This window comes from Streptomyces sp. NPDC017676, assembly GCF_044329325.1.
GTDB lineage: Bacteria > Actinomycetota > Actinomycetes > Streptomycetales > Streptomycetaceae > Streptomyces.
This window is the reverse complement of sequence record NZ_JBIRJA010000021.1, coordinates 144,948-194,294: the sequence shown is the minus strand read 5'-3', so window position 1 is coordinate 194,294 and position 49,347 is coordinate 144,948. Positions and strand designations below refer to the sequence as shown.

Here is a 49,347-nt window from a genome sequence, read left to right as displayed (position 1 = left end):
CTGGCCGAGCCGCCGGATGCGGCGGGGTTGCTGGACGCGTCGTCGGTTCCCTGGGGTGAGGGTGTCGGTGGTGCCGGTGATGTGTCGGAGTTCGGTGGTGCGCCGGTGGAGCCGGGTGTGGCCGGGGAGGTGCCTGGTCTGGATCTGCCTGAGTCGACGCCGGCGGAGTTCTCCGGTGCGGGGGAGGCCGACGGGCGCACGCCGGCTGCGGCCGGTGCTGGTATGCCGTACATGCCGGGTATGGGAGGTTTCGGGGGTGCGGGTGGCGGTGCGGGGCAGGGCGCCCTGGCCGAGCCGCCGGACTCCTCCGGCCTTCTGGAGCCGGACGGCCGGCCCTGGGGCGATGAGGCGAGCGGTGCGGACCCTTCCGAGCCGGTCGCGGGAGCCGTCGCGACGGCCGGAGCCGGAGGGGCGGCCCTGGACCTGCCCGCCACGAGTGCCCCGGCCGCGCTGTGGGCCCCGGTGCCCGGTGTCCCCGCACCGGCCGGTGGAGGGAACCGTGCCACCGGTACCGGGCAGGAGACACACGCGAGCGGACAGGACGGCGAGTCGCTCCTCTCGGCGAGCGCATGGGGCGCCGAAGACCAGGACGGCGTTCCGGACCTGGACGCCGGTGCCGACCGGACCGGCACCGTCGTCCCGGCAGGGCACGGCACCGGTGGTTCCGGGGGGCCCGGCGGCCCGGCTCCGGCAGCGTATGGTGCCGGCGGCCCGCCAGGACCTGTGACCGCGACCGCCGTGCCCGTGCCCGACGCCTCCACCCAGGGCGCCCCTGCCCCGCACGCCGCTCCCGGTCAGGCCCGTGTGGCCGCGGCGGCACTGGGGGGCGCCGCCTTGGGCGCCGTGGCCGCCCTGTCCGCACCCACGGAACGCGGCGGTGCGCGGGCCGGGACGCCGGCGACCGCGCCGGGGATCATCGAGAACGTAGAGAACGTAGAGAACGTAGAGAACGTAGAGGACGTAGAGGACGTAGAGGACACAGCCGCCTGGGACCGGACCGACGGCACGCTGATGCCCTTCCTCATCGCGGCGGCGACGGCGTCGGCGGAGGGAGCGGACAGCCCACGCTCCCGGTACTCCGGCGAGGCGCCCGAGGTCTGGTCGGGTGCCGGTGCGGTCGGCGACGCCTCGCCGACCGCACCCGCTCGGGCGACCTGGCAGCCCGGCCGTTCCGGCGTGGCGGCGGTGTCGTCGAACGGAGTGTTCCCGTTGGGCTCCGACCAGCCGTTGTGCGGCGACGTCTCCGCGGAGGAGCTGGAGGCGCTTGAGGCACGCACGCAGAGCGAGGCGGAGGCGGAGGACGACGAGGAGGAGAAGGAGCGCACCTTCGCGGATCTGCTGGTCCAGCGCCGGGACGTGTGGGGCGACCCCGGTTCGGACGACGACCTGGTCTGACGACAGCCTGGGCGGCCGGTACGCGAGGGCACGATGGGAGGGAAGAACGGGACGTCCGCGCCCCGGGCCGTGGCACGGCCAGGTGGCGCTGTTGTTCCCTGCGAAAGGCAGACAGCCGTCTGCGACGGAGCAGACCGCCGCTCCGCTGGGCCTCCCCGGCATTCGGTGACCGACGCGGCGGCGCATGACCGGGAGTGACAGGTGTCGGGATACGAGCAGGAGATCGAGCAGCTTCTCGCTGACTACCGCAAGGAGAGGGAGGAGGCAGAGGAGAACCGCCGTCGTATCAACGCCGTCACCGGTACCGCGACCTCTCGCCGCCGCGAGGTGAAGGTGACCGTCTCCGCCAGAGGCGAGGTCGCCGAGATCGATTTCCCGACCGGTGCGTTCCGTCGTATGACCCCCAAAGAGCTGGGCGAGCTCATCCGGACCACGATCTCCGAGGCACGTGCCCAGGCCCTGAAGCAGGTCGACGAACTGCCCATGGGACAGCTGCTGTTCGGCCTCAAGCCGTCCGAATTGCTGACCGGAGACGTCGACATGGACGCCATCCTGCCCAACGATCCTCACACCAGTGACCTGGTGCGCGACTACCTGGAGCACGGCTTCACCAGCGCGAACGGGTTCGCGCAGGACTGACCACGGTGCCCCGGTTTCCCCGCCCGGGCGGGGAAACCGGGGCACCGCATGCGTGCCGACCGTCAGTGCGCGGTGCCGGCGGCCCACACGGTGTGTCCGGACCGGGAGAGGATCACCACGTTCCCGTCGTTCTGGATGACGAGTTCGGCACCGGCATTGCCCGCGGTGCCGGACGTCCACAGACTCGTGTGGTTGGCGCTGTAGACGGCGAGGTTGCCGTCGTCCTGGAAGACGGCGTAGTTGCCGCTGCCGTGTGTGTGGGAGGACCAGCGGATCGTGCCGTGCTCGTCCGAGATGACCAGGTCGCCGTCGGTGCGCATGGTGATCCGCATCCGGTCGGAGGCCACGGACTCTCCGGAGTGCAGGACGTACGTGGCGTTGACGACCTTCGTCGACCAGTGCCGCTGCGTGGTGGTGTGCGACTGAGACTGCGACTCGGTCTGTGTCCCCGCCTGGGCCGACGTCCGCGCCTGGGCCGACGTCCGCGCCTGGGCCGACGTTTGCGGGTGGGACTGCGGCTGCGTCTGACGCGCGGCGGACGTCGTCTGGGGGTGCGTGGTCCGCACGGCCGCCGTGTGCGACGCGGTGGTGGCGGTCTGCGGCTTCCGCGCCGTCTTCACGTCGGCGGCGGCCGCGGCGGTGCGCGTCGAGGCGTGCCGTGCGGTGCCCGCAGAGGAGGACTCCCTCGCCTGCGCGGCACGCTGGGCGGAGCTCGCGGGCGCCGAGAGCAGGCTCACGGACCTGTCCACCGGCTTCGTCCGGAGTCCGGTGCCGTCGCCGTGCGGTCCCGCGTACTGACCGTGCGGCGCACCCGCGGCCAAAGACGGCGACGGGCCGTGGCCACCCGGCTCGCGGGCGCCGGTCTGCTCCACCGCCTTGTCCCCGTGTCCCGTCGTCATCCTGCTCGCCGAGCCGTGCGGGCCGCCCGGGAGTGCCGGCGAGACACCGGCCCGCGGAGCCGATGTCGGCGCGGGGAAGGTGACGTCGGCGCCGGCGCTGCCGTCGGGGACCGGCGCCGAGGTGGGACCGCCGGTTGCGTGCCTGGCGCCGGTTATCGCGACCGGGTCGAGCGCGTCGGCGCCCGTGGTCTTCTTCTCGCCGCCGCTCAGCAGGGGCACGGAGACCAGGACCGCACCGGCGACCGCCGCTGCGGCCACCAGCGGCCAGGCTCCGGGCCTGCCGGACTGGGACGCGGGCCGTCCCGGCGCCGCCTGGCCACCGGTCGCGGCGTCCGCAGCCCCGGTCCGCCCGTCGTGCGGACGGAACGTGCGGGCGGCAACCTCGGCCTCGGCCCGGACCGCGGCGGCGGGGACCGCCGCCACCAGGGGCCGTGCCTGCTCCACCCTCTGCTGGGCGACCGTCTCGGCGGCCGTGGTCCCGCCCCGGGTGAGGGCTTCGGACACTGCGGCTCCGTCGACATCCCCCTCGTACAGGGGCAGTGCGACGGCCCGGCGGACGTGCGGTTGCCCGGGGGGCGCCGCGGCGGCCGGAGGGCCGCCGGGCTGGTTTCTGCGTGTCATCCCTCGTCTTCTTCCTTTGCTCGGTTGCGCGCTGATTCGGGCCCGGTCCCCGGCGACGACGCCCTCAGGACACCGGGCCACGGGTGGACGCCTCCGGGACGGCGGGTGCCCCCGGCACCGTCACCGGAGGCGTGAAGGTGATGGCGATCGCCTCCGTGGCGCCGGGGGGCGGCGTCGCGAGGCGTCGGACAACGGTGGCTTCCTCCGCCGCCGGCCTGCCCGGCGGCCCGGGCGCGGCTTCCGGGCTCCGCTCCGCGCGCTCGCCCGCGGTCTCGGGGAGGGGCGTACCGGCCGGTTCCTCCACCGCGGCCGGGGTGTCCGTTCCCGCAGCGTTCCCGGCCGGGGCGTCGAAGGACGTGACCGTGTCCGCCGAGTGGTGTTCGGCCGGTTCCGCGTCGGGCGAGTCCGGGTCCGGCGGCACAGCCGGCGCCGCTGCGGACTCCAGCGGTTCGGCCGACGGCGTGACGGACGGGAGGGGTTCGGGTTCCGACGGTACGGACGCGGGCTGGGGGAACGCGACCTGTGCGGGAGCGGGCTGCTCGGACACCACCCCTGCGCCCCCGGCACCGGAGAGCCCCTGCCCCTCGGCGTCCTGCCAGCCGCGGGGCGCCAGGGCCAGGCCGTGCCGCACCGCCAACCGGCGCATGCCGTTCAGCACTTCGTCACCAGGGTCGCCGTGCAGCCGGATCTGTGTGCGGTCGCGCACGTCGTCCTGGAGGGCCGAGAAGAGCCGCTCCAGCGGTTCCCAGACGGTGTCGTGCAGAGCCTGGTCCGGCAGGCCGATCTCCACGGCCATCACGTCAGGAGCGACGGGACGCAGCACCGTCTCGGCGGGCGGCGCGCTGCCGTTCGGACCGACCCAGAGACCGGACCGGGTGACGACGACCTGCCACCTGCGGTCCAGGATCATGGCACCGGGTTCCAGCGCCGGCCGCAGCCCGCTGACCGGGGGCCGCCAGGTGCCCAGCCGGACGGTGGCCGCCGCGTCACCTTCCGGCTCGCAGACGACCTCTTCCACGTAGGGCCGCCAGGTGGGCTCGCCGGCCGCGTCGGTGAGCACGGTGCGCGGCGTGAGCGGTCCCGTCGGTACGGGCCGGGCGGGATCGCTCACCAGCAGGGGGAGCCCCGAGCCGACCTCCACCGGTACCCCGAGGAGCGCGGCCACCTGCCGCCCCACCGGGAGCGGGTCGCTGCCGTCCGCGGACACCAGGCGCACCGCTTCCCGCACGGTCGCGGGCAGCGCGGCCAGCACGTCGGCGACGGCCTGCGGCGGGACGGCGCGGGTGTGCGCGGCGCCGACGAGCAGCAGCGGCCTCTCCGCCTGCGGGGGCACGGCGTACCGCAGTGCCTCGACCCCTTCCGGTGGAGTGCCTGAGGGCAGGATGAGCAGTCCTGCCGGTATCTGCTCCACGACGCAGCCGCCCGCGACGGCCGGGACGACCCGCTCCACCGCCTGCTGCCACCGGGGCGCGGGGTGACGGGCGCCGACGGACACCGGCTCGCGACCGGGCGAGAAGCGCCGCCAACCGCCCGGACGCCCGGGCAGGCGGGGCGCGAACAGGCTGCCGGCCGGAGTGACCAGCGCCGCGCCGAGCGGAGCCAGTACGTCCGTTTCCAGGGCGTCGCTGAGCATACGGCCGGGCGCGGGCCGGTCCGCCGTCTCCGCCGCCGCGCCGGACATGACGAGGCGGACCAGCCGCCCCCCCACGGGGGACGTCCTCGCCAGTACGGGACCCAGCCGTGCGCAGAGTGCCTCGGGATCACCGAATCCGGCGCTCACCAGGACCGTGATCTCCTCGGCGGAGGCACGCAGCCGTGCGGCGGTCTCGGTCAGCGCCTCGGGCGGCCGGCCGGCAGTGTGGACGAGGTGTATGCCGTGCGCTTCGCTGATCTCCAGATGCCCGGTGCCGCCGCCGGCGGAGGAACGCCGGCCGAAGCGTCCGCTCATGTCCGCCCCCGCGGGCGGCGGATACGGGACCGCTCCCCGAACGCACCGGGACAACCCAGGCACAGCGCTCCGTCGAAGGGTGCAGTGGGCGTCACCCGCCGGAACATAGCGCAGGGCGGCCCCGCTCGTGTGCCGTCGCCGCACGCCCGCCGCGCCTGCCGGACGTGCCGTACCGCGGGCCTTTCCCGGGCCCCGGCTGGGGCGTGCCGCCCGTGAAGGGCCCCGACCGGCGTCTTGGTACGGCGTGCCCGCCGCCCGGATCGGGGGACGAAAGTGCAGTAAGGCCGGTACGAACAGCTCGCCCTGGAGCCGAGGACCGTCGGCGGTGCTCCGTGCGGCCGGTGACTGGGTTAGCTTGCGACTGGCTCGGTGAACCGGCCGGGGTGTCCGGGGCCGTCGTGAGTCCGTGATCGTCAGGGAGGTGCCAGGTGGCCAGGAGCGGTGCTGATCCGGAGCAGCTGCGGGCGAACCTGCGCAGTTGGAGCCAGAAGGGCGATACCTTCCACGACTGCGAGAAGACGCTGGAGACGATCAAACAGGCCGTGCTCGGTGCCCTCGACCCGCACGGTGGTGACTCCGTTTCCCGAGCCGTTCGACCCATGTGGGAAGGCAACCTGGAGCTGCTTCAGGACATCGTCAGCAGTACTGCCCGGCTGATCGAGGACACACGGACCGCCTTCTCCAACATGACCGAAGGCCTCTCGCGGATCGACGAGGCCACTCGGAACGCGGCGAAGCATCTGGCCGGCGGAACCGGGGGCGGCCTGCCCGGCGGCTCCGGGCACCGTTCGTAGGTCGGGTGTGCTGAGGTGGGCGTCTTCGACAACCTGCGGCTGCCGGCGTGGCTGCAACAGCTGCTTGCCGTTCTGACGGGGATGTTCTGGCCGAACGTCAACCACGAGGTGGTGCACGAGCAGGCGGCGAAGATGGACGCCTGGGGGGACCATTTCGAGTCGCTCCTGCACACGGTCGGTCCCTCGGCGACGCTGGTCTCGGGCGCGCTCGAGGGGCCGACGGCTGAGGAGTTCACCGCGCACGTGCGGAAGCTGAAGCAGGTGCTTCCACACGGGGTGAAAGCGGCGCGGGATCTGAGTTCGTCGTTCCGTGAGACCGCTGTCCAGGTGCAGTACGCGAAGTACATGATCATGGTGCAGCTGGTGTGGCTGATCTACACCGTCGTCGAGCTGCTGGCCTTCGGTCTGCCGGAGGTGGCGGTCGCGGTGGCGCGGGGTGTGGCCGCGGTGGTGCGGCAGATCGCCTGGCAGCTGTTCAAGTCGGTGGTGTCGGGGGCGGTCATCGGCGGGCTCATGGAGCTCGGCGTGCAACTCGTCCAGATGTGGCAGGGCTTCCGGGACCGCATCAGCTGGCGGGATGTACTGGAGCAGGCCGGCTGGGGCGGTGTGGGTGGCGGCCTGGCCGGGATCTTCAACGAGTTCACGCGCATGTACCTGCCCAAGCTGTCGGGCGGCGTGCTGCGGGACGTGCTGACCGGTGGCGCCTCCGGCGCGGTGGTGACGGGCTTCCAGATCCTGCAGTCCGGTGACACCACGGACGTGGGTTACGGGATCGCCGGCGGTTTCTTCGGAAGTCTTCCCGGCGGCGGCCGGCACGGCCGTGGTGGGGGGAGCCTGGACAGTCTCACGGGCGGGCTGGGCTGGCATGTGGATCCCTCCCTGGTGCCCTCCGGGGAGTGGGACTCGTTTCAGGGGCTGAAACTGCCGGACGGCGCGCGCGACGGCGCCGGGACGCGGTCGGCGTGGGAGGGCTCCGGTACGGGCGGCTCCGGTGGGGACTGGCGGAACGCGGCGGAGCAGGCGGGCGTGCCCCAGCGGCTGACATCGGCGTTCGAGGGCTGGGTGAAGAGCCAGGGAGGCCTTCCGGACCCGGTCGTCGACCGGGTCGCTTCCCGTGCTGTCGCCGCGTACGCCGGTGCCGGCGACGGCGGGCGGGCGCAGGGCGCGGACGGAGCCGCCGGCGAGGGGGCGCCGAGCGCGGCGCAGCTGCGCCGGTGGGCGGTCGAGGAACTGGCGGACCACCGGGCACAGCAGCGGCTGGACGCCGCTTTCACCGCATGGCAGCAGTCACCCGCGGCAGCCGGGCTCGACGACGGCGCGGCCGTGCGGGTGCACCGGTACGTCGCGCAGTCGGTCGCCGAACGGCTGCGCACCGGCGACTACGTCCAGGCGGCGCACGGCCGGGACCTGGTCGCGACCGCCGATCGGGTGCTGGAGCTGGCGGGGCTGGGCGGAGAACACGAGCGCACCGGCTACGACGCGATGCTCACCGCCGCCGCGGAGCGCGACCAGCGGATCCAGAGCGCGCTGCGCGCCTTCGACCAGGCGGTGCCGGTGCCGGTCGCGCCCGGTGAGAGCACCGACGGCAACGGAGCGGACGGCACGACGACCGGGCAGCTGTCGCCGTTCGGCCACGCGGTGCTGCGCGGGGCGTTCGGTGAGCAACTGGTCGCGGCGCACCGCGCCGTGTTCGGTGAGCCGAGCCCGTTCGGCGGCGACGGCCAGGCGTCCGATGACGCGCTGCGGACCTGGCAGGCGGAGGTGCGCGGGCATGTGGCGCGGCTTCCGGTGCACGTGGTGGCGCAGTCGGCGAAGGAGCTGACGGTCACCCACGCGCTGGGCGAGGTGGAGCGGGCAGTGGCGCGGGGCACCTGGCAGCAGGCTGTACCCGGTCTGGGCGCGGAGTTCTCGCGTGCCTTCGGCCTGACGGACACCGCCGCGACGGAAGCCGCCGCCGTTCCGCCCGACGTCCAGCAGGGTGCGGTGCTCGGCCTGAGCCTGGAAGCGGGCCGGCGCATCGACCAGTGGACCGAGCAGGCGTTGGAGGCGCCCCCCGGCTCGACGGCCGACGCCCTGCTGCGGCACCTGACACGCATCGCGGTCGGCGGTGGCAGCCCCGAGCAGATGTCGGCGGCGGACGTCGTGCGGCAGGCGCTGCCGGCGCAGGGCGCCGAGCGCCATCTGGCCCTTTCGGTGGCCCGGGATCACGCTCAGGACGCGGCGAGGGACCGCGCGCGTGCTCTGGCCGGTGCGGCGGGTCTGCCCGCGTCGGCTGCCGCGAGGATCATCGACCACCATGCCAAGGCCGCCCGGGAACTCTTCGACGCCACCTTCGTACACCCCGGGGACGGTCCCGGCGGTCCCGGCCCGCTGGACGACCGGCTCGCCGCCTGGAACGAGCGGCGCACCGCGATGGACCATGAACTGGGCAGGGCGCTTGCCACCCACGCGGGCACACGCCCCGCCACGGAGACGGCCGACGCCGCCCCCGGCACGGTGACCGGTTCCGCCGGGAACCCGTCGGCGGACTCCAGGAACGCAGCTTCCCGGCCGGTCACCGAAACCGGCCCGCGCACCGCCACGTCGGCCGACCGGAACGCCGCTGCCGACACCACGGCCGGGCCCGGCCGCCACACCAACCCCGGCATCAGCACCGAAACCGGTCCGGCCGCGCTGCCGGGCTTCGACACCACCGTCACGCCCGCTGGAATGGAGACCCTGCCGGAAACAGCCACCGCCACCACCGGCGCCCCGACGTCCGACGCGGACCCGTTCCGGACGGGCGCCGAAGGCCGTCCGGCCGACCCCGTACCGCCCACCGGCCCCACCCCTCCCGATCTGACCGACGCCGACTGGGGCGAGGCCGTCCGGCGCGCCCGCGAGACGACGGCGCCGCACACGGGTACGGCCTCGCTGTGGCGCACGGTGGGTGACCTTCTGGCCCGGTACGCTCCGCAGCCGTCCGTCATCCGTGAACCGGGCGACGCCTACGCGGCCCGGCACGAGGAAGCCGCCCTCGTCCTCGCCCACCGTGCGCTGGAACTGGGGATCACGGCACCGGAGCCGGGTCGGCTGCCCGACGGCCACCCGCTGCGACGCCACGCCGAAACCCTCGGCCGCCGGCTCACCGCCGAGTTCGGCATCGGGTTCGATCCCGCCCGGCAGACCGGGCTGCCCGGCGGCAGCCCCGACGTCGCACTCCCGTCGGCGCCGCGCCAGAGCGCCGACGGCTCCGCCGGCCCCCTGCCCGGTCTCGACTCCCGGGCGGCGCGGGAAGCCGCCACGGACGTCGACCGCGGGGCACAGACCGGTGGTCCCGCCGGAACCCGGGCCCGCCGTCTCCCCGACGACGCGGGACGTAAGGACCCGAACAACGGTGACCGGCCGTATGCGGACGCAGGGGCACGTCGCGCGGGCAAAGCGCCCGTCGGCCCGTGGGGCGATGCGCTGCGTAGATCCAGGATGCAGACAGAGGCGACCGACGCGTCCGACCCGGTACACGACCGCGGTGTCCGGGACCGTCAGGCAGCCTGGGCGGATGTGCTGGAGAACGTGAAGGGCGAGGCGGCTCCCACAGCCCCCTGGCGTAGCCACTACTGGCGGCAGGAGACCGCCGCGGCGAAGGGGCGGCTGCTGGCCGAGGGCGACCGTGAGAGCGAGTTCCTGCTCGGCCGGGCCCAGGGGATCGTCTCGGACGTCACCCTCTTCCCGGCCCTCGATCCGGAGCTGCACCAGGAGCTTGCGGGCCATCAAGAGATGCTGGACACGATGGTGCATCTCGTTGCCGATGAACTGCGCGAGCACGGGGACACGGCGGCCGCGTCGCTGGCGAGCCTGCTGCGTGACCAGTTCCGGGAAGCTCCGGGCACGGAAGGGGTGTTCGGGGGCCGGCCGGATCCCGGGACGGACGGCACCGTCGTTGCGCAGCACTCTCCCGAGGTACCGCGGCCCCCGGAGGCCCTGGCCGACATCGGAACCCCCGCCTGGCTGGACCAGGTGGTGCGGGCCCAGACGGCGTTGCACGGGCTGGGGGAGCTGGACGCGGCGTACCTGAAGCAGGCGCGGGACCTGCTGGCCCGGTACCACTCCCGGCGGGTCTTCACGGAGGCGGGCACCGGGTACGCCGACGCCTACGAAGACGCAGTCTCCCTCCTGGCCCATCGCCTGCGGCAGTCGGCCGGTGACGACGTCACGCGCCTGCCCGATCCGGGTCCCGGCGATCCCCTCGTGCGGGACGCGGAGGAACTGGGGCGGAGACTTTCCCTCCTTCCCGGAGCACGACCGCCGGCTGGCGCGGTTTCCGAGCAGGGGGCCCCGAGCGGTGACGGGGCCGGTTCCCGGCAGTGGCCGGAGCATCCGGACCTTGGTGGGGACGCGTGGCAGGACGAGGTGTCCGCGGCGCTGGAACAGGTCCGCGCGCTGGCACCCGCCGATCGGGCGGCGCTGCTGGACCGGGCGCGCCAGCTGCTGAACCAGTCGCCGACGGCCGAAGGAGTGCTGAGCCAGGACGCTTACCTGAGGGAACTCAACGAGGCGGTGCACGTCCTGGCGCGGCGGATGATCGTGGGCAATGTGCCGCCCGCGTCCTTGCGACTGTCTGACGGGCATCCCATCGTCCGGCTGGCCGCAGGGTTCGCGGACGCGCTGGCCGCCAGGCACGGGCCGCCCCCGGCCGGTACGACGCCTTCCGGCCGGTCGACGACGACCGCGTCGGGTCCTGGGACCGGGGGCGGGGATTATGGTGGGCGGCGTGTTTCCGGGCCGGAGCTGCCGGCGGGACGCACCGGCACGACCGCCCCGGCTTCCCAGCCCGGGGGTCGGGTTCGTGTCCCGCAGCCCGAGGGCCCGGCTCGTGTATCCCGGTCTGGGGATCGGGCTGGTGGGCTGCCGGACCCGGCGTCCCGGCCCGCGAGGCAGCGGCGGTCCCTGCCCCCGGTACCGCGGCACGACCCGCCGTCTGAGGCCGGGCGCACTCCGCAGGCGCAGGGGCGTGGGACCGAGGCGGCCACGTATGCCGAGGCGTGGCACGCCCGCGAAACCGCCGCCGCTTCGGCCGAGCGCCTCGTGGCCGGGGTCGCACGCGGCTCCTGGCACACGTCACTGGCCGCAAGCGCGCCGCACTTCAGCCGTGCCTTCGGGCTGACCGGTGCGGCGGACGGCGGCTCACCGGTGCGCGCGGCGGACCGCGCCGAGACCGACCGGGCCGCGCGCGCCCTCGCGGCGGCGGCCCGTCAGGCCCTCGACCACCGGCTCGCCACCGGTCCCGCGCCGGCGACCTGGCCGAGCGGTCAGGCGCGCCGTGTCATGGAAGGACGGCTCACCGAGCGGGCGGCGGCCCGCTCCCTGGCGTTGGCCCGCGCCCGCGCCAACGCCACCGCCGGTGGAGCACGGGAGGCGGAGGCGCTGCTGTCCCGGGCGTCCAGGGCCGGCTCGGACGTCCGGCGGATCGCGGACGGCCACGCTCGCCGGGTCGCCGACCGGTTCGACGCAGTCTTCGGCACCGACCCGGCACCGGACTCCCTGGACGGGCGCATGGCCGCCTGGTCGGAGGCGCGCGGGGAACTGACCGCGGACTTGCGTACCCGCATAGCCGAGGACGACTTCGAACAGCCGCACCCCGAACCGTCGGACACCCGGCCGGACGCCGCCCACCCGGGCGGACCGGCTTCACGCCGCACGGAGGCCGCCGGTCACTACGCCGCCCATGTCCACGCCGCCCGGCTGTTCGCCGCGTCGGTCCTGGACGCCTCGACACTGCCCGAGGGACGGCGCCGCGAGTACTCGCGGTACCTCGACGAGGCGTTCGACACCGTGTACCGCGAGTTGTTCGTACCGGAGACCGCCGCGCCCCGCGACGCCCGCGCGGATACCGAAGCCATGTGGCGCCAGCGCAGGGACGACCTAGTCACCTGGCTGTCCGCGCGTGTCCGCACCGAGGAGGACGGTGCCGGCCGCCCGTCCTCTCCGGCACCCCCGTCCCCGTTCCGCGGCCTCCTCAAGAACCTGACGGAGATCCTCCGCAAGGTGACCGCCCGGCTGCGCAGCCTCGGCAACCCCCCGCACCGGGAATCGGTGGCCGCGGTGTGGCAGGCCCATGGGCCCGTCCGGCCGAAGCGGCGCGCGGATGTGGCCGGCGTGCTGAACCGAGCGGACTCCCCGGAGATCCACCAGGTGCTCCGGCGCCTTGACGACCTCGCGGGCCGGTACGCGCGCATCGAGTCGGCCCTCGGACGGCTGGGCCTGTCCACGGTCTATGGCGTTCACGATCCGACGCTCACAGAGAACGACCGGCGTCTGCTGCGGCAGCACGCCCAGGCCGTCTTCTCCCACCTCCACGACGAGGTCTTCCGCTCGGAGCACGGTCTCGGGGAGCCGCTCTCGGCCGAACGGCGTGAGCGGGTCTGGGAAGCGGGGCAAGCGCGTGTGTCGCGGGAGATGCGCGCGCTGTCCCGGGAGGTGGCCCGCGTCCGTGGCCGCGCCGCGGACGCGGTGACGCGCCTCGTGGACCGCTACCGGGCCGCCCTTGACAACAGCGCCGTCCCCCGCGACGACGCCGTGGTCCGGGCGATCGACGAGGTACTGCCGGTGGCCGGACGGGACCTCCGTGCCGCCGCCATCGCCCACGCCGACGGTCTGCTGACGCCGGACGCGCTGGCCGCCTGGCGCTCCGGCGCGCTCCGCCTGCGAGAGGAAGAACTCCAGGAGCGGGCCTGGCGCCGACTCCTGGCGCGCGCCGGCTGGACGCTCCGGATGCGGGCTCTGGAGGAGGCCCGGGGACTCGTCGAGGGGACGCTCCTCCGGGAAGAGCGCGGCCCGGTCGTCCAGGAGCACGCCGAGCGGGTCGGCAGCGGCTGGGACGACTTCGTCCGTTCCGGCGTTGCACCTGCCTCCGGGCCCGCCGGTCTCGTCGCCGGTCTTCCCGGCTGGCACGAGACCCGCGAACGGCTCGGCGCGGACCTGCGCGAACAGGTGGACCGGCTCATGCGGAAGCGGGTCGGGTCAGGGGACGGGGCCGGTGCCGTACGATCCTCGGCCGCGCGCCCCCCGGCGGAGCCGACGACCGCTCGCGACGGTGCCCGCGCACCCGAGGACGAGGACCGGGTGGGCACGTTCTCGGATGAGGTCTTGGAGCAGGCGGGTGCCGTCCTCGCCCAGTATCTGCGGTCCCCCGTCGTGCTCGGTTCCGGCGCCGAGGGCGAGCGGCACCGCACGGCGCTGCGTGGCGAACTGCTGCGGGTGGCGCGGGCGCTGGGCCCGGACGGTCGCGACCTCGGCGCCGCGCACTCGGCCGCCCGGGAGATCGCCGCGGACGCGGACCCGGCGAGGGTCCGGGACAGGGGTGCGCCGGGAGGTGTCAAGAAGAAGTCCGGCAAGAAGGCCGGGAGCCAGCCGTCGGAGTCCTCGGCTCCGGCCGCCGGTCCCTCCGGCCACGAGGCGGGCGCGGCACGGTCGGCGTCCACGGCCGCTGACGACCCGCCCGCGGATCGCGCGCAGCAGCCGGTGCCTCCGCGGTCCACCGACGTGGCCGGCCGGTTGCCGGAGCATCGGCACGTCGCTGAGGCGGTGCGTGAGCGGCCGGAACTGCTCACGCTGCTGAGACTCCATCCTCCGCTTCTCGACGCCCTCAGCGGCACACGCACGGTTCTTGGTTTCCTCACCGTTCTGAGTCCGGACTGGTACCAGGCACAGGACGCCCGATCGGCCGCCCTGCTCGCACAACCAGACCTTCTGGACGTCATCGAGAAGGACACTGCGGCACAAACCTCGGTGCGGTGGCAGCCGAATCTGTTGCGGGCCATCGAGGGACGAGCGGACGTGCTGCAGGCGCTGTCCTACAACGGGGGGACCGCGACTCTGCTGGAGGCGGAGCCCGCTCTGGCCCGCGCGGTGATGAACACGGATGATCCCGTGGACACCGTCCACTCCCTGAACGGTGATCTGCGTGTGCTGTCGGCCCTCTACACGGCACTGACGCTGCGCGGCACCAACATCGAGGGCGTCGCGTACTACGAGGACCTGCTCTCCCAAGAGGTGCGCACGCAACTCCGGCGGTATCCGCACGAGCTTGTCGTGGCGCTGTCCGCTCCCGGGCTCCTGGGAAGGCTCAAGGGCAACTGGGGGCTTCTCGACACGCTGCGCAGGTCGCCGGTCCTGACCACCGTGCTCGAAGACCACCTCCCACTGGCGGCCCGGCTGTTCGCGGACGAGCGCCGGATCACTGCCGCGGTCGAGAACCCGGACGTGGCACCCCTTCTCTCCCTGCACCCGGCGTATCTCGATCAGGTACCCGATGACGATCTGGTTTCCGTACTGGAGGAGACGAGGCCGTTCAACACGTCGACGAACCTGCCTGACAACCTGCGGAAGTTCCGTGGCAGTCGAGCGGTCCAGCTCATGTACGCACACGGTGACGACTGGAACCGCTCCTTCCTCACCAGGTTGGAGATCACGCACCCGCTGATCGCCGCAGCGGTCAGCAGCCAGCCGCAGGAGTTCGCCCACCCTCACGAGCTGCGGCGCGTGCTGCACGCCCGGCCGGAAGAGTTCCGGCTCCTTCAAGACCTGTTCCGCCGTGGCACCGTATCGGGCACAAGCCTTCCGCACATACTTCGCATGTTCGGGCGGTTTGCCCACGTGCGGGCGGACATTGCCTCGGGGAGCGACAGCGCTGAGAAGCTCGCGGCGCTGTCCCGAGCCATCGACCGGTCGGTCGCCGGCGGGGAATCCGTGCGTCTTGCCGATCTGCTGCACCAGGACCCGGCCGTCGCGTGGACCGCTCTCAAGGAGCAGGCTCAGTGGAGCTACCCGAGCGCGGCGCTCGCCCTCACTTCTGTGCCGGACATGGCCAGGCTCTCCGATGGGAACCACTCGTTCATGTCGGCAGAAGGAGCGGTGGAAGCACTCCGTGTCGGTAACGGATCACTGGCTCGGCTTTTCGCTCGGCATGTCATGCTGACGGAGCGCATCACTGCGGAACAGCGCGATGCGATCATCGAGAACGTGCGTCGGCGAGGAGACCTGCTGCCGAAGCTGGAGCCCTTCTTCGGCGCCGTGACACCGGCTCACTGGGCGGCTCTGCTCTCCAGCGACCTGTATGCGACCCTGTCCGAGCAAGTGTCGGACGACAAGGCCGGCACCACGTTGAGCCAAATGGTCCTCACACACCCGGTCCTGCTGCAGGAAGTGGTGTCGCGTCAGGGCTTCGCCGCTCTTCTGCGCGACGAATCCGTGACAGCCGGACTGCGTCCTGCGGTGGACAGGTTCCTCCCTGCCCACAGCAAATGGGAGGCTGAGCGGACGAAGGCGGACGGAAAGGCGCCAGTCTCGGCCAAGAGGGACTACGAGAAGCAGGTGCGGCGATTCCGCACGGCTTTGGCCCAAGCCGTCCCCCTTCAGTTCATCACCGAGAAAGGTCACACGCTCGACAGCGAACGGGTCGAGCACGTCAGTCGTCTGCTGGAGCACCTGGCGCAGGGCAGCACGCCTGAGGAGGTGCGCGGCAGCTTTGGCGCCGATGCCCTGTCCGAGAAGACCCTCGACGCCTATCGCGCACTCGCGGAGAATGCCCGGCTTCACGAAGCGGCGAAGCAGGACAGGTATCTCGCTCAGGGACTCCTGTTCCGCGAGAACGTCATCGATCTGTTCCTCGTGCGCCCCTCACTGCTCGACCTCGTCAACCAGGCGCCGGACATGCTCGACTACATCGTCGAGGATGCGAACGTACCTCGTCTGCTCGCAGAGAACGACTGGGTCTTCAGAGGTTTCCTCATCAGTCCGCTGATGCGCTCGCTGTTCGGCGAGCCGCAGACTGTGCTCACCCTGGGCGACAACCCCGACTATATGTGGGCCCTCCACCACGCAGGCCGCCTGCTTCGCACGCCCGGCATGGAGAGGGTCGACGCCTTCGCCCGAGCCTCGCGGTCGATATCCGTTGCCGTCGCCGAGCGGGAACACATCATCCATGTACTGGCGAATGCCGAGGAACTCCTGGACACGCTCCAGGAGATCGGGGACGAACAGGTAATCGCGGCGGTCGTGGCGACGCAGGGCCGCTTGGTGGCCTCCGCGCAAGAGCCCCGGCTCGTGCGGGTGCTCGCCGACACACCGGGTTTGGGGGAGGTGCTCGCAGGGCGGAAGGACATCGTCGCGGAGGCGCAGTCGTGGCGAACCCTTCTGGGGGACCCGGACCTGCTGTCCCGCCTTGCGCTCGCCGGCGGCCGGACGGTCCGCACCGTCCTCACCGACTCCCGGGTGCTCCATGTCGCCGGACGTGCCCCGACGTTCGTGGACGCGCTCGCCGCCACGACGTCGGACGACGCACGGGCCGCGCTGACGCGGAGGCCGGTACTCGACCTGATCGTGAGGCACGGCGAGATCGCGAACTGGCTCGCCCAGTCGGCGGAGGCGCGTCGCCTGGTCATCCTCAGGAAACCACAGGACCTCACCGCCCTCCTCGCGTCCAGGTCCGTACGTACCGCCCTTCTGGAGCACCCGGAACTCGTCAAGGCCTTCAACGACCGGCCCCAACTCATCCGTGAGGCGCTCGCGGAGAGTCCGCTGTGGCGGGCGGCCGTCCGTCACCCACACCTGGGTACTTTCCTGGACACGCGTCTGCGTGACCAGGTGAACCGCACGGAGCGGCTCGTCGGGCGGCTCGACGAACTGCCCGCGTCCCTGTCGGCGGAGGAGGCCGGCCGGCTCGCGGCGGTGCTGCGCCGGCGGGGCATGGCCACCCTGCTGGACGGTACGGACGAGCCATGGCCCGACTTCGCCCGGGAGTTCCTGCGCCGTCCGTCCTGGCAGGAGTACGCCCTGCGGGACGAGAACTTCGCGGATCGCGTAAGGCAACTGGCGCAAGGCCGGGGGCGGTTCGGCGAGCTGCTCACCGCGCAGGACCCCATGGCCCTGCCCACGGCCGTGGAAGCGCTGGGACACCGTGCTGCCGTCCCGTCGTCCTCCGGTTCCGCCGCGGTGACGCCCGCGGGCGCGGACCGGGCCACGGGAGCGTCCGACGGCGCGCGGCGGCAGGCCGGGACCGCGCGGGCAGACAGGGACGCCAAGGGGAAGACTCGCCAGCGGCCGGACACCCGGGCCGGGGCCGCCGATCGGGCGACAGCCGGGGGCGCCGGTGACGCACCGGCCCGCACGGGCGAGGAGGCCGGCGGGCAGCACGCCGACAATCCCGAACTGCGGGAACTGCTGCGAGTCAGGCCGGAGCTCGCGGAGTGGCTGGCCGACAACCCGGAGGAGACCGAACGGTACCGCTTCCGTACCTTCCTCGACCGCAGCCTGCCGGACGCACAGGCTCTCGCGGACCGGGACGGACTGCTCTCCTCGCTGCAGTTCGGCCGTTTCTTCGACCAGTTCGCCGAGATGGCGGGCCTGGACGGGGATGCCTACACCGCCGTGCGGGACGTGGCGCTGGAGACCTGGAACACCGTGTCCGCCGGACGGTTCGCCGACGCGGCCCGGCTGCTCCGGCAACGAGCGGACCGCCTGGACCGGCTCGAGCCCACCCAGAACTCCACCTGGGAGTTCAGCGGGCGCATCAGGTTTCTGGGTGAGTCCGGCCCCGGGATCACCCGGGCTGACTTCACCGACGCACAATTCGACGTCCTGCGCCGCGTCTCCGTGGGAACGTCCGTGCAGGAGAAGAACGCGGTCTCCCTCAACCATCCGGCGCACGCCCACATCAACTCGGGCAGCGGAGGCGTCGCCTTCTTCTACGCGCTGGCCGAGGACGGGCGCGTCGACACGGTCGTCTACGACCTCAGCACCAACCGGCAGCGCAACGACTACCAGTGGCGGGAATCCGGCACCAGGAAGTTCATCGCGGGCCCTCCGTCCCTGGACGTCCACGCGCACGCCGAGTCATTCGTCGCCTCACGCGGGCGAGTGGCAGCCGCCGAGTCGGCCGCCCGTTCGGCGCGGGACGCTGCGGCCCGGCTGGATGCCCTGGCCGCCGGTGCGGACCCGCGCCGGCGGGCTGCGGGCGCCGACCGGGGCGCAGCCGGCACCAGGGCGGCCGAGCCCGGCCTCGCCCGCCTCGGCGGTGGCCGGATGCCTGACGGCGCCCCCGTGGACGACCGTCTGCCGGGACCCTCGGTCGCCCGGACCGCCGTACGCGAGAGCGAGACGGGGGCCGGCTCCTCCGCGGAGCGCCGGCCGGAGCCGGTGCCGGGCGCCGGCGGTGCGGATCACCCGGTCCTCGGCGGGCCGGAATGGTCCGGTCGGCTCGGCCGGGCGCGGGAGGTCCTCGCCGGTCTGAGCGAACCGGCGCGGGACCGGGTCTGGGCCGACGTGGCGCCGATCATGCAGCGGCCCTTCCGGCAGACGTCCACGGGCCGGCAGCCTTATCCGGCGCCTCGCGTCGTCCGTGACGGGACCGATGCCTACAGCGACGGTTACCACGAGATCGGCGAGCTCGTCGCCCTTGCGTTGATCGTCGACCCGGCGCGCCCGATCAGGGACGATCACCCTGCTCACACCCTGGCGGAAGACCTGCTGTCTCAGCTGTACCGTCGCCACTTCGGCGAGTCGGGGACGGACACCGCGACCGGGCCTCTGCTCGGCGGCAGCCGGGCACGCGGGAACCAGCCGGGCCGCGAGGAACTCCACCGGACACTCACCGGACGGCCCGCGACGCCGGGCCCGTCCGGTCCCAGGAGGGACCGGCGTTCGGCCTCCGCGACCGCGTCCAGGGGGCCCGGCGAAGAACGCGGACGCAAGCTCGTCAAGTCCGGTCCGAAGACCGCGGGGCTCCGCTCGACCTCGATGATGAGCAGGTTCGCCGGCTCGGTGCGGAAGTTCTTCACGGGCCGCCGGGACAGCTCCGTCCCGGCGACAAGTCCGCGGCGACGGTTCTCGGGCACGATCGTCAGCACGACTCGTCCCTTGGAAGCGTGGGATGTGAGGTCCGCGTGGCCTGCGGACCCGGACGACGGTCGTCACGCTCCCGGGCTGAGGGGCGAGGCGTCCGAGTTCGTGAATCCCGGTATCCCGGTTCCGGGTGGCTCCGGCCGGGTGGCCGAGGAGCGGCGGCGGGCTACGGAGACGGACCGGCGGCGGCAGGAGACCGAGCGGACCGCGGTACGCGGACGGAGGCCCCGTAGGAGTTCAAGCGCCCAGGCCGGGGTTTCGGTCTCGACTCCGCGCAGGCCGCTGGAGAGCGCTCGGCCGGCCACCCGGCCCGTCGTCGTCGACCTGCGGCCGGGGAAGCGCCGGGAAGCGAGGCCGGTGAAGGAGTTGAACACTCAGTGGCAGATTCTTTATGGAGACGGTCCGGAGGGCCAACGCGAAGAGCCGCCGTGGCGTGCGTCGAGCACCCCCGTGTTCATCTTCGCGTACGGTTCACATGAACGTCTGACGGTAGCCGATGAGTCTATCGAAAAGGAGATGGAGCCGGCGGAATTCGCCGTATTTCTCGCCGGGCGGTCGGAACTCAGGACGGCGGGAGACGCTCCCCTTGTTCTGGTGCTCTCGCAGGGGGGCGCCGGCGGTCTTGAGTTGCCGCGTCTCATCGCGCACCACACGGGACATGCGGTATGGAGTTACACGGCGCTTCTGCATCCGGTGACTGATGTCAACACCGACGTGACCTACATCGGTCGTGAAAGAAGGAAACCCGACGAGCCTGTGGGCTGGTGGGTCCTCACCATGCCCGAGGACTTCGACCAGCGTACGGCGAGGAGGAACGCCGCGACGCCTGATCCCTTCGCGGACGTGGAACACCTCACTCTGGTGGACGCGGCGGGAAGGCCGACCGGACGCTTCGCTCAAAGTCCCTGGGAGGCGAAATGGCTGGAATCCCATCTGGGTGCGATCGCCATCGCTGAAGAGTACCGTCAGGGTGAGATTCGTGACGACGGCGGACTGCACCGAATAGGGGCCGCCAGGCAACTGCCGTGGCGACGTGGGTACGGGAACAGGACACCCTACTTCCTTTCTGTGCACGGAAGCGCGTATCACGTTTCTTTGTATGCGCCGCACCGCTCCGACGGAAAGCATCGCCTCAACGGCTCCGAACTCGCCCAGTTCCTCAAGAGGCGGCCCAGCTTCAATCGGCTGTCAGATGACACCCCGGTCGTACTGATCGCCTGTTCCACTGGTGCCGACCGTGCTTCGGAAGGAGTCGCCCAGCGTCTGGCGAACGAGACCAGGCGCGTGGTGTACGCGCCGACCAGGAAGACGAACGTCCAGTTCACGGTCGAAGCCGGACCTGGCCGGAATGAGGGCCGCTGGGAGAGGTTCGACCCCGACAGCGGCGGTACCGCGCGGCAGGCCGACCGAGGGAAGACCGCTGGGCGCGAGCAGGACCGTGCGAGGGAGCCCATGGCGCTGAGCGCGGCGCCGCCGCAGGGCACCACGCCCCCCGCCGCCCACTTGTCGCCGGGTACCGACCCGACGGTCCCTGATCGCATCGGCGAGGAGAGCCCTTCTCGTACGGAGCCCGGGTCGGAGGAGCAGGTTCTGAGCGCACCGCCGCGCGCCGGAGACCGGAACACCGCTGACACGGACCCGTTCGCCCGTGACCACCGGTTGCGTCGGGACATGAGGAAGCTGCACAGAGGCCTGCGCCGACTGGCGAGCACTCCGCGGACGGACGGCCCCTCTCGATCAGCGGAGGTACAGCGCCTGACCGACGGCATGCGGATGCTGCGGCAGGAACTGGACCGCAGCGATCTGACCGTGTTCCTGCGGAGCTCGACAGCCGACCTGGAGGCGGGACGCCGGGCGCGCGAGGAGCGGATCGGGGAGCTGCGGGGCCAGATCTCCGAACGACAGAGCGGCAGCACAACAGACCGTGAGGAAGAGACCCGTGTGCTGCGGCGCGAGATCGAACGCATCGCCGACGAGATCCAGCGGCGGCAACGATTCGCCCAGCCGCTTCCCGCCGGGATCGAACCCAGCGCGGCGGACATGCGCATAGCCCAGGCCCTTGCCCCGGAAGGCGCCGGCAGGAACGTGGCCGAAGAGCTCCGTGATGATGTGTCGACCCTGCGCGGAATATGGGCGGAACGGGCTCAGGCCGGTGCGACCGAGACGAGTCCGTTGGCACGCCTCCTGCACAGCGCCGAGGAGGATTACGACCTGTATGTCACCCTCGCCGAGCGGAACGTGTGGGACAGGCTCGACGATGAGCAGGCCGGGCGCCTGGTTGCGGCCGAGCGCCAGGCGCGGCGTTTCCTGAGCGCCGATCGCCTGGCCGCGCGGGAACGGCTGCTCGCGCAGGACCTCAGGACGCTCCACCAAGTTACCGATGAGGGCCTCGACTACTTCATGGACCATGTCCACAGATACTTGGACAAGGAGACGGCCCTGGTCAGCGAGGTGCCCCTGTACGAGGACGCCCCGGGCACGGACCTGCTCGAAAGGCTCCTGGAAGGCGGGACGCAGACGCCGCTGCACGAGGTGCTGGCGGACAGCCGGGGCGGGCCCCGTCCGGAGTACGACCACGGCACCGGACTGCTCGCCGCGCTCGTGTCCGACCGCTGGCAGACGGGCGGCACCGGCGGCACGCACAAACTCGTGATCCACTGGGACGAGGCCGTGCGCGGTCGCACCTTGCACATGGTGGACTCGCACCCCGGCCGGTACGCCACCGCGTCGTCGCGATACGCCTTGCTCGCCCATGGTCCCGCCGAGGCGGTCCGCCTGGCGCTCGCCGTCACCGACTTCTTCGAGTCCGACCGGGAACTGGCACGACGTCTGTCGGCGCTGAAACCCGCCACCAACGCGCACTTCGGGGCGCGCGTTCTCGGGGACCTGAAGTGGTCTGACGTGCGCAGAGTCGTGCTCACCTACACCGACGATGCGTCGTGGGAGCGAACAGAGGCACTCGCGCGGCGCTTGCGGCAGTTCTCCAGGCAGAACGAACTCTCCTTCCAGGTCGAGGAGATGGTCGGCCAGGAGCAGTGGCCCCACGGGCTCTCCCCGGCACTCGGTGACGCCGACGTACTGGTCACGCCCGTGCCCTCGGCGGACGGAGGGTATGTCGTCGGGCGGGACTACCGCCCCGCCCACGAGCGTTCCGTCCCGGCTCTGGAGGGGCTGGACACGGGGAGTCTGGCGGTGGCCGGCCGTTCGGCGACTTCCCACACCTTGCCCCTGTACGAGACTGATCCATCGTTCGATGCTCCGTGGGCCGGCACCGAGCCCTACTTCCTGCTCGCTTGGGGAACAGCCGAGCGCATCGCCGTGCAGTACGCCGGTGGCCGGGCCGCCGAGCTGTCTCCGGAACAGTTCGTGGACCTCGTGGCAGCGGATCCCGATCTGAGCCGGCTGCCTTCGGACATCGCCATCGTGCTGGCCATGCCGTACGGCGGGGCGGGTGGACTGCACCTGCCGCGGTTGCTGGCCGCGAGGACCGGCCGCGAGGTCTGGTCCACGACCGGTCCGCTGGAGATCACACCCGTCCAGCTCCCGGATACGGAAGGGCTGACGGGCTTCATCACCAGGTACCTGTCGGAGCGTTCGGCACCGGTGGAACCGGGGGGCTGGTGGATACGCAGTCGTCCCGGCGACGCCGCTTCCGCGCCGGCGGATTTGGCACGGCCGGATGTCCTGCTGCGCACGGACGGTGAGGCGACGCCGACGGCGGCACTGGTGACCCACACACTGGTGGACGTGGACCACCGGCCCATCGGCCGTATGTCCCTGTCCGACGTTGACGTCGTGGACAACTTGAAATTGGTCGACGCAGCGGTGTGGCGGCAGACCGACTCCGTCGGCCATGGGCCCTTTCCCTGGGCCGGGGACATCAGCGCGGGCAGGCGTCCATACTTCTGGATGGCCCACGGGTGGCCGACGGAAGTCGTTCTTGAGGCCCAGGACGGGACAGCGTTGTACCCGGCCGGGGAATTCGCGGGCTATCTACGGCGGCGGCCGAGCCTGGCCGCACTGCCCCCAGCCCATCCCGTCGTACTGCTCTCCTGCTGGACGGGGGCCACCGCACGGGCCCCGGAGCCCGGCGCGGTCACGGCGCAGATGGTCGCCGATGCCACGGGCCGGACCGTCTACGCGCCCGACGTTCCGGTACGTCTCGACGGAACGCTGCTTCCCGACGGTGCATGGCACACGTTTCTTCCGGGCGGGTCCGAAGGGAACGGTCACGGGGTTCCTGGCCCGGTACCCTCCCACCCGTCCGTCGAGCAGGCCGGCGGCGAGCCCGGCACCGTACCGCCTCGCGACATTCAGGAGATCCGGCCGGTCCCGGACGAAGACGCCGGCTCTGCCGGACGGGACCGTGACGGGTCCGAACCGGTGCCGACACTGAGCGCGGGACCGCGGCCCCGTACGGCTCGTCGCACTGCGACGGAGGCTCCCGCGCCGGCGCCCGCCCCTCCCCGGCCCGCTGCGGAGCCTCCCGCCGTCCCGCCCCGCATCGACACCGAGCTGGACGCCCACCGCCCGCCGCGCCTGGACCGCACGCTGCTGCCGCCGGCCTGGAGCGGCGAGGAAGTCCGGTTCGCCGACGGGAGCCGGCTGCCGGTGTACCTGACGGGTGACGGCGAGCAGGCCGGCTCCGTCAGTTACGGGCACGCCCTGGTGACTCTGCGCGGAGTCGACCAGGTCGTCCGGGAGATCGGCGCCCGCACGGGCCTCGCGGACTCCCCGGACCCCGGCGCGCGTCGCGCCCTCGCGGACCTGGAACGCGCGCTTCGCGAGACACCCTCGGTGTTCCACGGCGAGGGCTATGAGTCGGCCCCGTTCCGGGACCGCGGCCGGCCCAGGGTGCTGCGGGTGACGACCCGGCCGCACGGCAACTGGGAACGGTTCGCCGACGGCTACGGTGCGCCCTACAAGATCGAGAGCGCACAGCGCAGCCAGACCACCACCGGCGTGGTGAAGTCCGTGGCGACGACGCTGAGGATCGCCCCGAACTTCACCGTCGGCCCACCGTCCGGCATACCGGCGGCCGGCTACGCACGCGTCGGTGGCGCCGTCGGCTTCGGCCGCACCTTCGACTTCGCCCTCCAGGACCAGACACAGAGCCAGGTCGAGACCCGCCGGGGCGACGCTTCCCACCTGCACCTGGACGACGTCCAGTACGAGGTGTACCTGGCCGGCCCGCGCCGCGACGCCTGGCTGCCGACCGCGTTCTCCGAAGGCGAGGGCCACATCTCGTTCGGCGTGCGAAGCGGCCTCGCGGTGCGCCTGCCGGACGATGAGACCTCCTCGCCTGCCCCGCAGTCCGTGGCGGACGCCGACCGGGTGCCGCGTTCGATGGCGCTGGGACCGTGGACCGACTACCGCCTCGTGCACACCGAGGGGTACGGACCGGTGCGTGAGATACGGGACTGGGCGCTGCGCCGGGTGGGCGCGAAGCCGGGAAGCAGTGCCTACGACGAGATCGCCGGGTTCTTCAGCGGCGACAACTTCCACCGGACCGCGGACCGGCTGGCGCACGGCCCGGTCGGCACCCGGCAGCTGGTGTCCGACGAACCAGGGCGGAAGCCGCTGGGCGCGTTCGTGGTGGAACGCGTCGTACCGCGGGAGGCGAAACTGGTCACGGGCACGACGGCGGCCGAGATGCGCCGCACCGTCCAGCGTTCCAGCCGTAACGAGCGCACGCTGAGCAAGGCGTACACCCAGGAGCTCAACGTGGCGGTGGGTCCTTCCATGTCCCTCGGCCGGTTCTTCGGGGTGCACGCCGGGCTGCGGGTGATGGCGGGACTCGCCGGGCGGTACGCCCGGACGACCACGTACAGCACCGTGTCGGGTGGCACCGGAGGCCGCAAGACCGTCGGCCAGGTCAAGAAGGCGCCCACGTACCTGTACCTGGTGGAGAAGACCGTTCATGTGCGTCTCACGGGGGACACGGAGCCGACGGCGTTCACCACATGGTCACTGGACCGGATGACGCGGACCGAGGCGCGACGGCACGCCGGCTGGGACGACGGCACGGCACTGCGCCGTCGGCACGGCAACGAGCCCGGTGCCCCGGTCTACCTCCCGGCCGACGGTCCGGCGCTGCTCGGGCTGAGCCGCGTGGAGGCGTTCACGTACGAGGACGGCGGCCTCGTACGCGGCGATGATGCGGGACATCCCGGCCGGACGCTGGTGGACGAGCTCCTGCACCAGGTCCTTCACCGGGCGGCCCGTGAGTACCCGGGCATGATCGCACCGTTGGAGGACTTCGGGGACCCTTCCGACGCGCGGTGGAAGAACGCCGAGCACTACCGGCTCGCCCTGCAGAACACGCTGAACGTGATCGACACGCTGTCGCACCACACCCTGGCGGGCAGCCTGGAGTCACTGATCACGACCGGTGTCGGCATCGCTCTGGCGGTGCCCGACACCCTCGTGCGTACCCGGCGCTGGCTCCGGATCCGCGGCCGGCTGACGGACCTCCGGTACGAGGGCACCCAGAACGACCTGCTCGTGCGCTCCAGCCTGCCCGGCACCGAACGTCTCGACGGAAACCGGGCCGTGGTGCGCGGACACGACGTGGGCGTGGACGTGTCGGCCGCGGTGCTCGACGCCTCCCGGGACAAGGTGGGCGTTCCGAACAACAGCGGTTCGTTGCAGGTCGGCCCTCGGTGGTCGGCACAGACGGGACGGCGGACCGGGTACGGCGCCACGGTGTCGGCGGAAACCACCAGCAGCGGCACTTCCCTTTCCCACCTGCACAGCTACAGGCTGGAGATCGACGTCTCCGTATCGGGTTTCCGGCGCCCCGCCCCGCTCGCGCGGCTCGGCACGCTCGGCATACTGGGCGCCGCCCCGTTCGTGAGCGGCGAGCGGGGGGTGGATCTCATCGGGGGTGCCGCCGGCGCCCCGTTGACCGGACGGGTGCTGCTCGCCCTGCCCGGCGAGCACCCTCCGGCTCCCGCAGCCGCCGGGGAGGCGCTCCGGCGACCGGCACCGAGGACGGAAGTGCTCTCGCCGGCGCAGGCGAGGGAACTCGCGCGCGGAACCGGCGCCCTGGGCGCCTGGGCCCGTATGCCTGGCCCGTTCGGGGATCTGCCCCACGCCCCCCTGGACGTCGCCGCCCACCGGGAGCTCACCGAGGCCGTCGAAGCGGTGATGCGTGAGGCGTCGGGCGGGGCCTGGCACTTCGTCGAGCCGGGCGCTCTGGCACACGACTCCGCGGTACGCCAGGTGGACGCGCTCACCGTGTCGGCGCAGTCGGACGTGCTGTCGGGACCGTCCGGGATGTGGGTCACGGGGCTCTACGGCAAGGGTTCCTACATCGACATGCGGGGCCGGCTCAACCACCGGATCCACGTGCTCGACCCCCGCGTGGTCTCCGCTCCGGTCAGGGTGACCACCGAACAGGGCCTCACCAGCGACTTGCAGGTGTCCGGGGCCGTCACCACCGCGCGGGGCTTCAGTGTCGCCGTCTCCGGCGTGTACGGCCATTCGCATCCGGTGGGCCCCACTCTCGCGGGAGCCTACGGACTGCTCGGGCGTTGGAGCCGGCAGCAGACGGCCGGTGTCGTGGAGAGCAGGGTCGCCACGGTCGACTTCGTCATCGAGGACGACAGCCACAAGTTCCTGGTGGCCGCGGACACGCAGCACGTCCTGATCGGCGCTGTCCACAGCGACGGGGTGCTGGCGATCCCCCACACGCTGCTGACGGCCCACGCCGCTCGCTGGTCCGGCCGTCGCCTGACCTTCTCCGACGACTGGCTGGGACATGTGCCGGAGAAGGCCGCGCACCGTCTGGGACTGGTTCGGGACCGGATGGGCGAGGTGCCGCTCTACCGGGAGCACCCCTGGGAGCAACCCGCCTGGCTACGGGGCCACCCGTTCGGTTCGTATCCCGTCAACACTCTGGACGCCACCGACCTGCTGCGTGACTTCGACCGCAAACTGGGCGAACTCGGCGTCGACCGTATCGGCCGTGACCTGGTCCAGGCGATGCTGGGGCCCCGTGCCCTGCGTGCGCTGCGCGAACAGCTCGTCTCCACCGGGAGTGCGACCGATGTCCGCATCAGCGCTCTCGACCGGCGCACGATCCGGTTCAAGGCGCAGAACGCCCAACTCGTCGTCGAACTGATCGCGGGGCCCCCGTTGTTCGATGGTCTCGGACACGGCATCACGTTCAAGGACGGACGCCAGGCCACCGAGACGACCGAAACGGGAAGGACCGACACCCGCATCCGGGCCGTCGGCCTCAGCGTCAGCGAGGGCGTGCGCACCGGTAACAAGGTGGCCCGCGCCGCCGGCCCCACCTACACGGAAACCGGCACGGCAACGTGGCAGGCCGCGCAGTCCCGCACGCAGGCGCGGCTGCGGAGCAGCCGGACGGAGCACAGCGGACCGCATGCCGAGTTCCGCAGGGCATACGAGGCGCGGATCACGCTTCGATACGGTGACGACGAAACCTTGTCGGTGCAGGGCCCCGTCGGAACGCTGCGCGAGCTGCTGCCGCTGAGCCTCGCGGTTCCCGCCGAGCCGCGGAGCGGTGACCGGGCACCGGCCGGTGCCGACCCGCTGGGCGTCCCGGAGATCGTCCCCCCGTCGGCAGCCGTCACCGTCTGGGAACCGGGCAGGGGTAACCCGCGGGAACAACGTGAGGCGCTGAGCTCGCGGGTTGCGGACTGGCGCACGGCAGCGCCCTTCGACATGCCGCCACAGGGCTTCGATGTCCGGGCCGTCACCCACCCGCACGTGATCCGGGCCATGGGGGAGATCGCCGTCGCACGGGCCTACGGCGCCTCGGCGGGCCCGCGCGCCGGACAGGCCGAGCTGTCCGGTCCCCGCCTCGGCGATGCGCTGGAGAAGGCCCGACGGACCTCCCTGACCCGCCCGGGCACCGCGCCCGCCCTCACCCTGCACGCCGGCACGTCCGACGCCGCGCTCGTGTCCTTCTTCCACAGAAGCACCACCGCCGACGGCTACCGGGTGGCGGGGCTGACGGAGGACAGCTTCCTGGGCGGCGCCCAGGGCGAATTCCGTCTCCACTCGCGGCCCGATCTGACCGGCGCCCGATTGCTGACCGTCGAACCGAGCAGCAACATGGTCGTGTCCGAGCGCTTCACCACCGGCGCCGACGCCTCCGTCATCCGATCCGGGGCCTACGAGCCGGTTCCCGGCGGCGGCCCCTCCCTCGACACCAGCGGCGCCGGCACAGCCGTCCCGTCCGCGTCGGCGTCCGAGTACACAGCCGCTGACGGTGACGCCGTCCGCAACGGTGGCAGCGCGGCCGACCAGGCAACGCTGAAACCGAAGACCACCCGCGCCTTCCTCTTCGCCATCCCCACCAGCTGGGTCGGCGTCGCCGAAGTGGAACGCAGCTTCAAGGACAGCGCGGTCGGCGGCTGGATGCACGAGCACCTCGGCCCGTTCGGCCCCAGCCGTCCCGGCCCCCAGGCGGTCTCCGCCGAAACGGAGATCATCGCCTGGGTCCGTGAGGACATCGCCCGCGACCTGGGGCTGGTCACCGACGACAACTTCCCCCCGCCGGTGGCCGACGCCTGGTCCAAGGTCGCCAAGGCGGGCACCGCCTGGGCGGACGCCGACAAGGCGTACTGGAAGCTCCGCCGCACCGTGCCGGACATCCGCGCCGCCTACACACGGGCACAGCACGACCGCAGCGCCGCCAAGAAGGACCTGACCCGGGCACGGGCCGGTGAGGGTGCCGAACCGGCGGTGCGGCTGAGGCTGCGCGACGCGACAGCACGCTTCCGCGCGGCCCGGGGGGAGCTGCGCCACGCCTGGTCCGGCCTCACGAGCGCGCGGGAAGCGGCCGACCGGGCCGCGGCCGAGTTCCACCGCGTCCGCGCCGCCACCGACCGGCTCACCCGCTGGTACCGCCTGTCCGCCGAGGAACGCGCCCGCGTCCCCGAACCGCCGGCCGTCGACTTCACGCCAGCCACGGCGAAGAGCGCCGCGCGGCCCGCCGCCTACACCGTGGGGAAGGGCACGCTCACCGCCCCCGACGGCACGGGCCACACTCTGCGCGACGTGCCCCGCGACGGCGGCTCCTTCTACCACGCCCTCGCCGACGGACTGCGCCGTCTCGGTCCCGGCGGCCCCGACGGCCGCGCGCCCCTGGCCGCCCCGCCGTACACGGCCCCAGGGCTGCGCGACCTGCTGGCCGCGCGCCTGGAGGGCACCGAGGACGCCGACCTGCTCGCCTTCGCCGGTCCGGACACCAAGGACACCTTCAGCCCGGCCGAACTGCGCGACGCCGGGATCGACCTGGGCGAAGATTCCCCGGAGCTGCGGGAGTTCCAGGACACCGGCCACATGCCCCTGCACCACGAGCTGTCCGCGCCCGAGCGCGCCCGCCTGGCCGTGCTCCAGCTGCGGCGGGACCCGGCCGCCGGGGACCCGGGCACTTGGGACCACGGCGCCGCCGACCTGCTGCCGGCGCTCGCCGCCCGCGCCCTCGGGGTGCGGGTGACCGTGGTCCAGAAGGACGGCCGCTTCCAGGACTTCGAGCCGCCCGCCCGGCAGGAGGCCGAAGACGAGGGCGCCGCGACGCAGGGGCGGACACCCCACGTCGTGCTGTACCTCGCGGACCGCCACTTCCAGTCGACGGTCCCCGACACGGCCGTGGCGGCGGTGGAAGCGGCGCGGACGGCACCGGACGGCCGCGACGCCGCCGCGGGGGCACCGCGCCGCGCACCGGAGAGGCCGCCCGCCGAGGAACCTGTGGCCGGCCCGTCCCGTGCCACCGAGCAGCCTGTGGCGGTCCCGTCCGCCCCGCCGCGCCCGGCGCACAGCTCCGTACCCTGGGCCGGCGTCGCGTCCGCCACCGCCGCCGACCGTTACCGCCTCACCGGTCCCGGCCGGCTCACCGCCCCCGACGGAACCGTCCACGACCTGCGCGAACCCTCCGGCGACAGCGCGGGCAACGGTTTCTGGGACGGTCTGGCCGCCGCCTTCCACCGCGAGCCGGGCGACACCACGCCCGCCGCTTCCCGCAACGCGGCCCTCGACCGCGCACGCGAACCGGTCTCGCTGGTGCGGGCCCGTCCCCTGCCCGCGTCGGCGCACCTGGACCGCGGCGTCCCCTTCACCCGGGACGAACTCGTCCGCGCCGGGGTCGTCCTGGACCGTGCCACGGCCTCCCGCTTCCGGGACGCCGGCGACCTGCTCCCCGCTCACGTCACCCTGACCCCGGGCCAGGAACGCGCCCTGATCCGCACCCAGCTCCACACGGCCCGGCACTGGGACACCGGCAACGAGCGCGCCGCCGTGGAACTGGCCGCCGCCTCCTACCGGGCGACCCTCACCGTGGTCGCCGAGGACGGCACCTCCTTCACCCACGTCCCCGGCGACGCGGTCCCCGGCCGCACCGCGGTCCTCTACCGGCGCGGGACGGAATACCTCCTGGCCCGGCCGCGGACGACGTCGGAGGCGCCCGAGGGGTACCGCCTGGTGCGGCCGGCGTCGGCCGACGGGGCTGCGCCGCTCGTGTACGAGGTGAGCCGGACGGGGCATGTCGGGACCCCGGAGGGTGAGGTTCTGTCCCCGCACGGCTGGGTGGGCGACGGCGCGGACTACGTGCATCTGCCGAGCGGTCATGTGCTGCGTGGTGCCACCGGACGCGTCGAGCGCCTGTGGCGGCCGGCCGAGCACGAGGACGCGTTCGCCGAGCTGGTCGCCCGGCAGGGCGAAGATCTCGTGTCGTACGAACTGCGGGCGACCGATGACGGCCTGCACGTGGTCCCCACGGACTCCGGTGCGCACGAGGGCACGGTGCTGTCCTGGCACGCGGGGGAGAACGCCACCACGGGGGACGGCACGCGGAACCGCGTCGAGGCGCACGACCCGGCCGTCCTCACCTCCCGACCCGACGACACGGCGAACCTCACGGCCGACGCGGAGGCATCGAACGCGGCGGAGGGGACGCGCAAGGCGTCCGCTCCCGCCACCGACGCGCACAGGGCCGACGGCCCGCGCATCGCCCCCGGCGCACACGTCGCGCACACCGGCAGCCCTGAGATCGACGAGACGTACGGCCCTCTCGCCGGCCCGAAGAAGGTCAAGGACGGTGAGTACGACGACCAGGGCCATGTACGGCTCAACCCTCTGTGGTACCCGCTGGAGGAATTCAAACCGACGCTCCTCGAACGCACCGACGCCGTCTGGCACTTCACCGTCGACGAGGACGGGAGGATTCTCATCGGCAGCGACCGGCTCCTCACGGTCGCCACGGAGGAGGAAATCAGCCGGCTCCACCAGGCGATGCGGGAGAAGAACCCCGACCTGACCATCGAGCAGCTCAAGGAGGACCTCGACAACCAGGGGCACCCGACCGTCTCCGCCGGGTTCGACCCCGGCACGGGCACCACACGCGTCCGTCCCGCACGTATCAGCGGCGAGCTCACGTACCAGAGGACGGCCCAGCGCTGGGAGGTCAGCGACAAGTCCGGGCGTTACATGAGCGACAAGATCCGCCCTGGCCTGAAGGCCGCCGATGCGCAGACCTGGCTCACCAACGTCGCACGCCGAATGAGCGACCGCCTCGGAGTCGAGGTCACCGCGGTCCTCCACAAGACCGCCCAGCCGCCCACCGCCGGCAACCACACCACCGCCGCTGCCCAGCACCCCCAGGCGGAACCCCATGTCCGCATGGCCAACACCGATTCGTCCATGCGGAGCGGTCTCAGGGCGGCGCTGGAGGATCGTGTGGGGGCCCTCGCGGAGCAGCTGCGCCAGGCCGGTGGCGGACTCACCCGTGAGAGCCTTCGTGCGGCTGTGTCCGCCGACGGCCGGTCCCGGCAGTTGCACACGGCCCTGCGGAGCTACGACTTCGCGGAGGAGCTGTCGCGGCGGGGGGCGGCGAGCGGCGATCCGCTCGGCAACCTGGTCGACCGGTGGTGGCAGGACAACGAATCCGCACCGTCCCTCGACTCGGTCCTCGGCACCAGGGACGGCAGGGGCATCGGTCACGCCCCGGCCCGGCCGGGGACGGCGTCGGAGACGTCCGTTTCCGCTGACGGGGTGCGTCCGGATACCGACGGACCGGCAGCCGACGCGGCCGCCGATGAGCTCTTGCCGGCCGCGGCGAACACGACCGGGGTGCGCGGCGAGCCCGTACGGGCCGTGTCGTCGGGGGAGGTACGGACGGAGCGGTGGATACCCTACCGACGGGGCCTGGTGTATGACCGGAACGAAGACGGCACTCCGCGGGACACTCGCTGGGCGGGCGAGCGTACGCGGGTGAACTACTCGTGGGAGTGGCGGGCCGGCGACGGTGACGGTGACGGCGAACTGCGCATGACCCAGCGGCTCCACCTGCGGCCGTCCCAGGGTGTCGACCCCGTGGCACTGGAGTCTTTGAGGCTGGCCGTACGGCAGCAACTGGACGTGATGGTCAACGGGATCCGCTATCGCGTCCCGGTCCCGGCAATCACCGACGGACCGGGCCCGCTGCTGCGCGTCGATGTGGAGTTCACCGATGATGTCGCACGCGCTCACAGCGTGGTGACCGTGCGTTCCGGACTTCCCGGACCGCGTGAAATGGTGCAGAACGTGTGGTTCACCGGTGTCCACCCGGCTGCGTACGTGCACGAGATCGTTCACGGCCTGGGCGTGCGAGACGATCACTCTGTCCCGGACATGCTCCTTACCCCCGGAGGCCGCCAACCACAGGCACCCGAACCGGGCCAGGCCAGCGTCATGGGCCGCTTCAGCAGCGGGACCATGCGACGGGACATGGTCCTTACCCCCGACCACCTCCGTCAGATCGCCGAGACCTTCGCTCCCCATGCTCAGCCACCGCGACCGCGTACCGACAGCCCGGCCGGCAGCGCGAACGGCCTCGAACAGAGGCATGCGGCCGTATCCCGCGAGCGGTCTTCCCGGAGCACCCCGTTCGAACACGAAGCACCGGCGGCGGTCGACTACTCGGTGGTCCACGCGTACGACAGTGCGGACATCGTCGAAAGCGATGAGGGGGAAGTTCTCTGGCATTTCACGAACGCCGACCCGGAACTCATCTTCAGTCGTGGCCTCCGCGCTGACGGTGAAGCAGGCCAGCTCTACCAGCACGCACGCAAACTCACCGGTCCCAGCTCCCAGTACATATCCACGTCACGCAACCCGAATCTGTGGTTCGGTGATGCGCGTTACCGGTTCCAGGTGGATGCCTCGCTCAGCTCCGACCCGACGGCGAGGACGGGCGTCGACGTCAACGCGAGCCTGGAGCAGATCGAGCCGGCGGGGCACTGGACCTGGGACGAGGAAGAGATCGCCTTCACGAGGCTGGTACCCAGTGAAGCCTTGGTGAGCGTCTACGACTCCGAACTGGACCGCACAGGTGTGTGGGAAGCATCTGAAACGCGCATCGTCTGGACGGAGGGAAACCACCAGGCGGCGGAGGTCCTGTTCCAGGAACCGGGCGAGGAACCCACCGGCTCGGACGAAGGATGGTCCAGCGATCACGACTACGGTCAGGGGTACGACTCACAGGAGGGGTCCCAGGGATACCAGTCGGACGATCCGGGGACCTGGTCCGACAGCCCTCCAGCGGTCGACTATGCGCCGAGTCGCCCTGACACACCGAGCAGCACCGGCCTTTCACAGGCGGACGGTCGACCCTCTGAAGGGACAGAGGAAACCGCTCCCGCCCGGGCGGCCGATCGGATCGTCCAGTCCGGAGCCGCTCACGAAGCGCCGCATGTCCGCATGGCCAACACCGATTCGTCCGTGCGGAGCGGTCTCAGGGCGGCGCTGGAGGATCGTGTGGGGGCCCTCGCGGAGCAGCTGCGCCAGGCCGGTGGCGGACTCACCCGTGAGAGCCTTCGTGCGGCTGTGTCCGCCGACGGCCGGTCCCGGCAGTTGCACACGGCCCTGCGGAGCTACGACTTCGCGGAGGAGCTGTCGCGGCGGGGGGCGGCGAGCGGCGATCCGCTCGGCGACCTGGTCGACCGGTGGTGGCGGGACAGGTCCCGGGATCTCCTCGGGGACGGCGGGGCCGGTGACACCGCGACCGCCCGGACCGGGCGTGGGCCCGCTGCCGAAAACCCCGCCGGGGGCGGCACGCGGGCGGCCGACGACGTCGTGGCCACCGACGGACCAGCAGTCCCGCACGGTGCGGAAGGCATCGCGGAAGCCTGGCGGCGGACGGTTGCCGGGCAGGCGGACTCGACGCAGTTCGACCGGATCACCGCAGCCGTGGACCGGCTGCGCGCCGCCCCCCGGGACGCCGCGGCTCACGAGGCCGTGCTGGAAGCGGCCGACGACTGGGAGAACGCCTCCCGTACCGGCACTGACGACGACGAAGAGTTGCGCGCCGCCGTGTACGACTTCAGGGAGCGGGTCCGACGAGCGGCCTCCGAACTGCCGCCGTACCCCACCGGTGAAGAGGGCGTCGGTGCTCTCACGGACGACCTGCTGCGGTCGGCTCGCATCTCCGACGTGCGCGTCACGGACGTCGGTCCCCTCGGTCCCGACCTGTTCGGGCACCGGGAGCTGCCCCCCGTCCCCCGGTTCCTGCGTGACACCGACGGGCGCCCTTACGACTACAGCGGCTTGACGGTCGACCAGAACGTGCATTTCCTCCACCTGACCGACATGCTGGCCGACACCCTCAGCCCGGAGATGGATCCCCGGAGCTGGCCCGCCGTTCCGGAAGGGCTCCACAGTGTGAGCCACCCGGACGTCGACCACCCGTTCCAGGAGGGGCTGATCGCCCCGCCGGTGAACTCCCGCACGATACGTACCCCACTGCTCGTCCACGCCATCTGGCTGGGGGAGACCCTGAGCCCCGCCGGTGCGTCCGCGACCTTCTGGAGACGCTTCAGCTGGTCCGCGACCCAGCACCGCGACGACGCGACGTTCGTCCTGTGGACCGACGTACCCAGGGAGCAGATACAGGCCGTGCTGCGTCGTCCGGACGCCGTCGGCGACGATCCGGCGCTGTTCGCCGTGTCCCGGCTCGTCTCCTGGGCCACCGACGCGGGTATCCGGCTCGTCAACGTGGACGAGGTCTTCAACGCTCAACGCCCGATGCCCCTGAACGGCCAGTTCAGAACAGAAGTGGCCAAGAGGACCGGACCCGGTTACGCCGCGGCGAGCGACATCCTGCGCATCGAGATCGTCAAGGAGTTCGGCGGGCTCTACCTTGACGGTGACAATCAGCTCACCTCGTTGATCGACATCAGGGACCTCGCCTCGCGCCACGGCGATCTCTTCGCCAGGAGCGAGGGCGCCAACGATGTGCTGCTCGCCCCGCCCCGGCACGCCTTCGTGCAGGAACTGGAGAACGCGGTCGAAGCGAACTACGGGCTCTCGCAGGTGGACCTCTTCGCCCGCGCCCCCCAGCGCTACGGAGATCACGGATCGCTCGACAGGGTGCGTAGGCGGTCCGTCATGCTGCGCACCGGGCCACAGATCATGGACACGGTTATGGAGGGCCTCCGGCGCCGTGCGACCTCCCGTCCGTCGGGCGCTCCCACCGTCGGCGAGTTCACCGGCTACCGGGAAGGAGGAGCGGTCTCCTGGCTGGCCGCTCCCGCAGAGGCCGACGCGTCACCCTGGCCCCGGGCGAGGACACTGCGGTTCGCGCAGGACCTGGCCCAGACCGCCGTGCGCAGCCTCTACAACCGCCAGGGCGACCTGCACATGGAACAGCTCGCGCAGGCGGTCGCGCGCGCGGACCATCCCGATCCCGACCTCCTGTGGCGCGCGGTGATGCGTTTCCTGGCCCGGCGTGAGGATCTGCGCGGCCAGGTGCGCGGAGCGACCGCCGCACGCTCCCACACGACCCGCTCCGGCAGGGACGTGACACCACCGGACGACGTGACGGAGATGCTTGTCCGTACGGCCGGCGCCCCTCCGCTGGGCTCCGGGGACAACGGCCGGTGGCTGGGCGAACGCTCCACGGCGGTGACGCTGCGGCTCCCCGGGGAGCCGGAGTCCGCGTCGTCCCGAGAAGACGAAGGCATCCGGCTCCGGCCGGAAGACACCCCTCGTCTCCCGGACGACGACCACGCCGGGTCCGAAGGCGGTCACGACGAGGACGGCTCACGGCTCTCGGACGACGACGGCTCCTTCGACGACAGCTCGTCCGACACCGAGAGCGAGGCCGATCCTCTCCTGAGCCACCTGGCGAAGGCTCTTGGGCCCGACGTCGTGTCGACACTGAGTGACCTTGAGATCGCGAGGGTCGAGAACATGCTCGTCTCTCGTGTACTACGGGCTGCCGATCTAGCCGACTACGTGTGGGCGGTCCACAACGTCGAACCGCTTCTGCACGGCCCCGAGGATCACCCTCTGGACGACCTCTGGCACGGCACCCGAATACTGCTGGCAGACATGCGCCGCCACAGCGGTGTGCCGGACGAACACCCCGAGCCCGCGGTAGTGGCCCGGATCCTCGGGGCCTTCGACCAGGTGAACCGTGAGCGTCTCGCTGAAGGCCGTGCGCCGCTGACCATGGAACAGGCGCTGGAGATGCTCCACCGGAACAGGAGTGAGGCCGGCGGATCCGTACCATCCGCGACCTCCCGCAGCGAGGACCGACAGCAGGCTCCACAGTCCACGGGCCGCGAGGCACGGACGGTGCGTGGAGCCGAGTCCGGAGACCGGCCGCCGACGGCGGGCCGGATCACGGAGGACAGCGCTCCACGGCGCAACACGGACGACCACTCCGTGCGCTCGCGCACGGCTTCGGAGACGTCTGTTTCCGTTGCCGCGCCGCGACCGGACGGGGAGGGGCGGACGGAGGTACCCGAGGGCTACCGCCTGGTGCGGCCGGCCTCGGCCGACGGGGCTCGGCCGCACGTGTACGAGGTGAGCCGGACGGGGCAGGTCAAGACTCCGGAGGGCGAGGTCCTGTCCCCGCACGGCTGGGTGGGCTACGGGGAGGACTACGTCCATCTGCCGAGCGGCCACTTGCTGCGCCGCGCCACGGGACGCGTCGAGCGCCTGTGGCAGCCGGCCGAGCACCAGGACGCGTTCACCGAACTGGTCGCGCGCGAGGGTGACAGCCTCGTGTCGTACGAACTGCGGGCGACCGAGGACGGTCTGCACGTAACCCCCGAGGACCCGGACGCGCACGAGGGTGCGGTGCTTGCCTGGAGCACCGGTGAGCCAGAGGCCGAGCGGTCTTCCCGGCCCGACGTCGCGGTCCGGGAACGGGACCAGTCGGGACTCGGTCGGGCGGTCCGGCAAGCCTCCGGCGGCGCGGTGAAGGGCAAGGCTAGGGTGGACAGAAGCGAGGCTTCTGACGACCAGCAAGAAGGGGCCGAAGCGCACGGGTTCCCGCGGAGTGTGCTTGCCCAGGCGGCTGCTCTTCTCACGGCTGAGGGTGCCGACTTCGAGTTGGTCATAGGTCACGGCGCGGCGGAGGAAGCACAGCGGCAGGCCATGCGCGATGCACTGCTTGAAGTCGCCGGCCACCTGACGCCGGGTACTCAGGAGGCGCACGACTCCGCGGTGCGCGCCGCCCAGCGGATCGTTGACGCTCAACGGGGCAACTCGTCCCCACTACGGGCAGATGTCCGGTCCTCGGAGGAGTCCAGCGACACCGACGCACTGATCGGGCGGTTGTTGCTCTTCGAAGTCCAGCGGGAGTTCAGTCGACTCCGACCGGATCTGCCCCTGCCCACTCAGAGCGACGTTGCCCGGATCGACCTGCCGCCGCGTTACGAGGTCCTGCCAATGCGACGACGCGGCGAGGCCATAGCCCAGATCCTGGTGACCGGAGGCATCGCCGCAATGCATGCAGGTATGAAGGGAGACGAATACGAAACGAGTTTTGCCGCGCACGAGATGTCTGAAGAGGGTCTCATTCCTGCGTATCTCTTCCAAAAGGAAAAGCTCGCTTCAAGTGATCTCGTTGAGTTGCAGGTGGATTCAAGGGCCGACTCCGAAGGGACTCTGCACTCCATCATTGAGGTAGTGACGCGGCCTCATAGAATTCTAGAAGGGGAGCGTAACCCAGTGGACGCGCTCCAGATGCAGCGGGCTGTTGAGGATGTGTTCCGTCGACTGGAGCGGGGCGGAAGCCTGCACGAGATGTTCCCTGAATCAGACGGATTCAACGTCGCTGAAGACTACCGAGAACTATGGTTCCGTGATTTGCGAAACGGTGTCTATGCCCAGTTCACGGTAGGGGTCACACTCCAAGGCCTTCCACACTTCCTGCGTACAGTCATAGAGTACTCTCTGCAGCAGCGCGTGCGTGAGATGGGGACTGATCATCTCGTGGCAGGAGAATTGTTCGGAGAGCGCATTGCGGGCTGGTACGCCGGAGGTGGAGCTGGTACGGCGTCGCACTCTATTTCTGCCGACGTGGAAGGCGACGCCAGGATGCTGCAGGGTTATCTTGCTTTGCTCTATGTTCAGTCAGCGGGAATGGCTGTTCACAACATCAAGAACACCGGGTTGCGCAAGAATGAGATAGCAATTGTGAGTCGCACGCCTCTGGCTGACGTGCGTGCGGTTCTCCCGGGACCGGTGCAACGCTTCATCGACCGGAACGAGTCGCACATCTCAACATTTTTTGATCTTGTTTTCAAGGAGACGAACCCATGGGTGAAAAAAGTGGGTAATCCTTGGGATACAGTACTGGATTCGAAGAATTCTGCCACAGGTGTCTCCGTTCGCTCATATCTGCAAAGTGCCCTCCAGGAGCGGCCTCCTGTCCGGGTGGGTCAGTCTGAGGAACTAGAGACCGCAGAAGTGGCGTTGGATTTTGACGGGCCTGACCCTCGTAGACCGCGGGTAGTTATGGAGCTCCGGCGAGTCGGAAACTACCGTGACAACTTGGAGGCGGCGTTCCGTAAAAGCGCTATGGTGTCCCAGTGGGTTCGGGATGCTGAGGCAGGGCACGACATTGGTATTTCCGTGGGGGAGCGCTCCGCACCTCATGGCATTGATTGGGGGAACAGCGAAGACGTCATGGTGCAAGTCAATCTTCTGCGGCTGGAATTCCAGCGGCAGTTGAAGAGTTCGGCACACGTGCCTCGGCGACCGCTCCCTCGAACTCCAACCGTGGGACCTGCCGTCGCCGGAGATCAGCGGCAGGAGCCTCGAACTGATTCCACTGCGACCAGGTGGAGCCTCATCGACGGCGAAGCGCTAGCAGACGCCGTCAACGGCCGGCTCGCCGATCTGGGCTGGGCGCGAGGAAGATTGACTATAGAAGACGTCCAGCATTATCTGCGGTCATACTCTCATCTGTGGAGCGAACATGACATAAACGCCATAGCGCAAGCTATCGCGGGGATTATTGCTGGGGACAGGAGAGCTGCCGGGCTGGCTGACCCTTCTTGAGGCTATGCCAGACGAACCAGAGTGCAAGGATGAGAAATGGAAGAACTCGAAATCGAGGAAGCGGATGGCGTCAAGCGCGCCCTGGTACAGACCGCCCCGGACGACGAAGTCGGCGCCCAGAAAAACCCGAACGATGGGGATGACCCGGACACGGCCGCCCGCTGGGTGTCCCGGCTGCGTGCCGTCGAGGCTGCCGGGGCTGAGGGCGTGGAGGCCGTGGGCGGGGAGGAACTGCCCGAGGTGCCGGAGAACATCAGGGAGGCCGCGCGGCTGGCACCGGACCACTGGCTGGGGGTGGTCGACCCCTACTGGCAGGGAACGGACGAGCCGCCCGCCTGGGCCATCGTGGGGCAGTGGCGCACGGACGGCGAGGGGGAGGTGGTGGAGTGGTCGGAAAATCCCGACTACCGCCCGTCACCGCTGGCGCTCGGCTGGGACGACCCCACCGACGCCCTCGACGCCGCCATCCAGCTCGCCGCGACGGGGTACGGCCCCGAGGAGGACATCGACCGGCTGTTGCTGACGGCCGAGGTCGCCGTACTGGTCGACGCCCAGGACGCGCCGGTGACCGCCTCGGCACCCGACGGCACACCGGTCGTCCCGGTGTTCACCTCACAGGCTCAGCTCGACCGCGTGGGCGCGCTGCGGCACCGTCGGGTGCGGGTGGAGGACCTGCTTCCGGAAGTCCCCTTCGGGCACGAGCTGTACCTGAACCCCACGGGCGCCGTGGCGTACGTCGCCGATCACATGACGCTGCTCGCCGGAGGCGGATACGGGCCGGAGGACGGGGAAGGGGCGGAAGAAGGGTACGGGGCGGAAGACGGGGAGTGATCCTCCCGTCTTCCGCCCCGCTTCGCGCCGTCATCCCTCAGCGCAGGGACAGCCCACGCACCAGCAGATCCAGCAGCGCGCACACGAAGAGCGCGATCCCGATGAAGCCGTTGACCTGGAAGAAGGCGCGGTTGAGGCGGGAGAGGTCGTGCGGGCGGACGATGGAGTGCTCGTAGACGAACGCGCCCGCGACGATCAGCAGGCCCAGCCAGAAGAAGGCGCCGGCGTGGGTGGCCAGGGCGAACCAGACGAACAGGGCCGTGGTGATCGTGTGGCACACCCGCGCGCCCCGGATCGCGGCCGGGATGCCGAAGCGGGCCGGGACCGACTTCACGCCGATGCGCCGGTCGGTGTCGACGTCCTGGCAGGCGTAGATGAGGTCGAAGCCGCCGATCCAGATGCCGACGGCGAGGCCGAGGATCACGGCCTTCCAGGACCAGGAGCCGGTGACCGCCAGCCAGGCACCGACCGGGCCCATGGACTGCGCCAGGCCCAGGAAGGCCTGCGGGAAGTTGGTGAACCGCTTGGCGTACGGGTACACCACCATCGGGACGACGGCGATGGGCGCCAGGGCCAGGCACAGCGGGTTCAGCAGGGCCGCCGCGCCGAGGAAGACGACGACGGCGACCAGTGCGCCCGTCCACGCGTGCCGCACCGACATCGCGCCGGTGACCAGCTCACGATGGGCCGTGCGGGGGTTCCGGGCGTCGATCTCGCGGTCGATGATCCGGTTCGCGGCCATGGCGAAAGTGCGCAGCCCCACCATGCAGACGGTGACCAGCAGCAGCTTCACCCAGTCGACGGCACCGTGTCGCTCGTACATCGCCGTCAGGGTGGCGATGTAGGCGAAGGGCAGCGCGAACACCGAGTGCTCGATCATCACCAGCCGTAGGAAGGCTTTGGTGCGCCCCGGCTGAGGGACCGCCGCGGATACTGAACTCACAGGACGACTCCTTGCACGAGCGCGCCGTTTGCGCGCATTCGGAAGTGTGAAGATCGTACCTGTCGTGACAGGGCAAGAAGTGACTGTCACGTGTGACTCATGTGTCGTTCGCACATGGGTCGGTACTGACTCTGCGGTCCGTGCCCAACCGCGTCGGTCCGCGCACCCCGTCACGGGGTGCGCGGACCGTACGTCACGGGCACCGTCGACCGGTGCGCGCGGGATCAGGGCCGGATGATGTTCTCCGCCTGCGGGCCCTTCTGGCCCTGGGTGACGTCGAAGGTGACCCGCTCTCCCTCAAGGAGCTCACGGAAACCCGTACCGGAGATCGCCGAGTAGTGGGCGAAGACGTCGGGTCCGCCGTCCTGTTCGATGAATCCGTAGCCCTTCTCCGCGTTGAACCACTTCACCGTGCCGCTGGCCATGCTGTGTTCCTTCGGTCGTGCTGGGTGAGTCCCAGGTGAACTGAGATGAGGGCCACCGGCGGTGACGCGGTGCGGCCCCGTGGGAAACCAGCCTGCCGTGCGGCTGAATTTCCGGCAACCGATAGCGCAGGGTGTCGCCCGGGTATGCGGCGGGCCGGAGACTGGGGCCGTTCCGGCGACAGGCGCGCGGGGGGCCATGGCGGCGGAGCGTGCCTAGAGCCTGGAACTGCCCCGAGTTTGCCTTGAGCGGGGTTCACATTCGCGGACTGTGCCACTCTCGGTGCCGGCGGCGGCCGAGGACAGCGGGGCCGAGGTCGCGGGCGCGGATCGGGCCAGGGCGTCGCCGGTCCGCGCGGGACAAGGTGTGCTGGAGGAGAACTGGGAGGCCACTGGGCCCGGGCAGGCGAGCTGACGGTCGATCTGCGGGAACCGGAAAGCTGGACCGGGTCACTCCTCGAAGGCCGCCCAGGCCTGCTCGAACCGTTCCGCCTCGGTCTCGAGCAGAGTGACGAGTTCGACGGCCCGCTTCGCCACGGCCGTCCCGAGCGGGGACAGACTGTAGGTGACCTTGGGTGGGATCGTCGCCTCGACATGCCGGTTGACCAGGCCGTCCCGGCGCAGGGTGAACAGGGTCTGCGACAGCATCTTCTCGCTGATGCCCTCGATACGGCGTCGCAGTACGTTGAAGCGGCACTCCCGCTCGTACAGGGCCGACAGGACGAGGACGCCCCATCGGCCTGTCACGTCCAGGAGCACCTGGCGGGAGAGGCAGTCCTTTGAGAACACACTGATGGTGGACTCGCCTTGGGTTGTCGTCATAAGCAGACACTATCCGGCCGGATCAAAGTCAGAAACTCACAATACATCGGCGACACATGACTGTCAGCCCCCTGACTGCCACCGGTCCGGCCGGAAGCGCGGTCAGCTCGCGAAACGGAAGCTCTTTCCGACGAACCCACCGAAGCTGTGCAGGTCACCCGCGGGCAGCGTCAGCGTGGAACCGGTGCACCCGGTGCCGCTGTAGACGAGGACGGTCCGATAGCTGTAGTTGAGGTCGGACTGTACCGAGAACGGCAGGGTCACGCACGAGGTGCCGACCTGGGACGGTGAGTACTCCAGAGCCGGGCCGGTGAATCCGCCCTGCCAGAAGGTGACGTAGCCGGGCGTGCCGGGATCGACGGCGAAGGCGGGGGAGCTGGACAGCCCTACCGCCAGCGCCACAGCGCCGGCGGCCACCGCGGCGGAAGCGATGTTTCTTTTCAGACTTCGCACAAGAACCTCCACGAGGTAGCGCTGGAGTCACCGAACGTCACTCACTGCTCAGCGACTCATGTGTCAGCTGCAATATAGGAGGCGATACAGCCCGGTGTGACGTTGGTGACTTACGTTGGCCGAGCGGTGGCTGGTCTACGGCTGGATGGCGCCGTGGCCGGCTGCCGAGCACCATCGCTCGGCCTGGCGGTATCTGCGGTGGCGCGCCGTTTCGGTGGATCAGCCCAGGCGGGGGAAGAGCCGGGCGGCGTTTCGCCGTTCGATGTCCACGAGTTCGTCCTCCGTGAAGCCGAACGACAACAGGTTGGCGGTGTTGTGCGTCACCGTCGTCTCGGGGGCGGCTGGCCAGTCGGTCCCGAACAGAACATGGTCTGCACCCGTGACCTGCAAGGTCGGCAGCAGAGAGTGAGCCGCACCGGCCAAGGCGGTCTCGTAGTAGAGGCCGCGCAGAACCTGCGTCACGTGAGCGGGATCGATGTCCGCGTCCTTGGGGCCACGGCCCATCTCGGTGTGTTCCGCGATGCGCCAGCCCAGTGTGGGGAGGGCACCGCCGCAGTGGGCCAGGATCAATCGCAGGTCGGGGTAGCGCTGGAAGACCCCCGTGTACACGGCGTTGGTGATGTTCCGTGCCGTGTCCAGAGGGTATTCGATCACCGAACTCGGCCGGTCGAAGCCGAGACTGTCGATGGCCAGATGCTCCGTCGGATGGACGAAGACGGGGACTCGGCGCCGGTTCAGCTCCTCCAGCAGCGGTTCGAAGAACTCGTCGCCGAAGTACCGGCCGTTGACGTTCGACGGAAGGATCACTCCGTCCAGGGCCAGTTCGTCCAGGGCGTATTCCAGCTCCGCCAGGGCCGCTTGCGCGCTGTCCCCCGGCAGGCAGGCGAAGGCACCGAACCGGTCGGGGCGGGCCGAGACGATCTCGGCGTGATCCTCGTTGACACGTCGGCTGGTGCGTATGCCGAAGTCCGGATCGTCCGGGGTGCCGGAGAAGGCGAAGGGCACCGACAGCACCTGTGCGGCGATGTCGTTGCGATCCATGAAGGCCAGCGCGCTCTCCGGAGTCCATCTCGCCGAGATCTTGTATCCGCCGCGCAGGCGGATGACCTGGCTGTCGAACAGTTCCGTCAGCGTGGGACCGAAGGCGTGCGTGTGTACGTCTATGCGATTGCGAGGCATGGCAGAGGCTCTCTCTCCGCAGATCCGCGGGTAGCCCAGGGGTGGGTCTCGTATGACTCCGACCCGGGTTTGAGAGGTGATATTACGCCGAAGTGTGGCCGCCCTCCTGTGCAGGGCCTTGAGCGGCGGTGATGGCGGCGACGACAGCCGCGTTGGCACACCAGTCCTGGCGCCCCGGCCTGGTGAGCGCGTAACTGCGCCGGTATCCGGCGGCGCCGTGGAGGGGAAGGTGACGCACGTGAGGGTGGCGTGGCCCGTCGGCGGCCATGAGAGCGGTACCGAGGCCGGCAGCCGTGAGACGGACGACCAGGTCGAGGCTGTCGATGCGGTGGTGGATCCGCGGGCTGACGCCGTACCGGGCGGTCACCCGGTGGACCAGTTCGGCATCGTCACTTCCACGGGAGTTGACGATCCAGTTCGTCGTGGGATCGATGATGATCTCTTCGGGGGCCCGGTCCTCCGTGGCCGCGACCACGAGATCGATCGGCACGTGACTGTAGGCGGCGGCAGGGATGTCGCGGGGGACGAGGCTGAGGTCGTAGACCAGGCCGATGTCGGTCTCGTCCCGGTCGAGGAGGGCTCTGGCCTCGGCGGGCTCGCGCTCCTCCATGGTGACGGTCAGGTCGGGGTGCCGGGCTCGCAGGACGGTGAGTGCAGGGATCACGTGGCGGGCCAGGCCTGTGGCGTAGCCCGCGAGGCGGACCTGACCGGTGAGTGGTCCCTCGGGTCTGAGGTCGCCGCGGGCGGCATCGAACGCGGCGAGCATGGCACGGGCGTGAGGCAGCAACGCCCGGCCCGCGGGGGTGAACGCGAGCCGTCGGCCGACCGGCTCCACCAGTACGACGTCGAGGGACCGCTGCAGAGCGGCGAGGTGCTGGGACACGGCGGAGGTGCTGTAGCCGGTCACGTCGGCCACAGCCCGCAGAGTGCCGTGGTCGGCCAGACCGACCAGGACACGCATCCATCGCAGATCCATCGAAGCAGCGTAAGGGATCGTCCGCGATCCACGGACACTCACCTCGTGGATGCGTGATAGACGGGGACGGTATGTCCATGGCCGAATGGAGGAGACCGGTTCCGGGACGGGCTCGGCCGGTGCGTCGGAAACCGGAATTCGGCCCGCAGCCCCCGAGGACGTCCCGTGCACGAATACACGCCCGCCGTCGAAACGACAGTGCTGGAACTCGCCCGGCTGAGCGTGGAACGGCTGGCCGCGAACCCCTCGCTGGGCGGCACGGCGACGCCGGAACACCTGGAAGCCCTCGCCGGCCGCACGATCACGGCCTGCGGGGTGGGCGGTCCCGAAGCGGTACGGCTCTGGTCCGAGGTGCTCGCTCCGGCCTGCCTGGCCGTCGACCACCCGCGCTACCTCTCCTTCATCCCGGGCGCTCCGACCAGGATGGCCGCGGCGTTCGACATGCTGGTCGCCGCTTCGAGCGTGTACGCCGGGTCGTGGCTCGAAGGCGCGGGGGCCGCGTTCGCCGAGAACCAGGCGCTGCGCTGGATCGCCGACCTGGCCGGCCTGCCCGGCACATCGGGCGGCACGTTCGTCCAGGGCGGCACGGTCGGGAACCTGTCCGCCCTGGTCGCCGCCCGTGAAGCCGCGAAGAGGACGCGGTCCCGCACGCCACGGCGCTGGGCGGTCTGCGTGACCGGGGAGACGCACTCGTCGGTCGCCCACGCACTGCGGGTGGTCATGGACGTGGACGTCATCCAGGTCAGGGGCGACGAGCGCGGTCGCATGACCGGCGCGGCGCTGCGGGACACCGTCGGCCGGCTTCCCGAAGCCCGGCGCGAAGGCGTCTTCGCCGTGGTCGCCACCGCCGGCACGACCAATCTCGGCATCGTCGACGACATCGCCGGAGTCGCCGAGGCCGCCCGCGACAACGGCTGGTGGCTGCACGTCGACGGCGCCTACGGAGGTGCCGGCCTGGCCGCGCCCAGCGTCCGGCACCTCTACGCCGGCATCGAGGAAGCCGACTCGTTCATCGTCGACCCGCACAAGTGGCTGTTCGGCCCCTTCGACTGCTGCGCCCTCGTCTACCGCGATCCGGAACGGGCGCGCCAGGCCCACACCCAGCACGCCGCATATCTGGAACCCGTCACGGGCCAGGGGGAGTGGAACCCGTCCGACTACGCCGTCCATCTCACCCGCCGGGCCCGCGGACTGCCGTTGTGGTTCTCGCTGGCCGCCAACGGCACCGACGCCTACCGCGACGCCGTCGAGCAGACGCTGGCCACCGCACGCGCCGGGGCCGACCTGATACGGAGCGCCGACCACGTCGACCTCCTGGTCGAACCCGACCTCACCGTGCTGGTGTTCGAGCGCGTCGGGTGGAAACCCGAGGACTACGACCGCTGGAGCGCCCACTTGCTGGCATCGCAGCGGGCTTTCGTCACCCCCACTCGGCACCGTGGCCAGGTCTGCGCCCGGGTCGCCATCGTCAACCCGCTGACCTCGCGGGAGGACCTGCGTCTCCTCATCGACTCGATGCGCTGACCCTCCCGCACTCCCGCACGCTCCCGACGCCGACGACCGGCCCTCTTGGAACTGGTGGACACCGTGGCTCGTTATGGCACGCAATTCGGACCGGACATCACCTTCATGGGTATCGACCCGTGCGACTGGGCGGACCCGGCGAGCTACGCCGACGCCGACGTCGTGATCCTGGGTGCGCCGTTCGACGGCGGGACCTCGCACCGCCCGGGCACACGGTTCGGTCCGCAGTACATCCGGCAGACCGACTACAACCCCCACGACGGATCGCGCCCCTCGCTGGCCATGCGGGTCGACGGGCTACGGGACCTGCGCGTCTACGACGCCGGGGACGTGGAGATGTTCTCGGGCGACGCCGAGCGCTCGGTGCGCGACCTGCGGACCGCGGTCCGAGCCGTCGCGAGCACCGGGGCCATCCCCGTGATCCTCGGTGGCGATCACACCATCGCCTGGCCGGACGCGGCCGGTGTGGCCGAGCACGTGGGGCCGGGCAGGGTCTCGATGATCCACTTCGACGCCCACGCCGACACGGTGGACGTCGAGTTCGGCTCCCTGGTCGGTCACGGCCAGCCGATGCGCCGGCTCATCGAGTCCGGCTCGGTGCGCGGCGACCGGTTCCTGCAGATCGGACTGCGCGGGTACTGGCCGCCGCCCGAGACGCTGGACTGGATGGCACGCCAGGGCATGCGCTCCTACGAGATGACCGAGATCGGGACACGGGGCCTCGACGAGTGCATGACCGAGGCGTTCGCCATCGCCATGGACGACTGTGACGGAGTCTTCCTGTCGGTGGACGTCGACGTGTGCGACCCCGGCCACGCTCCGGGCACGGGCACGCCCGAGCCGGGTGGCCTGACCGCCCGGCAACTGCTCGACGCCGTCCGCCGGGTCGCCTACGAACTGCCCGTCCTCGGTGTCGACATCGTCGAAGTGGCACCGCCCTACGACCATGCCGAGATCACGTCGTTCCTCGCCAACCGTGTCGTCCTTGAGGCACTGACCGGTATGGCGCGCCGACGCAAGGACGCTCGCGACGGCACGACGTGGGATCCGCGTAGGCCGCTGCTGGAGGGCCGCTGACTCCGGGCCGGACAGCGCTCCCGCGCCCGCCCGGTGACCCGTGAGTGACGGGTGAACCCGTCGCCGGAAGTGGGGTGCTCCGCACACCGGGCGGCGCCGGGACGTAGGGCCCGCTCCATGGTCCGGGACGGGTGCCCGGAGCGAGAGTGGGGGGAGTCCGGGCCGCCCGCGACGAGCGTTCACGGGAGTGGTGCGGGCCCCGACCGGACCTCGCCTTCGTCCCGATCTCCGGCCGGTGTATGGGCAGTCGATGGCTCGTGTGCGAGGAGAACGGGAAATGAAGGTGCTGTGCGTCCTCTATCCGGATCCGCTGACCGGGTACCCGCCCGAGTACGTCCGCGACGCGCTTCCCCGGCTCACCGCCTATCCGGACGGCACGAGTCTGCCGACCCCGTCCGCCGTCGACTTCACCCCCGGCGAACTCCTCGGCTGCGTCTCCGGAGGACTGGGCCTGCGCTCCTACCTGGAGGCGCAGGGCCACGAGTTCGTCGTCACCAGCGACAAGGACGGGGAGGACTCGGTCTTCGAGCGTGAACTGCCCGACGCCGACGTCGTCATCTCCCAGCCGTTCTGGCCGGCCTACCTGTCCGCCGAGCGCATCGCCAAGGCGAAGAAGCTCAAGCTCGCCCTCACCGCGGGCATCGGCTCCGACCACGTCGACCTGGAGGCCGCCATCCAGCGCGGCATCACCGTCGCCGAGGAGACCTACAGCAACAGCATCAGCGTGGCCGAGCACGCCGTGATGCAACTGCTCTGCCTCGTACGGAACTTCGTCTCGTCCCACGAGTGGGTCCGCAACGGCGGCTGGAACATCGCCGACGCCGTGTCACGGGCCTACGACATCGAGGGCATGGACGTCGGTGTCATCGCGGCCGGCCGGATCGGCCGCGCGGTGCTCAAGAGGCTCAAGCCGTTCGACGTCAACCTGCACTACATGAACCGGCACCGGCTCCCCGAGGCGGTCGAGCGGGAACTGGGTCTCACCTACCACCCGGACGTCCGGTCGCTGGTGCGCAGTGTCGACGCGGTGTCCGTGCACGCGCCGCTCCAGCCCGAGACGTACCACCTCTTCGACGACGAACTGCTCGCGACCATGCGCCGCGGCTCCTACATCGTCAACACCGCGCGGGCCGAGATCATGGTGCGCGACGCGGTCGTGCGCGCGCTGAAGTCGGGCCGGCTGGCCGGGTACGCGGGCGACGTCTGGTACCCGCAGCCCCCGGCGCCCGGCCACCCCTGGCGGACCATGCCGCACAACGCGATGACCCCGCACGTGTCGGGCTCCACCCTCTCGGCGCAGGCACGTTACGCCGCCGGCACCCGCGAGATCCTGGAGGACTTCCTCGCCGGCCGCCCGATCCGCGACGAGTACCTCATCGTGGACGGCGGCAAGCTGGCGGGCACCGGTGCGCACGCCTACACCACCTCGGGTGCGGCGAGCCCGGGCAGCACCGGCGCCTGACCCTTCTGAACCACGCGTGACGCCAGGGGGCCCTTCCCCCGAGGCTTCCCGGCGTCACCCTCCCCAGGGGGGGGGGGGGGGGGGGGGGGGGCCCCCCCCCCCCCCCGGGGGCGGGGGGGGCCCCCCCCCCCCCCCCCCCACCACCCCCCCCCACCCCGGCCCGGGCGCCCGGTACC

At 71.3% G+C, this 49,347-nt stretch carries 15 protein-coding genes and 1 pseudogene; 8 read left to right on the top strand and 8 right to left on the bottom strand.

Going from position 1 to position 49,347, the window contains the following annotated elements; all coding sequences use genetic code 11:
• Positions 1–1,395, top strand: a pseudogene (locus ACH4LD_RS36200) (hypothetical protein); the annotation flags it as partial.
• A 201-nt stretch (positions 1,396–1,596) separates the two neighbouring features.
• Positions 1,597–2,034 (top strand): YbaB/EbfC family nucleoid-associated protein, encoded by a 438-nt coding sequence (locus ACH4LD_RS36195; RefSeq protein WP_398057277.1) that lies wholly within the window; start codon positions 1,597–1,599, stop codon positions 2,032–2,034.
• A 62-nt stretch (positions 2,035–2,096) separates the two neighbouring features.
• Here the strand turns inward: ACH4LD_RS36195 and ACH4LD_RS36190 are convergent, their stop codons facing one another.
• Positions 2,097–3,437: a hypothetical protein gene (locus tag ACH4LD_RS36190; RefSeq protein ID WP_398057278.1), complete on the bottom strand. Its 1,341-nt coding sequence runs from the start codon at positions 3,435–3,437 to the stop codon at positions 2,097–2,099.
• A gap of 181 nt (positions 3,438–3,618) precedes the next feature.
• Positions 3,619–5,502, bottom strand: a complete 1,884-nt coding sequence (locus tag ACH4LD_RS36185) for a hypothetical protein (RefSeq protein WP_398057279.1) — start codon at positions 5,500–5,502, stop codon at positions 3,619–3,621.
• A gap of 428 nt (positions 5,503–5,930) precedes the next feature.
• On the opposite strand from ACH4LD_RS36185, the gene ACH4LD_RS36180 reads away from it, so the two are divergent.
• From ACH4LD_RS36180 to ACH4LD_RS36170, 3 genes are read left to right on the top strand one after another with little or no spacing between them, the layout of a single operon-like run.
• Entirely contained in the window at positions 5,931–6,296 is a 366-nt protein-coding gene (locus tag ACH4LD_RS36180) for a hypothetical protein (RefSeq protein WP_398057280.1), read from the top strand.
• 15 nt (positions 6,297–6,311) lie between these two features.
• Complete coding sequence (locus tag ACH4LD_RS36175) at positions 6,312–39,482, top strand: hypothetical protein (RefSeq protein ID WP_398057281.1); 33,171 nt, start codon at positions 6,312–6,314, stop codon at positions 39,480–39,482.
• 36 nt (positions 39,483–39,518) lie between these two features.
• The gene (locus tag ACH4LD_RS36170) at positions 39,519–40,313 is read left to right on the top strand and encodes a type VII secretion system-associated protein (protein ID WP_398057282.1); all 795 of its coding nucleotides are present in this window, start codon (positions 39,519–39,521) and stop codon (positions 40,311–40,313) included.
• A 37-nt stretch (positions 40,314–40,350) separates the two neighbouring features.
• Here ACH4LD_RS36170 and mqnP read toward each other — a convergent pair whose 3' ends face one another.
• The 6 genes from mqnP to ACH4LD_RS36140 form a co-directional block, all read right to left on the bottom strand.
• Positions 40,351–41,256 (bottom strand): menaquinone biosynthesis prenyltransferase MqnP, encoded by a 906-nt coding sequence (gene mqnP / locus ACH4LD_RS36165; RefSeq protein ID WP_398057283.1) that lies wholly within the window; start codon positions 41,254–41,256, stop codon positions 40,351–40,353.
• A 224-nt stretch (positions 41,257–41,480) separates the two neighbouring features.
• Positions 41,481–41,681, bottom strand: coding sequence for a cold-shock protein (locus ACH4LD_RS36160; RefSeq protein WP_058084740.1), 201 nt, complete (start codon positions 41,679–41,681; stop codon positions 41,481–41,483).
• 447 nt (positions 41,682–42,128) lie between these two features.
• Complete coding sequence (locus ACH4LD_RS36155; protein ID WP_398057284.1) at positions 42,129–42,500, bottom strand: winged helix-turn-helix transcriptional regulator; 372 nt, start codon at positions 42,498–42,500, stop codon at positions 42,129–42,131.
• 102 nt (positions 42,501–42,602) lie between these two features.
• Positions 42,603–42,953 (bottom strand): hypothetical protein, encoded by a 351-nt coding sequence (locus ACH4LD_RS36150; RefSeq protein WP_398057285.1) that lies wholly within the window; start codon positions 42,951–42,953, stop codon positions 42,603–42,605.
• A gap of 219 nt (positions 42,954–43,172) precedes the next feature.
• A complete protein-coding gene (locus ACH4LD_RS36145; protein ID WP_398057286.1) occupies positions 43,173–44,132 on the bottom strand; it encodes an amidohydrolase family protein in 960 nt (319 codons plus the stop codon).
• An 82-nt stretch (positions 44,133–44,214) separates the two neighbouring features.
• Entirely contained in the window at positions 44,215–45,108 is an 894-nt protein-coding gene (locus ACH4LD_RS36140) for a LysR family transcriptional regulator (RefSeq protein WP_398057287.1), read from the bottom strand.
• Between the two features lie 165 nt (positions 45,109–45,273).
• Here ACH4LD_RS36140 and ACH4LD_RS36135 point away from each other — a divergent pair, with 165 nt between their 5' ends.
• From ACH4LD_RS36135 to ACH4LD_RS36125, 3 genes are all read left to right on the top strand, one after another.
• Complete coding sequence (locus ACH4LD_RS36135; protein WP_398057288.1) at positions 45,274–46,632, top strand: pyridoxal phosphate-dependent decarboxylase family protein; 1,359 nt, start codon at positions 45,274–45,276, stop codon at positions 46,630–46,632.
• A 105-nt stretch (positions 46,633–46,737) separates the two neighbouring features.
• Entirely contained in the window at positions 46,738–47,709 is a 972-nt protein-coding gene (speB, locus tag ACH4LD_RS36130) for an agmatinase (protein ID WP_398057289.1), read from the top strand.
• A gap of 277 nt (positions 47,710–47,986) precedes the next feature.
• On the top strand, positions 47,987–49,171 hold the full coding sequence (locus ACH4LD_RS36125) for an NAD-dependent formate dehydrogenase (protein WP_398057290.1): 1,185 nt from the start codon (positions 47,987–47,989) through the stop codon (positions 49,169–49,171).
• The last annotated feature ends 176 nt before the right edge of the window (positions 49,172–49,347 follow it).

Bases quoted from the DNA above. Each gene is read 5' to 3' on its own strand.
- ACH4LD_RS36185 (WP_398057279.1), bottom strand. From the start codon at position 5,502: ATGAGCGGACGCTTCGGCCGGCGTTCCTCCGCCGGCGGCGGCACCGGG.
- ACH4LD_RS36170 (WP_398057282.1), top strand. From the start codon at position 39,519: ATGGAAGAACTCGAAATCGAGGAAGCGGATGGCGTCAAGCGCGCCCTG.
- ACH4LD_RS36160 (WP_058084740.1), bottom strand. From the start codon at position 41,681: ATGGCCAGCGGCACGGTGAAGTGGTTCAACGCGGAGAAGGGCTACGGA.
- ACH4LD_RS36155 (WP_398057284.1), bottom strand. From the start codon at position 42,500: ATGACGACAACCCAAGGCGAGTCCACCATCAGTGTGTTCTCAAAGGAC.
- ACH4LD_RS36145 (WP_398057286.1), bottom strand. From the start codon at position 44,132: ATGCCTCGCAATCGCATAGACGTACACACGCACGCCTTCGGTCCCACG.
- ACH4LD_RS36140 (WP_398057287.1), bottom strand. From the start codon at position 45,108: ATGGATCTGCGATGGATGCGTGTCCTGGTCGGTCTGGCCGACCACGGC.
- speB (WP_398057289.1), top strand. From the start codon at position 46,738: ATGGGTATCGACCCGTGCGACTGGGCGGACCCGGCGAGCTACGCCGAC.
- ACH4LD_RS36125 (WP_398057290.1), top strand. From the start codon at position 47,987: ATGAAGGTGCTGTGCGTCCTCTATCCGGATCCGCTGACCGGGTACCCG.